This is a genomic window from Pseudomonas monteilii NBRC 103158 = DSM 14164 (assembly GCF_000730605.1).
In the GTDB taxonomy this organism is placed as follows: domain Bacteria; phylum Pseudomonadota; class Gammaproteobacteria; order Pseudomonadales; family Pseudomonadaceae; genus Aquipseudomonas; species Aquipseudomonas monteilii.
Map to the genome: position 1 here is coordinate 56,410 of NZ_BBIS01000008.1, position 55,532 is coordinate 111,941.

Sequence of the window (55,532 nt, forward strand, 5' to 3'; positions counted from 1 at the left end):
GCCGCCCTGGAAAACCCGACCGCTGAGCAGATCGCGCAGATCAAGGCCGACTGGCAGAAGCGTCACCAGCAGGTGATCGAAGCCGGTGGCTTGCATGTGATCGCCTCCGAACGCCACGAATCGCGCCGTATCGACAACCAGCTGCGGGGCCGTTCCGGCCGTCAGGGCGACCCGGGTTCCAGCCGCTTCTACCTGTCGCTGGAAGACAGCCTGATGCGTATCTTCGCCTCTGACCGGGTGAAGAACTTCATGAAGGCACTGGGCATGCAGTCGGGCGAGGCCATCGAGCACCGCATGGTTACCAATGCCATCGAGAAGGCCCAGCGCAAGGTCGAAGGCCGCAACTTCGACATCCGTAAGCAATTGCTCGAATACGATGACGTGGCCAACGAGCAGCGCAAGGTGATCTACCACATGCGCAACAGCCTGCTGGCCGCCGAAAACATCGGCGACACCATCGTCGAATTCCGCAAGGAAGTGCTGGACGCTACCATCAGCCAGCACATCCCGCCGCAGTCGCTGCCCGAGCAGTGGGACGTGGCCGGCCTGGAAGCGTCGCTGGCCAGCGATTTCGCCATGAAGTTGCCGATCCAGCAGTGGCTCGACGAGGACGATCACCTCTACGAAGAGACCCTGCGCGAGAAGCTGCTTAACGAAATCACCACGGCCTACACCGAGAAGGAAGACCAGGCCGGTATCGACGCCCTGCGTACCTTCGAGAAGCAGATCCTGCTGCGCGTGCTGGACGACCTGTGGAAAGACCACCTGTCGACCATGGACCACCTGCGTCACGGTATTCACCTGCGTGGCTATGCGCAGAAGAACCCGAAGCAGGAATACAAGCGCGAGTCGTTCACCCTGTTCCAGGAGCTGCTCGAGTCGATCAAGCGCGACACCATCCGCGTGCTGTCGCACGTTCAGGTTCGCCGCGAAGACCCGGCCGAGGAAGAAGCCCGTCTGCGCCGCGAGGCCGAGGAACTGGCCAGCCGCATGCAGTTCCAGCATGCCGCTGCGCCGGGCCTGGAAAGCGAACAACTGAGCGAAGAAGGTGCCGAAGTGGCGGTAGCCTCGGCGCCGGTGCGCAACGACCAAAAGCTGGGCCGCAACGAGCCGTGCTGGTGTGGTTCGGGCAAGAAGTTCAAGCATTGCCATGGCCAGATCGAGTGATCTGACCTGATTGCTGTATCGTGACAACCCTGGGGGCCGCATTGCGGCCCCCTTTTTCCATATTCACCGTTTTCTAGGAGCGCTCTAATGGCTGTTGGTCTTGGTCCTTTGCCCACCCTGCACCCGGTTCCGGGTTTTGAACTCGGCATCGCTTCTGCCGGCATCAAGCGCCCTGGGCGCAAGGACGTGGTAGTGATGCGCTGTGCCGAAGGCTCCAGCGTGGCCGGCGTGTTCACCCTCAACGCCTTCTGCGCAGCGCCGGTGATCCTGTCCAAGCAGCGTGTACAGGGCACCGTGCGTTACCTGCTGACCAATACCGGTAATGCCAACGCCGGTACCGGCGCGCCAGGCCTGGTGGCTGCCGAGCGTACATGCGCCAAGCTGGCCGAATTGGCTGGCGTGCCGGCCGAGTCGGTACTGCCGTTCTCCACCGGCGTGATCGGTGAGCCACTGCCGGTCGAGAAGATCGAAGGTGCACTGCAGGCCGCCCTCGACAACCTGTCGGAAAACCACTGGGCTGAAGCCGCTACCGGCATCATGACCACCGACACCCTGCCCAAGGGCGCCAGCCGCCAGTTCCAGCACGACGGCGTAACCGTAACCGTCACCGGCATCAGCAAAGGCGCAGGCATGATCCGCCCGAACATGGCCACCATGCTCGGCTACATCGCCACCGACGCCAAGGTTGCCCCGGCGGTGCTCAAGGACCTGATGCTGGACGGCGCCAACAAGTCGTTCAACCGCATCACCATCGACGGCGACACCTCGACCAACGATTGCTGCATGCTGATCGCCACCGGCAAGGCCAACCTGCCGGAAGTCAACGAAGCCAGCGGCGCGCTGTTCGAAGCGCTGAAAAAAGCGGTGTTCGAAGTGTGCATGGAAGTGGCCCAGGCCATCGTTCGTGACGGCGAAGGTGCCACCAAGTTCGTGACCGTACAGGTTAACGGCGGTGGCAATCACCAGGAATGCCTGGACGTCGGCTACGCCGTGGCCCACTCGCCGCTGATCAAGACTGCACTGTTCGCCTCCGACCCGAACTGGGGCCGTATCCTCGCGGCTGTTGGCCGTGCGGGCGTGCCGGAGCTGGATGTAAGCCTGATCGACGTGTACCTGGACAGCGTGTGCATCGCCAGCCAAGGCGGCCGCAGCCCAAGCTACACCGAAGCGCAAGGTTCGGCAGTGATGGCCCAGGAAGAGATCACCATTCGTATCGAGCTGGGCCGTGGTGCGTGCAGCGAAACCATCTGGACCACCGACCTGTCCCACGAATACGTGAAGATCAACGCCGAATACCGTACTTGATGCAATTGGGGCCGCGTTGCGGCCCTTTCGCGGCACGAGGCCGCTCCTACAGGGACCGCGCGCGCTTTTGTAGGAGCGGCCTCGTGCCGCGAAAGGGCTGAAAAGCAGCCCCAAAATTCCATAACAATGGAGCCGAACCATGAGCTATCACCTGATCATCGGCGACAAGCTGTATTCCTCCTGGTCGCTGCGTGGCGCCCTGGCCCTCGAGTTGGCTGGCGTGCCCTACGAAGAAACCCTGATCAAACTCAACCAGCCTGACACCCGTCAGCGCATCCTCGCATTCTCCGCCACTGGCAAGGTACCGCTGCTCAAGACCGAGCACGGTGTGATCGCCGACTCCCTGGCGATTGGCGAATACCTCAACGAACAGCACCCTGACGCGCAGCTTTGGCCTGCCGATGTCGCTGCCCGTGCCCAGGCCCGTTCTGCCTGCGCGCAGATGCACAGCGGCTTCTTTGCCCTGCGCGGCGCCATGCCGTTCGACTTGTCGCGTGACAGTGCCTTGGACGAAGTGCCACTGGACGTGCAAGTCGACATCGACCGTATCGTCGCGCTGTGGTCCGAATGCCGCGTGGTGGCCAAGGACAACGGCCCGTTCCTGTTCGGCAAGCCGAGCCTGGCCGATGCCTTCTTCGCCCCGGTGGCCGTGCGTCTGCGCACCTACCGCGTGGCAGTGCCAGCAGAGGCGGCCGCCTACATCGAGACCATTTATCAGTGGCCAGCCTTCAAGGCTTGGCAGCAGGCTGGCCTGGCGGAGCGTGAAGGGTGAAACGGATTCATGTAGTAGCTGCTGTCATTCGTGGCGATGACGGCCGTATTCTGATCGCACGCCGGGCGGATACCCAGCACCAGGGCGGCCTGTGGGAGTTTCCCGGTGGCAAGGTAGAAGCGGGCGAAAGCGTGGAAGTGGCGCTGGCCCGTGAGCTGCGCGAGGAACTGGGCATCGAGGTCACCCGTTCGCGTGCGCTGATCAAGGTCAGCCATGATTACCCGGACAAACAGGTGCTGCTGGACGTGCGCGAGGTCGACGCGTTCACCGGCGAACCCCATGGCGCCGAGGGGCAGCCGTTGGAATGGGTGGCCCCGCGCGACTTGCCGCAGTACGAATTCCCGGAGGCCAACAAGCCGATCGTTGCCGCTGCGCGCCTGCCGGACCAATACCTGATTACCCCGGATGGCCTGGAAGTGCCGCAGATGCTCAAGGGCATCCAGAAGGCGGTGGCCAGTGGTATTCGGCTGATCCAGCTGCGTGCCCCGGACATGTACGACCCCAAATACCGCGATGTGGCGGTGGATGCGGTCGGGCTGTGTGCGGGCAAGGCACAGCTGATGCTCAAGGGGCCGCTGGAGTGGCTGGGTGACTTCCCCTCGGCGGGTTGGCACCTGACGGCGGCGCAGTTGCGCAAGTACGCGGCCAAGGGCCGGCCGTTCCCCAAGGAGCGTTGGCTGGCAGCGTCGTGCCACAGCGCTGAGGAACTGGCGCTGGCGGAGCAGATGGGCGTGGACTTTGTCACCTTGTCTCCGGTGCAGGCGACCCAGACTCACCCTGAGGCGGTACCGCTGGGGTGGGATGATGCGCAGCGGTTGATTGCCGGGTTCAACAAGCCGGTCTACCTGCTGGGTGGGGTAGGGCCGGGTGAGCGCGAGCAGGCCTGGGATGTCGGGGCACAAGGTGTGGCCGGCATCCGAGCGTTCTGGCCTGAAATCTGAGTCGCCTTTGAGAGGGGCTGCAAAGCAGCCCCGGCAATATCAGCCTTGAGGCTTATCAGCAGGCTGCCACAGCACCTCTGCAATGCCCTGCCGCCGGCCAATGATCCGCGCCGCCACAAACAGCAGATCCGAAAGCCGGTTGATATACGCCAGCCCAACCCCCTCCAACGGCTCAACTGCATTCAACTGCTGACAGCGCCGTTCAGCGCTACGCGCCAAACAGCGGCACACATGCGCCTGTGCCACCAGCGCCGAACCACTGGGCAGTATGAAGTTCTTCAACGGCCCCAGCTCTTCATTCCACACATCGATAGCCGCCTCCAGCCGCTCAACCTCCGCCAGGTTCAGCGCCTGGTAACTCGGCATTGCCAGCTCCCCCCCAAGGTCGAACAAGCGGTGCTGACACGGCGCGAGCACGGTGCTCACCTCATCCAGCCCTTGCTCGGCCAACCCCGCCAGTAGCACGCCCAACTGGCTGTTCAGGCTGTCCACCTCGCCAATCGCCTCGATCCGCGGGTGGTCCTTGGGTACCCGGCGACCGTCGCCCAGGCCGGTTTCGCCCTTGTCGCCGGTGCGGGTGTAGATCTTCGACAGGCGGTAGCCCATGTCACTTCTCCGTATTGGCCGGCGCCGCCGGCTGGCCGAGGGGCAGGCGCAGGGTAAAGCAGGTGCCCTGGCCGGGCGTGGACTGCACTTCCATCTGCCCCTTGTGGTTATTGGTGATGATGAAGTACGAGACCGACAGGCCCAACCCGGTGCCCTGGCCAATTTCCTTGGTGGTGAAAAACGGCTCGAAGGTGCGCTTGCGCACTGCTTCGGGCATACCGACGCCGTTGTCCTCGACTTGAATTTCCGCCCAGGGTGGGTTCAGCCGCGTGCGCAGGGTTATACGCCCGGGTTCACTCGGCTGAGGGCGCAGGTGGATGGCCTGGGCTGCGTTTTTCAGCAGGTTGAGCAGTACCTGCTCCAGTTCGTTGGCCGTGCAGGGCACCGGGCCCAGTGTGGGGTCGAACTGGCGCACGATGGCTTGGCCCTTGAAGTCGAAACCGATGGTGAGGTCGAAGTCGTTGCTGGCAATTTCCACCGCCTGGTCGATCAGGGCCGGCAGCTCGCACGGCACCAGCTGGCGGTTGCTGCGGCGGCTGAAACTGAGCATGTGCGTGACGATCTTGGCAGCCCGCGCGCCGGCCTGCTGAATACCGTCCAGCAATTGCGGCACTTCGCGGCTGGCCAGGTAACGGTTGACCGTTGACAGGTCGATACCCAGCTCTTCGGCCTGTTCCTGGTTGCGCGGCAGCTCTGGTGAAAGGCGCCGGCGGATGTTCTGCACGTTGTGCAGGATGGCACCCAGTGGGTTGTTGATTTCGTGGGCCATGCCGGCAGCCAGGCCACCGACTGAAAGCATTTTCTCCGACTGCACCATCATCTCCTCCAGCGACAGCCGCTGGGTGATGTCGTCGATGCGGATCACCACGCCGCGCCCGCCGCCGCCGGTCAGCGGGTAGAAGGTCAGGGCGTAGTGGCGAAGGTCGTCGCCCTTGGGCCAGGTGACCCGCTCGATCTTTGCCACCCGGTGCTTCTCGACCGTTTCCTTCAGTTGCGGAAGGAATGGCTTGAGCGGCTCGAAAGCGATGAATACCGGTTGGTTCAGCGCTTCGTCCAGTGGTGTGCCGGAGAGTACCGTGGCTTCGTGGTTCCACTGGGTCACGTAAAGCTGTTCGTCAAGGGCGATCAGCGCCGAGGGCATCGAGTCGATGATGCTGTTGAGGTAGTTCTGGAAACCCGTGAGCTTTTTCTCGATCTTGCTGCGTACCTGTACTTCCAGCTCCAGCTTGCGGTTGGTGTGGCGGGTTTCCTCGGCCAGGCCCTGGGCCTGGTCATAGGCATCCTGGAACTCGTCGCGGGCGCGCTTGAGCTGCTGCTCGCGGGCTTCGATGCGTGACAGCATGGTGTTGAAGGCATCAGCCAGGCTGCCGATTTCATCGTCGTTGCCGCGCCGGGCGCGCAGGGCGTAGCTTTCTTCGCGGGTGACCTGGCGGCTGAGCTCTTCAAGCTGGTTGATCGGCTGGGTGATCAGGCGTTTTATCTGCCGGGCGATGACGATCCACAGCAGGATACTGAACACCAGAATGCCCAGGCTGGCGCTGAGGGTGCCGGTGTAGAAGGCGGTGGGCAGCTCGCTGCTGGCCACCAGCAGCAGGTGCGCCGGCGGGTTGGCGTCGCGCGGGATGCGGATCAGCTGGGTGCTGCGAAACTCCATCAGGCGCCAGCCGTCGATGTTGCGAAAGCGCTTGGGCAGGGTTAGCGGATCGCCATGCTGCAATTGCGCCAGCATGCGGCCATCGCCACCGTAGACGGCGGCCGCACGCAATGGCGTGTAGCTGTCCAGCTCCTTGAGCAGGGCGTTGGCGGTTTCTGCGCTGTCACCCGCGCGGGCGGCAAGCTGCGGGTTGGCCACCAGCCGCCCGATAGTCTGCAGCGCCTGCGGGGCCATGCTCTCCTGGGTGATCCAGTAGGCGGCACTGATGAAGGTGAGGTTGGCCACCAGCAGGATGGTCACCAGCAATACCAGCAGGGCCGCCAGCAGCTTCTGCCCGACCGGGAGGTTTTCCAGGCGTTGGCGCAAGGTCATGGGCTAGGCAATGTCCGTATCCGGTTGAAGGGCCGCATCAGTCGCAGGGCAAGCCACGTGTGCGCAAGTTATCGACCAGGCGCTGCCGCAAGTGTTCAAGCTGCGGCAATTGCAGGCCATGGCGCCCGGCTGCGCGGCAGGCATGGCCGAGCAGGTAATGTACCTCGGTGCGTCGGCCAGCGCGTACGTCCTGGTACATGGAAGAGTAGTTGGCTGCGGTGGCGAGGATCACCCGTTGCACTTCTTCATCCAGCTCGACTGCTGCTTGCGGTTGGCCGCAGCGGCGCAGCAATTCGGCCAGTTCGGTACACAACGCGTCAACTTCGCCCAGGTGCCCCAGCAGCCCACCGTTCTGGCAGTCGTATAGCACGGTCAGCGGGTTGATGGCGCAGTTGAGCGCCAGTTTGCGCCACAGACGGGTGAGGATGTCCACGGTCCATTCAGCGGGGATGCCTGCGTCATGCAGGTCATCGAACCAGGCGGGGATGGTCGGGTTGCGCGGGTCACCCAGCCAGTTGAAACCGTGGCCGGCAAAGCGTACCTGCCAGTCGCCTTCGCGGAACGCCCCTTCGGTACTGGACGCGAAGATGCTGCGTGCATGGGGCACCAGGTCGGTCACGTCGTCCTGGCTGCCCAGGCCGTTCTGCAGCAACACCACTTCGGCACCCTCGGCCAGCCGGTGTGCCACACCGGCAATGGCCGGGGCGGCATCGTAGGCCTTGCAAGCCACCAGCAGGCGGTGGATGGGGCCTTGCGCCTGCGCGGTTTCGGCAGGAATGGCGTAGTGGTGGGGCTGGTCCTGTTCGACCAAGGTCAGGCCGCCGGCTTGCTGGTAGGCCTGCAGCCGTTGACCGTCCCGCAGGATCAGGCGCACAGCCTTGCCTGCGCGCGCCAGGCGGCAGGCCCACAGGCTGCCTAGGCTGCCGGCGCCGAGAATATGCCAGGTGCTGCTCATATGCGTTTCGCAACCCGTTATAATGAGCCCGCATTTTAACCGTCAAACCCAGCGCGCTCCATCGTCAGCCTGAGCGCGCTTTTATTTTGGGAGAACAACCATGCCTTCGTTCGACGTGGTATCGGAACTGGACAAGCACGAAGTGCAGAACGCGGTCGACAACGCCATCAAGGACCTGGATCGCCGCTACGACCTCAAGGGCAAGGGCACCTTCGAGTTCAAGGACAAAGAGCAGACCGTGATGCTCACCGCCGAAGAAGAGTTCCAGCTCGAAGCCATGCTGGAAATCCTGCGCCTGGCACTGGTCAAGCGCAAGATCGACGTGAAATGCCTGGAAACCAAAGACCCGTACGCCTCCGGCAAGGAAAAGAAGCAGGAAGCCAAGTTCCGCGAAGGCATCGACAAGGACCTGGCCAAGAAGATCGTCGCCACCATCAAGGATGGCAAGCTGAAAGTGCAGGCCGCCATCCAGGGCGAGCAAGTGCGCGTGACCGGCAAGAAGCGTGATGACCTGCAGGAAGCCATCGCCCTGCTGCGCACCAAGGAATTCGACATGCCGCTGCAGTTCAACAACTTCCGCGACTGAGCAGGTAATGCCCGGAACCCCGATGGCCAAATGATGTCCATCGGTTCCATGGCCGTGTTGCGGTTTCGGCCGGTTTTACCGTGTACATGCCTTCAGGCATCAGGAGATGAATATGGATTTGAACGCTGAAGTCGATCAGCTCGTCCGCCAGTCCCAGACGTGGATCCCGTTGATCATGCAATACGGCAGCCGCCTGCTGTTGGCGCTGCTGACACTGGCCATTGGCTGGTGGCTGATCAACCGGGTCAGCACGCGTCTGGGCAAGCTGGCCGGGTTGCGCGCCGATGCGGCCCTGCAAGGGTTTATCAGCACTTTGTCGAACATTGTGCTGAAGGTGCTGCTGTTCGTCAGCGTGGCGTCGATGATCGGCATCGAGACCACCTCGTTCGTCGCGGCTATCGGTGCCGCAGGCCTGGCGATCGGCCTGGCACTGCAGGGTAGCCTGGCAAACTTCGCGGGTGGGGTGTTGATCCTGATGTTCCGCCCGTTCCGCATCGGTGACTGGATCGAGGCGCAGGGTGTGGCCGGTACGGTCGACAGCATCCAGATCTTCCACACCGTGCTGCGCACCGGTGACAACAAGACAGTGATCATGCCCAACGGCAGCCTGTCCAACGGCATCATCACCAACACCAACCGCCAGCCGACGCGCAAGGTGGTGTTCGATGTGGGCGTGGACTACGAGGCCGACCTGCAAAAGGCCCGCAACGTGTTGCTGGAGCTGGCGCAGGACCCCCGCGTGTTGTCCGACCCGGCACCGCAGGCGGTGATTTCCACCCTGGGCGACAGCTCGATCACCGTGTCGTTGCGCCTGTGGGTCAAGACCGCCGATTACTGGGATGTGATGTTCATGCTCAACGAGCATGCGCGTGACCGGTTGAAGGCTGAAGGGATCGATATTCCGTTCCCGCAGCGGGTGATTCGCGTGGTGCAGGAGACTGCAACGCAGTAACACCGCATTGAAACCGGGGCGCAAGGCCCCGGTTTTTACACTTGTTCACAGCAATATCCCGCCATTTCTGGCATATAGCCTGACCCCTCCTGCCACACCCGATACGCCATCATGAAACCACTGCTTTACATCACCCCCCTGCGCGCCTTGTTGTTCGGCCTCACCCTTGCCCTGTTCGAGCTGCTGACCTACCTGGCCAGCGACGCGGTCATGCCGGCCATGCCGGTGGTGGTGGGCGACCTGAACGCCAGCCCCGAATACATCCCCCATGCCCTTAACCTGTACCTGCTGGGGGGCGTGGTGCTGCAATGGCTGATCGGCCCGCTGGCCGACCGTTATGGCCGGCGCCCGCTGTTGCTGGCTGGCTGCGCGTTCTTCGGCCTGGCCTGCCTGGCCACGTTCTGGGTCCACGACATTGGCCTGTTCAACCTGCTGCGCCTGTTGCAGGGCATTGGCCTGGGCTTCGTGGTCACGGTCAGCTACCCGGCCTTGAATGAAGCGTTCAGCGAAGCTGATGCGGTGCGCATGATGGCCCTGCTGGCCAACATCGCCTTGCTGTCGCCGTTGCTCGGGCCGCTGGTGGGCACCTTGCTGCTGCAGTGGCTGGATTGGCGCTGGCTGTTCGTGGCCTTTGCCATCGGCGCGGTGCTGGCTTGGGTGCTGTTGTACCGGTTGATGCCGGAAACGCTGGGCGTGGAGCGCCGTGATGGTTCACGCCTGGCGTTTACACCAATTCATCTGTTGCCACTGCTGGCAGGCTACGGCCAGTTACTGAGCAATCGCCGCTTCGTTGCCGGCAGCGCTGCCCTGGGCCTGGTTGGTTTGCCACTGATCGGCTGGATCGGCCTGTCGCCGGTGCTGCTGATTCACGATGAGGGGCTGAGCACAATGGAATACGCCTTGTGGCAGCTGCCGGTATTTGGCGGGCTGATCCTGGGCAACCTGATCATCAACCGCATCGCTGACCGCTACCCGCTGCCGGCCCTGGTGCGTGGTGCACTGTGGCCCTACCTGGCCGGCCTGAGCCTGATGGTGCTGGCGACCTGGTACTGGCCGAGCGTGACCAGCGTGGTGGCGGGCATGTCGCTGTACGCACTTGGGTTGGGTGTAGCCAACGCAGTGCTGTACCGCATGACGCTGTTCTCCAGCGAACAGAGCAAGGGCCTGGTGTCGGCCATGCTGGGGATGATCACCATTGCCTTGCTGGGCTTGGGCGGGGCAGTGCTGGCGATGATTGGCGCCGGAGCCAGCTTGTTGCACTTTGCCTTGGCGGCGGGTGTGGCGGGGGCACTGGCGCTGTGGCCGCTTTGGTTTGTCGTAGGCGGGCGGCCTGGGGAAGGGGCTGTGGCTCAGTAATCCATAGTGCCTGGTCTGGCCTTTTCGCGAGCAAGCTCGCTCCTACAGGATCACCATAGGCCTTGTAGGAGCGAGCTTGCTCGCGATGAGGCCAGTACAGGTTGTAGCAGTCTCTCAGGGCCGCTCGGCCGCTGATCCTTCCTCTGCCACCGGCGTTCCCCGTCCAGCCTCCTGCCGCCACTGCAGGGCAATCAGGATCAGCGTAGGCACACCCAGCAAAGCGGTAATCAGGAAGAAGTCGTGGTAGCCGAACTTCTCCACCATCACCCCTGAATACCCGCCGATCAACCTTGGCAACAACAGCATGATCGAGCTAAGCAGCGCGTACTGGGTCGCTGAGAACTTCAGGTTGGTCAGGCTCGACAGGTAGGCAACGAAGGCCGAAGTGGCCATGCCGGAGCTGAAGTTGTCCAGCGAGATGGTCACCACCAGCATTTCCAGGTTCGGGCCCATGTCGGCCAGCATCAGGAACAGGATGTTGGTGCCGGCCGAAGCTACGCCGCCGATGAACAGGATCGGCATGATGCCAAAGCGCACGATCAGCAGCCCGCCAACCCCGGCGCCGACCAAGGTCATGATCAGGCCGAAGATCTTGCTGACGCTGGCGATCTGGTCCTTGGTGAAGCCCATGTCGATGTAGAACACGTTGGCCATCACACCCATGACCGTGTCCGACATGCGATAGGTGGCGATCAGGCCGAGCAGCAGCAGCGCCTGCCAGCGGTAGCGTGTGATGAAGTCGTTGACTGGCGTCAGCACCGGGGCCAGGCCGCGACGGCCAAGGCTCGACAAGCACGCCCAGGTCAGCAGTACGTAGAGGATCAGGCGCAGGAACGCGCGGTCTTCCAGCAGCAGGTCAAGCGGTGTGGCATCACCGGAAATGACGCTGGACCAGCCGGTATTGAACATCTGGGTGAAGCTGGCCGGTACCGACACCAGCAGGATGATCAGCACGAACACCGAGGCCATCTGGTGCACCAAGCCGTAGCGCGCTGCCGACAGCTGGGTGCGCAAGGGCACCGGCGGTTCGCGCATCACCAGGGTCGTGAACAGGGCGGGCAGCATCATGACCCCGAACATCACATAGGTGCCGGCCCAGGCCTTGTGCAGGTAGCTGAAACCGGTGGAGCCGAACCACTCGGCAAAGAACAGGGCGCCGGCCGTGGCGAGCAGGGCGGCCACCCGGTAGCCAGCCATGTAACTGGCAGCCAGCGCGGCCTGGCGTTGATCGTCAGCGATTTCCAGGCGGTAGGCGTCGACAGCAATGTCCTGGGTCGCCGATGCGAAGGCCACCAGCACGGCCATGGCGATCAGCCACGACAGGTGCTGTTGCGGGTCGCACAGGCTCATGCCGACCAGGCCGATGACCACGAGCGCTTGCGACAACAGCAGCCACGAACGACGCCGACCCAGGCCACCCAACAGGGGCAGGCGCCATTGGTCGAGCAGCGGCGACCACACCCACTTGAAGGCGTAGGCCAGGCCGATCAGGCTGGCGTAGCCGATGGTCTCGCGGGCAACACCGGCTTCACGCAACCACACGGACAGGGTGGAGAACACCAGCATGTAGGGCAGACCGGCGGCAAAGCCGAGCAGCAAAAGTACCAAGGTTGACGGGCTGGCATAGGCAGCAAGCGCAGCGCGCCAGGTTTTACGGGGCATGGGCCAACATCTGCCTCAAGTTTGCGAAAACAAAGCGCGCACTCTAACCGCTGTGCTCCATTGGGCGCCAGCCATGGCGCGTCATATCCACCCGATTGTTGGTTACATTCACACCTTCCGCGCGTAAACGCGCCCGCTGTTCATCACCCGACGGGGTACCCAATGCCAGGCTCAGCCTGCCACCTGCGCCGAGCACCCGGTGCCAGGGCAGGCGGGTGTCCGCAGGCAGCTGCCCGAGGGTGCGCCCGACCCAACGCGCGGCACGGCCAAGGCCCGCCAGCTCGGCCAGTTGGCCATAGCTCACCACCTTGCCGGAAGGCACCTGGCCCAGTACTGAATATAGCGCCGTTCGTCGGCCCTCGGCGGATTCGAGCGCAGCCTCATATCCATCAGACATCACGCCCCCCTTGGGCTGTAGATGAAACCGGACAGGTGGTCCGGCAAATGAGAGTTGAACTCAACGGCATACGCTCGGTCTGTCCTTGCTCTGGTTGTCGGTATCTGGATAATGCCCGGCTTTTTTCGTCAAATCGAACCCGTAGTCCGCTTATGTATTCTAGATCCCTGTTGTGCTTGCTAGCTGCTTCCTTGTGCGCCGCCCCGGTGTTCGCCGACACCGTGTGGATGAAGAACGGTGACCGGCTCAGCGGCAAGATCAAAGTGTTCGACGGCGGCAAGCTGCTGCTGGAAACCCCCTATGGCGGGTCCATCGCGCTGGACTGGAAAGAGGTCCAGACCCTGGAGAGTGACCAGGAGATGCTGGTCAAGCAGGACGCCTACACGGGGGAAAAGGCCAAGTCGCTGAAAGCGGCCGAGCCTGGCAAAGTCACTTTGGCCAATGGCGAAGCGCCCAAGACCGTGGAGCTGGCCAGCATCGAGCAGATCATGAAGCCCAGGCCGCTGGTCGAAGACTTCGTGTGGAAAGGCAACGTGGACGTGGCCCTGGACTACAAGCGCGCCGAGAACGACACCGACGATTACGATGTCGGCTTCAAGACTACCGCCCGCCATGGCCGCTGGCGGCACAACGCCGAAGGTGAGTACAACCGCGAAACCAAGGACGATGTCACCACCACCGACAACTGGAGCGCCGAGTACGCGCTGGACCGCTTCATGACCGAGAAGTGGTTCTGGCAGGGCCGAGCGGAATACAAGCGAGACCGTATCGAAGACCTGGCTCGCCAGCGCACGGTCGGTACCGGCCCGGGTTACCAGTTCTGGGACGACGAGCTGGGCGCATTCTCGCTGGGTTCGTTGATCAACCGCACCGACTTCGAATACCAGGACGGCGCCAAGGACAACTTCTACTCAGCGGCGGTGAAGTGGGACTACACCCGCTACCTGATCGGCAAGAACGTGCAACTGTTCACCAACGGCGAGTTTGCCAAGCCGCTGGGGGGCGTGGCCGATTACTCGCTGGATGCCGAGGTTGGCTTGCGCTACAAAGTTACCGAGTGGGCCTCGCTCAACCTCAAGGCGGAGAAGGACATCATCACCGGCACGCGCGACAGTGACCTGGACAAGACCCGCTATACCGCGGGCTTCGGCGTGACCTGGTAGGTTTTTGGGGGCCGCAAAGCGGCCCCATTGGCACTGGAACTGATAATGCTTATCTTGTCCCTATCCAGTCCGCTGCCAGGAGCCATCCCCAAGTGAGTACCAACGCCCTCCGCCCCGCCCGGGAACTGCTGCTCAAGGAATACCGCGGCGTGCTCTCGACCCATTCCAAGTCGATGCCCGGTTTCCCTTTCGGCTCGGTCGTGCCGTACTGCCTGGACGCCCACGGCCATCCATTGATCCTCATCAGCCGCATCGCCCAACACACCCACAACCTGCAGAAAGATCCCAAGTGCTCGCTACTGGTGGGGGAGCGCGAGGCCGAAGATGTGCAGGCCGTGGGGCGCCTGACCGTGATGGCCGAGGCGCACAAGCTGGTCGACGCAGCGGCTGTCGAGGCGGCTGCCGAACGCTACTACCGCTATTTCCCGGACGCTGCCAACTATCACAAGGCTCACGATTTCGACTTCTGGGTCTTGCAGCCAGTGCGCCATCGCTACATTGGCGGTTTTGGCGCGATCCACTGGCTCGACCAGGTAACCTTGGCCAACCCGTTCGCCGGCAAGGCCGAGGCGAGCATGGTCGAGCACATGAACAGCGATCACGCCAATGCCATCGCCCACTACGTGGAGCTGACCGACTTGCCGCGTCATACACCGGCGCAAATGGTGGGGGTAGACAGCGAAGGCATGCACCTGCGCATTGGCCAGGCGGTGCACTGGTTGCCTTTCCCCAGTATTTGCAACACGCCGACACAAGTCCGCGAGGCCCTTGTTTTGCTGGCGCGCGCCGACCACTGGCCGGTTGCGACAGAGGTTGAGGGTTGAAAAACCGAGCACACGCATCCATTTGTAGGTCTTACAGGAAGGTTGTCTTCCAACGAGGATTGCTTTGATGCGTGCTTTTCTACTGTTGCTTCTGCTGTTTCCCGTGCTGGAGCTGTTCATCTTCGTGAAGGTCAGCGCGGCCATCGGGTTCTTCCCGGCGCTGCTGCTGATCATCGCCGGCTCCGCCCTGGGTGTGCTGGTAATGCGCGTGGCCGGCCTGGCCACCGCACTGCGTGCCCGTGAAAGCCTGCAGCGTGGCGAGCTGCCCGCCGAGGACATGTTCCAGGGCCTGATGCTGGCCGTCGGTGGCGGCCTGCTGCTGTTGCCAGGCTTCATCAGCGACGTGCTGGGCCTGCTGTGCCTGTTGCCGTTCACCCGCCATTTGGCCGCGCGCAAGATGCGCGAGCGTGCCGAAGCCCAGGCGATGCGCCAGCGTGCGTTTCAGGACGACCCGTTCCAGACGCAGCCGCGTGAGGGGGGGCACCGCCCGAACGTGATTGAAGGCGAGTACGAGCGCCGAGACAAGTAAACCCCCGGGGCCGCACACGCGGCCCCGGTGTTTTTCAGCCTCAAGAAATTTTTTGTTTATCAAGCCTTGTAATTGATTATGGCGGCCTCATGTATGTGGTCACCGCAAGGTTTCTGGTGGCAACGCCAGACATGACTCAGGTGGTTCGCCCAATGCGGGCCACCTCCCGGCAACGCCGGACAGCATCAACCCGCCGGTGTCGACACCGGCCGATGAAAACCACAAATTGGGAGAGATCGACAATGAAGCTTCGTCCTCTGCATGACCGCGTCGTTATCCGTCGCAGCGAAGAAGAATCGAAAACCGCTGGCGGTATCGTCCTGCCGGGTTCGGCCGCTGAAAAACCAAACCGCGGCGAAGTCGTTGCCGTCGGCACCGGTCGCATCCTGGACAACGGCGAAGTTCGCGCGCTGGCCGTGAAAGTGGGTGACAAAGTAGTTTTCGGCCCTTACTCGGGCAGCAACACCGTGAAAGTCGATGGCGAAGACCTGCTGGTCATGGCCGAGAACGAAATCCTCGCCGTTATCGAAGGCTGATTTCCCCGACTTCCCGTTACTCCAAAGAATTCCAAGGATTAAACGATCATGGCTGCTAAAGACGTAAAATTCGGCGATTCCGCTCGTAAGAAAATGCTGGTTGGTGTCAACGTTCTGGCTGACGCGGTAAAAGCGACCCTGGGCCCGAAAGGCCGTAACGTGGTATTGGCCAAGAGCTTCGGCGCGCCAACCATCACCAAGGACGGCGTTTCCGTCGCCAAAGAAATCGAGCTGAAAGACGCCTTCGAAAACATGGGCGCCCAGCTGGTCAAGGAAGTTGCTTCCAAGGCCAACGATGCTGCCGGTGACGGCACCACCACCGCTACCGTTCTGGCTCAGGCCATCGTCAACGAAGGCCTGAAAGCCGTCGCTGCCGGCATGAACCCGATGGACCTGAAGCGCGGTATCGACAAGGCCACTGCTGCCGTCGTTGCCGAGCTGAAGAACCTGTCCAAGCCATGCGCCGACTCCAAGGCCATCGCCCAGGTGGGTACCATCTCCGCCAACTCCGACAACTCCATCGGTGAAATCATCGCCGAAGCCATGGAAAAAGTCGGTAAAGAAGGCGTGATCACCGTTGAAGAAGGCTCGGGCCTGGAAAACGAACTGTCCGTCGTAGAAGGCATGCAGTTCGACCGTGGCTACCTGTCGCCATACTTCGTCAACAAGCCGGACACCATGGTTGCCGAGCTGGAAGGCCCGCTGCTGCTGCTGGTCGACAAGAAGATCTCCAACATCCGTGAGCTGCTGCCAGTTCTGGAAGCCGTTGCCAAGGCCGGCCGCCCACTGCTGATCGTTGCCGAAGACGTTGAAGGCGAAGCGCTGGCTACCCTGGTAGTCAACAACATGCGCGGCATCGTCAAGGTTGCTGCGGTCAAGGCCCCAGGCTTTGGCGACCGTCGCAAGGCCATGCTGCAGGACATCGCTGTCCTGACTGGCGGCCAGGTCATCTCCGAAGAAATCGGCCTGTCCCTGGAAACCGCTACCCTGGAGCACCTGGGTAACGCCAAGCGCGTGATCCTGTCCAAGGAAAACACCACCATCATCGACGGCGCTGGCGCCGACACCGAGATCGAAGCACGCGTCAAGCAGATCCGTGCCCAGATCGAAGAAACCTCGTCGGACTACGACCGTGAGAAGCTGCAAGAGCGTCTGGCCAAGCTGGCTGGCGGTGTTGCCGTGATCAAGGTCGGTGCTGGCACCGAAGTTGAAATGAAAGAGAAGAAAGCCCGCGTTGAAGACGCCCTGCACGCTACCCGTGCAGCCGTTGAAGAAGGCGTGGTGCCTGGCGGTGGTGTTGCCCTGGTTCGCGCCCTGGCGGCCATTGCCGACCTGAAAGGCGACAACGAAGACCAGAACGTCGGTATCGCCCTGCTGCGTCGTGCTGTTGAATCCCCGCTGCGCCAGATCACTGCCAACGCCGGCGACGAGCCAAGCGTTGTGGCCGACAAGGTCAAGCAAGGTTCGGGCAACTTCGGCTACAACGCTGCTACCGGCGAATACGGCGACATGATCGAGATGGGTATCCTGGACCCAGCCAAGGTCACCCGTTCGGCCCTGCAAGCTGCTGCTTCGATCGGCGGTCTGATGATCACCACCGAAGCCATGGTTGCCGACCTGCCAGAAGACAAGCCAGCTGCTGGCATGCCTGACATGGGCGGCATGGGTGGCATGGGCGGCATGATGTAAGCCAGCCTTACCCCCTGCACCATGAAAAAGCCCCGGTTCGCGAGAACCGGGGCTTTTCTTTTTCCTGTTGGGCCCATTGGGGCCGCAAAGCGGCCCCAATGTCAGGCGACGCTACGTTCGACAGCTGGCGCTTCCACCGCCCCACGCCGATACAGAACCAGGTAATACGATCCCAACCCGATCAACCAGCAAAACACCGCCGTCCACACGTTATGCGACAGAAAGTGCGCCCCCTGCATCATCCTCCCTACGCCGAGTACCGAACCAGCCAGTAAAGCCACCACAAATGCCGCCCGCGCCAGCCGTGGTTTGCGATCACGCAGCATGAAGAACAGGCCGAACAGGCAGAACCCGGTCGCCGCATGCCCACCGGGCCAGCACAGGCCAGGCTTGTCGGTAGCAGGCCGCGGTTCCAGCAACTTGCTGTAGGTTTCCGTGCCGCCAAACTGGGTCAGGCTCCACGGGCACTGTACCTGGGTCACCTTCTTCAACGGCGTGACAAACGCCGTGGACAGGCCCAGTGCCAGCACCAGGCAGCCCAGCTCGCGGCGCCAGCCGAACAGGCGCTTCCAGAAGAAACTGGCAGCAAAGGTGAGCAGCGAGATCACCCCCAGCAAGATCACCACCTGCTTGACCCGGTCGTGCAGGATGTTTTCCAGCCAATAGCTGTGGCGGCCGATGAACTGCCCGGCAGCGGGGTCGAAAAACAGGTTGGCCACGTCCATGTCGACTGACGTCAGCTCCAGCAGAATCAAGGCCAGCGCGGTCGCCAGGGGGATGCCCAGATACAGCCAGAAATTGATCGGGCGAGGGCGGGTTCGTTGCTGCATGGTGGCTCCAGGGCACGAAAAAGATCGGGCATTGTCGGCTGCCCGCTATCCTGTGTCCGTGAAGGATCAGTGAAAAAACCGTCAAGTGGGGTGAATTTTCCTCGGGGCTGGCACCGTGCAAGCATAGGCCTTAAGCTGCGCCTGCCGCGCACCACTGCGAGAAGCGCCGCACAGGAGAAACCGATGCGCATTCTTTTGGTTGAAGACAACCGCGATATTCTGGCCAATCTGGCCGACTACCTGGGCATGAAGGGCTACACCGTCGACTGCGCCCAGGATGGCCTGTCCGGCCTGCACCTGGCCGCCACCGAACACTACGACCTGATCGTGCTCGACATCATGCTGCCCGGCATCGATGGCTACACCCTGTGCAAGCGCCTGCGCGAAGACGCCCGCCGCGATACACCGGTGATCATGCTCACCGCCCGCGACCAGCTGGATGACCGCTTGCAAGGCTTCCGCTCCGGGGCCGACGACTACCTGCTCAAACCGTTCGCCCTGTCTGAGCTGGCGGCGCGCATCGAAGCAGTGCTGCGCCGTGCCCAGGGCGGAGGACGCCGCACCTTGCAGGTGGCCGACCTCAGTTACGACCTCGACACCCTGGAAGTTACCCGCCAGGGCCGCCTGCTCAAGCTCAACCCGGTGGGCCTCAAGCTGTTGGCCGTGCTGATGCAGAAAAGCCCGCACGTATTGCGCCGCGAAGTACTGGAAGAAGCCCTGTGGGGCGACGATTGCCCCGACAGCGACAGCCTGCGCAGCCATGTACACCAGCTGCGCCAGGTGATCGACAAGCCGTTCGAAAAACCCTTGCTGCATACCGTCCATGGCGTCGGCTATCGCCTCGCCGAGGGCCGCGATGGAGTTTAAGCAAAGCCTTGCCCAGCGCATCATCATCGCCTTTGCCCTGATGAGCGCGCTGGTGGCCGGGGCTTTCGCCTTCGGTATCGTCGCCACCGTGCACCTGGTTGAAGAACGGCTGATTTCCTCTGTGCTGGGTGGCGACCTGCAGCGCCTGCTGCGCATGGACAGCGTCAGCGACTGGAGCCACCGGCCGCGCCCCGACCAGCTGTTCTACTTCAGTGGCGGGCGTGACGACTTCGAACTGCCCAAGGACTTGCGCCACCTTGACCGTGGTTTCCACGAAGTATTCCGCGACCAGCTGTCATACCACGCCATGGTCGAGATCGTCGATGGCCGCCGTTACGTGCTGTTGCAGGACCAGAGCGACTTCGAAGAACGCGAGCGCGTGCTGTTCGCGGTGGTGGTGGTGGGCTTTGTACTCAGCCTGGTACTGGCGGTGATCCTCGGCTGGCTGGTGGCGCGCCGGGTAATGGCACCGGTGATCCGCCTGGCGCGCCAGGTGCGTCATCGCGATCAACTGCTGGGCCTGGCCCCGCCACTGGCACCGGACTACGCGGCGGACGAGGTCGGCCAGCTGGCAGTGGCCTTCGACGATACCCTGGGCCGTTTACGCGATGCGCTGACCCGTGAACGGCTGTTCACCAGTGACGTCAGCCATGAGTTGCGCACACCGTTGATGGTGCTGGCCACCTCCTGCGAGCTGCTGATGGAGAACCCCAACCTCGACGCCCGCGCGCGTAGCCAGGTAGAGCGCGTGGCGCGTGCCACGGAAGAGATGCGCGAACTGGTCAAGACCTTCCTCATGCTGGCCCGGGCCCAACGAGACGAAGGCGCGGTGGCGTCGCGGGCGACCTTGCGCGAAGTGGCCGACGAACTTATCGGTGTGTGGCGCGATACCATCGAGCAGAAGGGCCTGACCCTGTATTTCGATGGCCGCGTCAGCGCCAGCCCGGTGCTGTACAACGCTACCTTCCTGCAGTCGGTGATGGGTAACCTGTTGCGCAATGCTGCCCACTACACCGACAGCGGCTACATCCGGCTGAGCCTGGAGGCCAACGGTTTCAGTGTGGAGGACAGTGGCGTGGGCATCCCCGAAGAGCAGCGTGAGGCGATGTTCAAGCCGTTCGTTCGTGGTGACGAGCGGCGTGGCGAAGGCTTGGGCCTGGGTCTATCGCTGGTGCAACGAATTTGCGACGACCAAGGCTGGCATGTCACCCTCACATCGACCCTGCCGCATGGTTGCCGCTTCCATGTGGACCTGAGCAACACCAAGGCCCAAGGCGGCCCGGACGCCATGGCCGAGTAATCTGTTGTAACAGGTTAAAGGGCGCGCAACATTTTTTTCACATTGGCATGACCTGATTCCAACGCTTGCTTACCTAAGGTGAGTGGCACTGGAGTCAGGAGATGCCCAATGCGTAGCCCCATCAAGCTTGAATTTTCCGAGAAGTACGACAAAGACCACGCCCGTGAGTACTTTCTCAAGCACCAGGATGGCCTGGCGCGTCGCCTCTCCCACAAGCGAGATGAGCAGCTGGCGCGTCGCGCCCTGGCATTGGCCGGCGAGCCCGGCCTGGTACTGGACCTGCCGTGCGGTGCCGGCCGTTTCTGGCCACTGCTGGCAGAAAAGCCCAACCGGGTGATCATCGGTGCCGACAACTCCGAAGCGATGATCGAGACAGCCTGTGCCGCGCAACCGCCAGACGTGGTAGCGCGGGTACGCCCCTTGCAAACTTCAGCGTTCGCCATTGACCTGCCGGATAATTCGGTGGACAGCATCTTCTGCATGCGCCTGTTCCACCACATTGGCGAATCGGCGCACAGAAAGACCATACTTTCGGAATTTCAAAGGGTTAGCCGTGATAGTGTGATTCTGTCGTTGTGGGTCGATGGCAACTTCAAGGCCTGGCGCCGGAAAAAACTGGAGCAACGCCGTAGTGCCAAGGCCGAGCAGGACAATTACCAGAACCGTTTCGTGTTACCAGCCGAAACGGTCGAAGAAGAATTCAGGGCCGCCGGCTTCAGAATCCAGGAACGCCTCGACTTCCTGCCGTTCTATGCCATGTGGCGGGTCTACGTATTGCGTAAGGGGTAGTGTTTGATGGCTGTAGCCCAGAAAGGGGAGTCGCGGTTCGATTTTTACTGGCGCCAGCAGGGCGAGTGGGTCGAGGAGCCTAACCAGCGCCGCGGCGGCGAGAGTGGCGTGCAACGCCTCAACGATGCCAATGGCAAGCTGCTGTATGCCAAGCGCCAGGTCGGGCATATCTACCGCAGCCTGATGCACCCTTTTGGGCGACCAACCGTATTGCGTGAGCTCGATGCACTGAACAGCTTCGAGCAACTGGGCGTTCGCGTCCCGCGCATCGTCTTTTGCGGCGCCGAACGCGATGCCGACCACCAATGGCGTGCGCTGCTGGTGAGCGAAGCGCTGGACGGATTTGTCGAACTCGACACCTGGCATGCCGAAGGTGCCCGCGAGCGTTACCCGCAGGTGGTGCATGAGCGCATGCTCAAGGACCTGGCGGACAACCTGGCGCGCATGCACCTGGGGCACTGGCAGCACGGCTGCCTATATGGCAAGCACGTATTCATCAAGGTGATCGGCGAAGGCGAGCAAGCGCGGGTCGAAGTCGCACTGCTGGACCTGGAAAAGTGCCGGCGGCGCATCAGCTGCCAGCGTGCGGCAGGTAACGACCTGCGCCAGCTGCGCCGCCATTCGTCGATCAATGACGCCGAATGGCAAACGCTGCTCTACTTTTACAAGATGGCGTTTGGCAGCGCTGTCAAAGGGTTAGAGTAATGAAACTAGAAATAGCTCGAGCTTTGTTCCTGGTAGCTGGCCTGGCGGTGACCACCGTGGCGGTGGCTGCCTGGGAAGAGCCGAGGCCTACTGTGTTCAGCAAGGCTGAGATGGCCGACCAGTGTGCACTGCCGCGGGAAGCGAAACCGCAGCAGGCACAGGTCGCGCCGGATCAGGACCTGTTGCTGATCCTGTTCGGCCTGCGTCAAGGGTTGCGGCCATTTGGTTGAACCCTGCGTTAGCTAGAAAAGCCAGAGGCCTCGCGATTGCGGGGCCTCCGGCTTTTTTGTGTCTGCCTTTCCGGCAGAAGTCAGCAATGCTGCATGCTATTGGCCTTGAGCATAAGCAGCAGGTAACCGCTAAGCGCGCTGCTCAAGAAGAGAATTCCTAAGCTCATTGGAAGCAGGTGTTCGGCTGACGCGACCAAAGTGCCTGCAAGTCCACCGCCGGCAAATAGCAATGTAGTACTGAAGGACGCTGCTGCCCCTGCCTGCTGCGGATAACGGGCCAACGCCTGCGAAGTCGAGGCGGGTCGTACCATCGTTGTTCCTGCCGTGCATAAAATCATCGGTATCATGAGGCCTGCTACCGATAGCCCTGCTGCCCACTGCCAAATCAATAAAGTGACCCCTGCGGTACCTATAAGCAGGAATCCCGTGCAGATTTGACCCTGCACACTGACGCGATTGTTCAAGAAGGTCGCGGTTGCACCACCGACGACATACGCCAGCCCATAGGCGATGAATACAACGGAAAACTGATACGGCGTGAGGCCAAGTTGATCCATCAGTACCAATGGTGCAATGACGATGAAGGCAAAATGGCAGGCGAACGCGAAAGTGGCCTGCAGGGAATAGGCTATATAGAGCGTGTCACGCAGCATGGGAAGATAGCTTCGAATGCCCGCATTACTGCTGTATAACGCAGGCGTTTCATGCAATAGTGCCCAGGTAAGAAATATGACAAAAGTAGCGATTAAAATAAAAGCCGTAAAGCTGCCTTCCCAGCCGAATAATTGTTGGAGCGCAGCGCCCGCGATGGGTGAAATTGATATGAATAAACCACTTGCACTTGTTATTACGATGCGCATGGTGTTGCGCTGCTTGCCGCTATAGAGGTCCTGTATCAGCGCCTGGCCCAGAACCAGACTTCCACAACCGGCGGCCTGTAGCAACCGGAATGCCATAAAGGTCTCATAGTCAGATGAAAGTAGGCAGCCGGTAGCCCCGGCAATGGATACAGCCAATCCACCGAGTAGCAACCGATTACGACCAATTCGATCTGACAGGGGGCCAATCACCAACTGCGCCACCGCTACGCCAAAGGCGAAGAAACTTACGGAGTAAGCTATTTGCTTTGGTTGTACTTGAAAGGCTTCTGCAAGCGCTGGGAATGAAGGGAGAATGACGTCCAGAGGGAAAACGCCTAGCAGGCATAAAAGAATCAGTAGCAATGGGCGAAGAATGGTGCTTTTTAAGGTTTTGGCCTGGTTCATGCTGGCAGTCCTGCTGCCCTGAATTGAATCGCATAGCGCTCATCTTTAAGTAGCTTGGTGCGTTTAATTGCCTGAAGCGTTATTTTGGAAATTGCGGGTATTCGAAGCTTCCAGTTGGATGTTATGTCGTTGATAATGACTTTCGCAATGGATGGGTGCTTTTTGAAAATTGACTGTAAGAATGGCTCGTCGGGTTGGCAAAAAGCGAGGAGCGCTTTCAGTAAAGTAGGAACTAGATAATCCTTCTGAGAGATTGATAGCTGATGCCAGAGTTGTGCGAAACAGTCTGAGAAAAAAATGGCATGGCGCCCTTCATCATGAAGGTGATCAATCAGCATGTTTGCTACAGGCGTGACAAGTGAATCGCGAGTTAAATTGTACAGTTCGTTGGTTATTATTGTTTCAGAAACAAAGGCGATGCAAAAGCGGGTAATCCCGTTGAGCGCTTGGGGGCTATTTTGTAATAATTGATCAAGGCTATTAAAGCGCGCAGAATTTATTCGCTCAAGGCAAAAGTGGTTCGCTACTTGGTCCGCAATTTCTCTAGAAAAAAGCGCGTGATACGCCTCGTCAGCATAAAGTTTTAAAGCATTAAGTTGCACGTCTTTATCAAAGAAATGTTTTAAGTCGCCAGTAATGATGCATTGCACGGTTTCATTGATGTGACCCATTTCAAGTCGTGTCGTGTAGTCCATGAAGTGGATGAGGTGGTAGGCGTGCAGTACTAGCAAATCTTTTTTTGAAAGCTGTTTGGCTGATTCATGGGCCAACGCTGGACTTAACGCCCTAGGAAACCACAGGTCGGGTTCGGACTGTGTAAAATCTTCTACGGAAAAATGGTAGGCATAAGGGCGCGAGCGTACAGCACTCGTGATGTGCCAGCTTTTAAATACAGTACTGCTACGGGTTGTAATTTTTTCCATGCGTGTGTCTCGCGCCAGTACTTTACGATATCAGAGCCCTTAAGGAACGAGGTGTCGCATTTCCGTTGCTATAGCCACATGCGACGAAAAAAAGGACGTGTTCACTTGGGTTGTCGAACATGAGTAGAGGCTCGATGCTCGTTTCGTTTAATGCACCGGTGAGCCAAGTATTCATGCCCCTGTCGGTTGCGGCGAGTTGGAAGGTCTGTGCGGCATGACCAACTTCAATTAGTGCCATTCGATAGGCGCGCGAATGCTCGTATTTCCACCACAATTTGTCGAATCTGGAGCTCAAGAACAATCCAGCGGGTATGCCATTGGCGAAGTGCTGGCCCGATAATAAATCACCCAGGGCACAAGGCAGTGGGCTTCGCCAATGAAGCTCATGTCGCCGTGGGTCGTAGTAATAAATTCCGGCTTCCAGGCTGTCTACGTTGTTTACATATACATAGCCTTCAGTAGCGTTCAGCCCGCCTACTGAGGGGGTGGCGCGGCGTCTTGAGTATTCATTTTCTTCCTCTTTGACGTAATTAATGGTTCTGCTTCCAATAAAGCCTAAGGTATGGTGTAGAATTTCGGCAAGATCAGCTAAGGAAATCGGTATTCGCTGGAAGTCTCTAACGGTTGCTCGGTTTTTGAATGCCTCGTCAACTGCAAATGTACTTCTTGGTATAGGCAGTGAAATGCCGCTTTCGCTGGTGCGGGTATTGTCAGGCTGTATATTCTTGTTTAGTACGGAGTTGCAGTGTTCAAGGTACTGCAGTGCCCACTCCTCCTCGCTTGAAGGGTGATTTTCTATAGGGATGTCTTTAGTTCCGTAATGGAATATTCTTGAGAGTACATCCCAGCCCCAGTCAGAATTGTCGTCAGCATCGTCCATGAAAACTTTGCAGCGTTTCAGGTCGGCGGTTAGGTCGTCATTTAACTCTTTGTGATCTTTCTCGTAAATGAGATGGATTAACCGGTCTGCGTGGTCTCTGGATAACTCGTACTGCTTGTGGTTTTTGAAATCCCAGCAAATCAGGGAGTTATTCATGGCGATAAAGAAGCAATTTTTACTTATCATGCTCCCTCCTTTAACAACTGAAGGGCAGGCCGGCACTGCTCTTCAGTATTCATGGGTTAAGGCTTATTTGGTTTTTTTGACCAAGTGCGCCATGTTCGCCAATTTGGTGCATTCCATCTTAATTGTTTTCATATTGTTCTCTCCATTTTGGTGTCGCGTCATTGCGACGTTTTTGATAATAGCGGTAAGTCCAAGATGTACAAGTCGAAGAGGGTGGCGAAAATTCTGATGGAGTTGTAGGAGTTTTTACCATGACCACTTTAAGGCGCGGATTTGTTTCTCTGTAAGGCGTCTAGAATGCGGGTGCTCTAGCATCTCCATGCTGGCTGTTATCATGCGAATTAGATGCAGGAATTGCTCTGTCTTATCACTGATAACCAGCAAGATCAGGCGTGAATGGATGATGTGAGAGCCTGGGAGCGGTAATTTTTAGATTGTGTTGCGGAGCTGCGCTTTTCTATTGGGGATTTTGTATCTGGCTTTTCGGCCTCTTCGCGGGCGAGCCCGCGAAGAGGACGGATCAGGCTGCCGCAGGCTGCTTTGCCACCGCCTTGTGCGCCAACAAGGTGTAGATACAAGGCAGCACAAACAGGGTAAACAGCGTGCCAATCGACATCCCGGTGGCAATCACCGTACCGATGTCAAAACGGCTCACCGCCCCCGCACCGGTCGCCAGAATCAGCGGCACCATGCCGAACACCATCGCCGCCGTGGTCATCAGCACTGGCCGCAGTCGAATGGCCGCCGCTTCCTCGATGGCCTCACGCACGCTCAAGCCGCGCTCCGCACGCAACTGGTTGGCGAATTCGACGATCAGGATGCCGTGCTTGCTGATCAGCCCGATCAAGGTCACCAGCCCGACCTGGGTGTAGATGTTCATGCTCGAAATACCCAGGAACAGCGGCAGCAGCGCCCCGCAGATCGACAACGGCACCGTTACCAGAATCACCAGCGGGTCGCGGAAACTCTCGAACTGTGCAGCCAACACCAGGAAGATAATTGCCAGCGCCAGGCCAAAGGTGACCCACAGTGCGCTGCCTTCCTGCACGTACTGGCGTGCCACGCCGGCATAGTCGAAGGCGAAGCCTTCCGGGGCCTCTTCGCGGGCGATGTCCTGCACGGTTTTCAGCGCTTCGCCCAGGCTGACCATGGGCACGCCCTGGATGATCGCCGAGTTCAGCTGCTGGAACTGGTTGAGCTGGCGCGGGCGGGCGCGGTCGGTGAGGGTGATCAGGGTCGACAGCGGCAGCATCTGACCCTGGTCATTCTTCACGTAGTAGTTGTTCAGCCAGCCGGGGTTGTCGCGGTACGGCCGTTCGACCTGGGCAATCACCTTGTAGCTGCGGCCTTCGAGGGTGAAGCGGTTGATTTCCGCCTCGCCCAGCAGGGTGGCCAGGGTGCCGCCGAGGGTGTCCATCGATACCCCCATCTGCGCGGCCTTGGCCCTGTCGATGTCCACCACCACTTCGGGCTTGTCGAAGGCCAGGTCGATGTCGAGGAACGCGAACTTGCCGGATGCCTGCGCGCGGGCCTTGATGCGCTGCGCTACGTCCAACAGTGCCGGATAGTCGCCAGCGGTGTTGATCACGAACTGGAACGGCAGGCCCTCGCCGGTGCCGGGCAGGGAGGGCAGGTTGAAACCGAAGATCTGCAAGCCGCCGATTTCCTCAAGTTTGGCCTGCACCAGCGGCAACAGCTCCATCTGCGTGCGCTCGCGTTCGTCCCAGGGTTTGAGCAGGAAGCCGCCGATGCCGGTTTGCACGCCGTTGAACCCGTTGATCTGGAACGATGAGTAGTACTCGGGGAAGGCCTTGAACAAGGGGGTAAATTCGTCGGTGTAGGCGTTGAGGTAATCGAGGTTGGCCGGCTGCGGCGAGCTGCTCATCATGAAAATCACCCCCTGGTCCTCGTTGGGGGCGAGTTCGTTCTGGGTGAACGTGAGCAGCACCGGGATCAGGCACAGGATGATCACGGCAAACACCAGCACCACCGGGCGGCTGTCGAGGGTGGCATGCAGCAGGCGCTGGTAGCGCACCTTCAGGCGTTCGAACAGCACGTCCAGGCGGTGGGCCAGGCCACTGGGGTTCTGCTCCTGGCGAAGCAGCAGGGCGCACATCATCGGCGACAGGGTGAGAGCGACGATGCCAGAGATGATGACCGCCCCGGCCAAGGTCAGGGCGAACTCCTTGAACAAGGCCCCGGTAAGCCCTGTGAGGAAGCCGATCGGTGCATACACGGCAGCCAGGGTGATGGTCATCGACACCACCGGCAGGGCGATTTCGCGGGCGCCCTCAAGGGCCGCATCGAATGGCGATTTGCCTTCGTCCATGTGCCGGTGGATGTTTTCCACCACGACAATGGCGTCGTCCACCACCAGGCCGATGGCCAGCACCATGGCCAGCAGGGTCAGCAGGTTGAGCGAGTAACCCATCATCTGCATGAAGAACAGCACGCCGATCATCGACAGCGGAATGGTCACCACCGGGATCAGCACCGAGCGCAAGGCACCGAGGAACAGGAACACCACCACGATGACGATCAGCACCGCCTCGCCAAGGGTCTTGATCACTTCGTCGATCGAGGCCTGGATGAACAGCGTGGCGTCGTAGGCAATCGATACCTTCAACGCCGAAGGTAACTGGCTCTCCAGCTCGGGCATGATGCGTCGCACTTCCTTGATCACGTCCAGCGGGTTGGCAGCGGGGGTGGCCTTGATACCGATGTACACCGACGGGGTGCCGTCGAACGAGCTGACCGTGTCGTAGTTTTCCGCACCCATCTCGACCCGCGCCACATCGCCCAGGAGCACGCGGCTGTCGCCGTTGGTCTTGACCGGCAGGGCGGCGAACGCCTCGGCCGACTTCAACTCGGTGCTGGCGTTGATGCTGGTGACCACGTATTCGCCCTTTACCTCGCCGGCAGCGGAGAGGAAGTTGTAGCGGCGCACGGCGTTGGTCACATCGGTGGCCGACAGGCCGAAACCGGCCAGTTTCACCGGGTCCAGCCACAGGCGCATGGCAAACACCTGGTTGCCGAGGATCTCCGCTTCGGCCATGCCCGGCAGGGTGGCCAGCTTGGGCTGGATGACCCGCGACAGGTAGTCGGTGATCTGCGGGTTGCTCATCTCCTTGCTGTAGAAACTGACGTACATCAGCGCCGAGGCGTCGGCGGCTTCCTTGCTGAGTACCGGGTCTTCGGAGTCCTGCGGCAGTTTGTTGCGCACTTCGTTGGCCTTGGCCAGCAGCTCGGTGAACAACCGGTCGCTGTCGGCGCCGATGCGCGCGTAGATGGAAATGATCGAGAAGTTCTGCCGGCTCACCGAGGTCATGTAGTCGATGCCTTCGGCACTGGCCAGGCTCTGCTGCAACGGCTGAGTGATGTAGCCCTGGATGGTTTCGGCGTTGGCCCCGGGGTAGGCGGTAGTCACCGTGATCAGGGCGTTTTCCATTTGTGGGTACTGGCGGATCTGCAGCTTGTTCCAGGCCTGGAAACCCAGCAGCAGGATCAGCAGGCTGACCACACTGGCCAGCACCGGGCGGCGGATGAACGGGTCGGTGAACGCCATGCCTGCCTCCTCAGTCCTTGCCCGGCGCGCCCTGTTCGGGCTTGAGGGCTTTGTCCTGGCCGATGCGGATCGCGGCGCCCGGGGTGAGCTTGAGTTGCCCGGCGGTAACCACCTGCTCCCCGGCTTGCAGGCCCTTGCTGACCACCACCACGCCGTCGCGGCGCTCGCCGGTCTGTACGGTGCGTTGTTCAGCGACTAGCAGGGGTTGGCCCTTGTCGTCGTTTTCCTGCTTGCCGTCCTTGTCCTTCTTCGGCGTGGCGACGTAAACCGAGTTGCCATACAGGGTGTAGGTAATGGCGCTTTCCGGCACCACCACTTGTGGCTGTGGGTTAGGCAGCAGCACCAACAGGCTGGCGAACATGCCCGGCAGCAGTTTGCCGTCGGGGTTGGCCAGGGTGGCGCGCACCAGTAGGTTGCGCGTGGTTTCCTCGACCTTGGGGTTGATGGCGCTGAGGCTGGCGGTGAAGGTCTGGCCGGGGTAGGCGGCTACCTGCACCAGCACCTGCTGGCCCAGGCTCAACTGCGGCAGGGCCTGTTCCGGTACGTTGAAGTCGACGTACAGGCTGGATGTGTCCTGCAGGGTGGCAATCACCGTGCCGGCGGCCAGGTACTGGCCGATGTCCACCTGGCGGATGCCGATGGTGCCGCTGAACGGGGCGTTGATGCTTTTTTTGATCTTCTGCGCCTTGAGTTGCTCGACCACCGCCTGGTTGCGGCGGTACTGAGTGGTAAGGCGGTCGAACTCGCCGCGCGAGATGGCCGAGTCGCCGACCAGCTGGCTGCCGCGGCCGAAATCGACCTTGGCCAGGCCCAGGTCGGCCTGGGCGGTGCCAAGCAGGGCGGTTTCCTGGTCATCGTTGAGTTGCAGCAGTAACTGGCCGGCTTTGACCTGCTGCCCCGAGTCGAAGTGCAGGGCTTTGACGATGCCTTCCACCTCCAGGCTCAGCTCCACACCCTGCAGTGCCTTGAGGCTGCCCACGGCGGGTAGGCGCGCTTGCCACTGGCGCTGTTCGGCCAAGGCTGCCGCAACGGTGATGGGCGGCTTGGGGGCAGTGAACACCTGGATCTGCTGGTAGATCGAGAACGCCTTGTAGCCCCCCAGGGCCAGCACCATCAGCAGAACCACGGCCAACATGATGAGCATGCGGCGGCGTAGCATAAGTCCGGTTCCTTGGATTCGGTTGTTATTCGTTTAGACACGACAACGGGCGATCCTGCCCACGTGTGGATGGGGGAAGTATTGACTGTTTTTGGGGGGAGGGGCGTGAAATGCTTGTGCCGGCCTCTTCGCGGGCAAGCCCTCTCTCACAGAAACCGCGTAGTCAGCGGATTGTACGGTCCCTGTGGGAGCGGGCTTGCCCGCGAAGAGGCCAGTGAAGGCCGCAGAAAAATCAGACGAGATGCAGGTGGTTGTCCCAGAAACCGGACGGCAGGTTCATCGGCTGCCCGACCAGTTCGGCCTTGCGGCAATCGTAGAACCGACAACGGCCCTGCCCGGAGGTAACGACAAATCCATCCTTCACCGCGCCAACCCCAGCGCAATCGGGCATCGGTGCATCCAGCCGCACCGCACCCGTGTCCAGGTCCCAGACAAACAACCGGTTGGCCCGTGGCGCAGTCAGCGCCACCAGCCGCAGCTCGCTGTGGATCGCGACACTGGCGGTGTACTGGGCCATGGCCTGCAACTGCCGCTCCGGCACCGGGAAGGCCTTGAACGGCTCGCCCGGGCGCTTGATCGCCAACAGCTCGGCCGTTTCATCGGCATCACCCATGAACTGCTGGCAGGCGGCGATGGTGCCATCGCTGCCCACTGCCAGGTGACGCACGCTGTTCATCTGCTGGGCCAGGGTTTCCTTACTCAGCAATGTGCCGTCGCGCTGCATCAGCACAAGGCTCGGTTCCATGGCATTGAGGTTCATCTCCACCCGGCTTTCGGCTTCGGTACGAATGCCGCCGTTGGCCACGATCAGCGTCTCGCCGTCGGGCAACCAGGCGACCTCGTGCGGTCCGATGCCGTGGGTCGGGATCTCGCCGGTGTGTACCAGGCGTTCGCCCTCAAAACGGTACACGCCCAGCACGCCACGCCCAGGGTCGGTAGTATCGTTCTCGGTGGCATACAGCCATTCACCCCCTTTGTGCACCACGGCGTGGCCGTAGAAGTGCCGGTTCGGCTGCGAGGTCACGGTTTGCAGCAGGCGCCCGTCGCGCAAGTCGACCAAGTAGCTTTCGGTACCGGGGCGGCGGGCGACGAACAGGGCGATCGGCTGCTCGGGGTGGTGGATGATGGCGTGGCAACGCTGGGCGACCTGGGTGCTGAACACCTGGGTGCCGTCCAGGCGGAAACCCACGGCATAGTGCTTGCCGTCGCCATCGTCACGCGCCGAAAGCAGCAGGGGTTCGCTGCCTTTGTTGCGGAACAGGCTCCAGCCGCCCAAGGTCAGGGCACTGAGCAAAACGCTACCGAGTTTGAGGGCCTGGCGTCGCAGCATGATCAGTCACCGTCGTTGGCATTGAAGCCCAGCTGAATGTTCAACGCCTTGGCCAGGTCGCCTTCGTGCAGGCGATGGACAGCGTTGAGGCTGTCGTAGATCTGGTTCAGTGTTTGCTGGCCAGCGTCGTCCGCCAGCAGCTCGCCCAGCGACTTCTGGTTGTCGGCCAGCAGTTTGAGCGAGGTAGCGTAGGCGGCGTCGATCTTGTCCGCCAGCGCTTTCTGATCGCTGGACAGCAAGCCGCGCAGGCCCTGGTTGTCGACCCCGACCCAGACGGTCTCGGCCGCCTTGAGGGTGGCTTCCAGGCTCTTGAGCGAGGAGTGGCTGCGCCAGGCTTCGGCCTGCAACGGCTGCGGGATGCCCTTGCTCTGGCGGCCCATCGGCGCACCCAGCTTCTTCTTCAGAGTATCCAGGGCGGTGACCTGGGAGCGCAGCAGGTCGGCGATCGCCTCGTGGGAGTCGGCGTAGCGCTGGTTGGGGAACTTGGTCATCTGCGACAGCATGCCGTCGGTGCTGTTCCAGCTCTTGAGGATATCCTCGGCGAGTACCTTCTGGTGTTCACCAATGGCCACCAGCAGCGGGCAGTAGCGGGCTTTCTGCTCGGCAGTGGCAATGTCCGGCTTGCTGTCGAACAGGATGTACTCGTAGGCCGACAGGCCGCGTACCACCACGCTGGCCTTGCCCAGGGAAGCGACGTCTACCGGCTTGTCGCCGTTGACCAGCTGCTCGACCTGGCGGCCGACCAGGTTCTTCTTGTCGGGCCAGAACTGTACCTGCCAGGCGCGGTTGCCTTCGGCCAGTGGGCCGACCAGCAGCGGTTGCAGCTCGGCCCAGGCCTTTTGCGCCTTGAGGAAGTCGGCACGGGCCTTTTCCAGGTCTTCCTTGCCTTCGCAGTAGGCCAGGGCGCTGGCGGCCAGCGTGCGGTCGGCTTCGACCCAGCGGCTGTAAGTGGGCAGGATGACCTGCTTGGCGATGGCAGCGGAGGTGACGGCTTGCGGGTCCTGCGGCGAGCAGGCGCCGAGGGCGAGTGCAGCGAGGCTGGTGAACAACAGTTTGGGTCGGAACATGCCCGGCTCCTTAGCGCGTTTTAAAGTGAATTCAGGAACGCCAGCAGCGCACTGCGTTGCTCGGCATTGAACGTGAGTACGAAGTTGCGTGCCGCCTCGGCTTCGCCCCCGTGCCAGAGCACGGCTTCCAGCAGGTTACGGGCGCGGCCGTCGTGCAGGAACTGGCTGTGGCCGCTGACCGTTTCGCTCAGGCCGATGCCCCACAGGGGCGGGGTACGCCAGTCCTGGCCGTTGGCGGCGAACTCGGTGCGCTCATCGGCCAGGCCTGGGCCCATGTCGTGTAGCAGCAAGTCGCTGTAGGGGCGGATGACCTGGTTGGCCAACTCTGGCTCGGCAGCATCGGCGGCGGTGGTGAACTGCGGTGTATGGCAACCCTGGCAGCCGGCCTGGTAGAACAGGTTCTTGCCTGCCAGCACCTGCGGCGAGCCGACGTCGCGGCGGGCCGGCACCGCCAGGTTGCGGGTGTAGAAGGTGACCAGGCGCAGGATGTTGTCGCTGACTTCCTTTTCGCCATTGGCACCGTCGCCATTGGGCGCGGCGAGGCAGTCGGTTTGTGCCGGGGTGCAATCGTCTTTGGGCTGCAGGGTGCTGGTCAGGCCCATGTCGCCGGCAAAGGCGTGCACGTTCTGCTGGTTGACGTTGGGCTGCCCGGCTTTCCAGCCGAAGCGCCCGACCACGGTCTTGCCCAGGGCGTCGTCCCACACGCGGTTGGCTCGCCCGCGGATGCCGTCGTGGTTGCGGTCATCGGGGTCTTCGTTGGCCAGCAAGTCGGTTTCGGGGATGGCTTCGAGCAGGCCCAGGCCGATCATTGGTGGCGCCACCCGCGCCGAAAAGCGCGTGTCGGGGTGCATGACGCCGTAGCCGAGCTGGCTGATCTGCAGGGTCGGCTTGCGCAGTTCGACCTGATGGCCGTCCTTGAACGACACGGTTTCGCGGGTGTAACTCACCCGTACCTTGCCTTCCGGCGCCACACCGGGGATGGCCATGTCCTGCAGCTGAGTGCCGTACACCGGCTCAGGCACCACGCCCAGGCGCTCGATGACCTTGGCCAGATAGGGCTGGTCGGGGATCGACAGGCGCACCAACATGCCCACCGCGTTGCTATTGCCCGGCTCTGGCGGGTGGCCGCGGCCATCGCGCACATGGCAGTTCTGGCAGGCGTTGGTGTTGAACAGCGGGCCCAAGCCGTCGCGGGCGGTGGTGGTGGAAGGGGCGATCACCCAGGGGTTGCGGAAGAAACTGTTGCCCACGGCGAAGTCCACGCGACGTTCGGCTGCGAGGTTGGCCAAGGGCAGGGAGTAGGCGTTGCGGTCAGTCCGCTGCACGGTTGCCTTGCCGCCCGACAATGCTTCGCCGGGTTCGGCCTGGGTGAAACGCGGGGCGTCGTCACAGGCAGAGAGGGCGAGGACCAGCATCAGCGGGGAGAGTCGGGACAGCGACGAGGACATGCAAAATCCTGGGCGTGGACGAAAAACCGGCGTGCAAGCTTAGCAAAGTGGGGGTGTTTGAATAAGAGCAATTTGCAATTACTGGATGAAATCGGTGTCAGAGGGCCATAAGCAAAAAAGGCGACCCGAAGGACGCCTCTTTTCAGAACCGCTACCGCAAGATCAGAATTCGTGATCTGCAGTGTCCGGGTTCAGGTTGGCAATACCCAGCTTGCCAGCCGCCTGCTCGATTGCACCGGTCTGCTTGACCAGTGCGGCGATCGCGTCACGCACGATCTGGTTGCCGGCAGCGTTGTCGGCCGCGATCAGCTGGTCGTAGTGCTCGCCTTTAAGGGCGTGGTCGACCATTACCTGGATCTTGGCTTCGGTGGCTTCCAGGTCGGCCTTGAGGGTGGCGTCGGCGGCCGGGTCGACCTTGGCTACCAGCGACGACAGGCTTGGGCCGGTCACCTTGGTACCGTCCGGGCGGATGTACTCGCCCAGGTAGACGTTGCGGATACCCTTGGCGTCGTAGAAGTGCGAGTAGTGGGTGTTGTCGCTGAAGCAGTCCTGCTCGTCTTCCGGCGAGTTGGCTTCCAGCGAAACCTTCATGCGCTCGCCCGCCAGTTCGCCCAGCGACAGGCTGCCCATGCCGAACAGCATCTTGCGCAGGCCGTCGTTGACAGGCTCCGCTTCCAGCTTGGCGCGGTAGTTGTCGGCGACGTTCGGCGCCCAGTTGCCGACCATTTCTTCAAGGTCGGTAACCAGCAGCTGGGTAACGGCTTTCAGGTAGGCACGGCGGCGCTCGTTGTGGCCACCGGTGGCGCCCTGGCCTTCCAGGTAGTCGGATGCCGGGCGGTTGCCAGCGCCTGGGCCGGTGCCGTTCAGGTCCTGGCCCCAGAGCAGGAATTCGATGGCGTGATAGCCCGTGGCAACGTTGGCCTCGGAGCCAGCCAGTTCGTTCAGGCTTGCCAGTTTCTCTGGGGTAATGTCCTTGACGTCGACCTTCTCCTCGCCCACCTGGATCTCGGTGTTGGCGATGATGTTGGCGCCGGCGGCCGGGTTGCCCAGGGCATGCTCGTAGCTCTTGTCGACATAGTCGATCAGGCCTTCGTCCAGGGGCCAGGCGTTCACCTGGCCTTCCCAGTCGTCGATGATGGTGTTGCCGAAGCGGAAGGCTTCGGACTGCAGGTACGGAACGCGCGCGGCGAACCAGGCTTGCTTGGCAGCCTTCAGGGTTTCGTCGTTGGGCTTGGCCAGGAACGCGTCCACTGCGGTCTGCAGGGTTTTGGCGGTGCTCAGCGAGTCGCTGTACACAGCATGAACCATTTCGGCGTAATGCTTGACCACGGCTTTGCCGGCGGCTTCGTCGACAGCCCCGGGCGCGGCAGCGGTGGTGCTGGCGACAGCAGGTGCCTGGGCTTGCGGCGCGGCGGCTTTGTCGTCCTTGCCTTCACCGCAGCCGGCGAGAGCGATGGCAATGGCCAGCAGACTGGCGGAGGCCAGAGGCATTCGAATCATTGTTGGTTTTCCTGCGTCGTGTGGTTGGACCAAGGGGTGGACCGTGCGCCGTGGCACGCGAAACCGCAACATCATGCGAAAGATTTGCATTTGCTGTAAAGAGGCGGCGTGCAATTCATGTAAATGGCGGTAAAGGCGTGTAACCGGGCAGGCGTGCTCAGAACATCGAAACTTGGTGACGCTGCGCCTGCTTCAGGAAACTGGTCAGCTCGCGGGCCGACAGCGGCTTGCTGTAGTGGTAGCCCTGGCCCTCGTGGCAGCCCTGGGCAACGATGTAGGTTTCCTGCTCGGCGGTTTCCACGCCTTCGGCGATCACCTGCATGCCCAGGCTCTTGCCCAGCTGGATGATGGCGCGAACGATGGTGGCGTCGTCATCGTCGTCGAGCAGGTCCTGGACGAAGCTCTTGTCGATCTTGATCTTGTCCAGCGGCAGCGATTTCAGGTAACTGAGCGACGAATAGCCGGTGCCGAAGTCGTCGATGGCAATCAGTGCCCCGGAACGGCGCAGGCTCAGCAGATGCTGGGCAGCGGTGCTGATGTCTTCCATCAGGCCGGTTTCGGTGACTTCCAGCTCCAGGCTGCGCGGCGGCAGGCGATAAGCCTGCAGCAGGTTGTTGACCACCCGTGGCAGCTCGCTGTGGTGCAGCTGTACGGTCGACAGGTTGACCGCCATGCGCAGCTCGCTGAAGCCCTGGTCGTGCCATTCGCGCAGTTGCCGGCAGGCTTGGTCCAGTACCCATTCGCCGATGCTGATGATGCTGCCGTTTTGCTCGGCCAACGGGATGAACTGGTCTGGCGGCACCATCCCCAGCTCCGGGTGCTGCCAGCGCAGCAGCGCCTCCACGCCGACCACGCGGTGGTCGCGGTAGCTGATTTGTGGCTGATAAACCAGGTACAGCTGGTTGCATTGCAGGGCTTCGCGCAGGTCTTTTTCCAGCTCGCGGCGGCGGCGCATCTCGCTGTCGACGCTGGCGATATAGAACTGGTAGCGGTTGCGCGAACGGGCCTTGGCCAAGGTCATGGTCTGTTCGGCTTTTTGCAGCAGTTTCTCGGTGCTGTCGCCGTCTTCGGGGAACAGGGTAATGCCGATGGTGGCGCGCAGGCGGATCTGCTGGTGGTGGTCGAGGTCGAACGGCACTTCCAGGTCGTCGAGGATGCTTTGCGCCAGTTCGGCTGCCTCGTAGGGCTGCTCGATATTGGCTTGCACCAGGGCAAACTGGTCACCGCCCAGTCGCGCCAAGGCACCCAGACGGCCACTGTGGGCGCGCAGGCGGTCAGCCAGGGCCAGCAGCAACTGGTCGCCCACCTGGTAGCTGAATTGCTCGTTGATGCCCTTGAAGTCGTCGAGACCCACGCACAACACTGCCACACGGTGCTGCAGGCGACCGCCGTCGACGAGGATCTTGTCCAGTTGCTGCTGCAGTTGCTGGCGGTTGGGCAGGCCGGTGAGGAAATCGTACTGGGCCATGCGTTGCAGGCTGTTTTCGGCCTCGTGACGCAGGTGGGTGTTGCGCTCGATCGAGGCCAGCAACTGGTTGGCGGTGTTGACCCACAGGCCCAGTTCGTTCTTCTCGTGGCCCTTGAGCAGCGGTATCTGGTGTTGACTGGGGCGGTCGGGGTTGATCTGAGTGAGGTGCTCGATGATCTTGGACAGCGGCTTGGTCAGCAGCCAGTGGTATACCAGGTACAGCACCAGGCCCATGGCCAAGGCCCGCAACACGCCGGAAATGAAGATGATTACCGCGTTGATCAGGAAATCTTCGCCGTAGGACGACGTGTCGAGGGTGATGCTGAGGTCGCCGTAGTATTCGCTGTAAGGGCCACGGCCGACCAGTTGTGTGGTGTAGGTGCGTTCCTGGCCGAGGATAAGATCGGTCAGCCAGCGCATGGACATGTCCTGCAGCGGGCGCGACTTTTCGGCCAGCATGGTTTCGTTGGGGTGCCCAATGGAGGCCATACGCACCGATTCGTCCTGGAACAGGCCTTCCATCACCTGCATGCCCATTTCGCGGTCGAGGCTGTACACCGCCTGGGTGGAAGGGTCACGGAACATGTCGAGGATGCGCTGGGCATCGTTGTTAACGGCCTGGCGGGTCTTGTAGGTGTCGTAGACGATTTGCGCACAGCTGAGCACCACGCCGACTGCCAGCGCCGACAGCAGCACGACCCTGAGCAACTTGACCGACAAGCTGTTCCGCAATTCCAGCTTCAATGGGGTTTCCTTAATCCATGCGCATGGCATCATTTTGCCATCAACGATGACGATACACTATCGGCCGATCATGAGCAGTTTATCGGTTGCCTGACCCCGCAACTTGAATGCGCTGTGTCAATCTTCCAGAGGTTTGATGTTAGCGCGCTATACGGGCTGAGCAAGCAAAACCGTGTTGGCTTTCGTGGGCGCGGGAGGCCGGTATTGGCATAAAAAAACCCGGCACAGGGCCGGGTCTTCATGTTCAGGGCTGAATGACTCAGGCCTTGAAGGTCTTGCCTTCGAACTGTTCGGCAACGAAGGCCCAGTTGACCAGGTTCCAGAACGCCTCGACGTACTTCGGACGCAGGTTGCGGTAGTCGATGTAGTAGGCGTGTTCCCAGACGTCGCAGGTCAGCAGCGGGGTGTCGCCGCTGGTCAGCGGGCAACCGGCGCCGATGGTGCTGGCCAGGGCCAGGGAACCGTCAGCTTTCTTCACCAGCCAGCCCCAGCCGGAACCGAAGGTGCCAACCGAAGTCTTGGTGAACTCTTCCTTGAACTTGTCGAAGGAACCGAAAGCGGCGTTGATGGCGTCAGCCAGGGCACCGGTCGGTTGGCCACCGGCGTTAGGCGCCAGGCAGTTCCAGTAGAAGGTGTGGTTCCAGACTTGAGCGGCGTTGTTGAAGATGCCGCCCGAAGAGGTCTTGACGATCTCTTCCAGGGTCTTGCCTTCGAATTCGGTGCCTGGGACTAGGTTGTTCAGGTTCACGACATAGGTGTTGTGGTGCTTGTCGTGGTGAAACTCCAGGGTTTCCTTGGAGATGTGCGGCTGCAGGGCATCGTGGGCGTACGGCAGCGGCGGCAATTCAAAAGCCATGGTGGATCTCCTGATTCAGGTCTAGTTCGCGGTTTGCGCAGGGCCGATCACGGGCGGCCCTATGTACGTCGGCGAGTTTGTACTCTTTGCGACGCAAGGGCCCGATCATAGCACCAGCCCCGGCGCATAACCACGCAACAAACATAGGGAATAGAGGTTCCAGAGCGGTTGGGGTGTGCCGACCGGTGGTGTTCGGCTTACCCCTTGTGGCGCCTGGCAGATTGAGCGCCGCCCGCGCGGCGCTCGATCTGCCAGGCGCTAGAAATGTTGTGACAAGCCCAGGGTCAGTTGAAGATCAACTGCGCCGCCACCGCGAACATCATCACCGCCACCATCAGGTCGAGCATGCGCCAGGTTGCCGGGCGGGCCAGCCACGGTGCCAGCCAGGCTGCGCCGATGGCCAGGGTGGAGAACCACAGCAGCGAAGCACTGGCCGCGCCCGCCACGTAGGCACCGGGGGCGGCCTGCTGGGCGCCCAGCGAGCCGATCAGCAACACCGTGTCGAGGTACACGTGTGGGTTCAGCAGCGTCACTGCCAGGGCGCTTAGCAGCACTGCGCGGCGTGAGCGCATGCCTTGGCCTTCCTGGTGCTGCAGGCTCTGCCTGGAGCAGGCGCTGCGCAGTGCCTTGGCGCCGTACCAGATCAGGAACACCGCGCCGCCCCAGCGCGCGACCGCCAGCAAGGTTGGGTTGTGCGCCAGTACCGTGGCCAGGCCAAACACACCGGCAGCCACCAGTATGGCGTCACAGACGATGCACAGCGCCGCCACGGGCAAGTGATGTTCCCGGCGCAGGCTCTGGGCGAGGACAAAGGCGTTCTGTGCGCCGATGGCCATGATCAGGCCGAAGGCCACCAGCATGCCGTTGAGATAGCTTTGCCACATGGTGGGGCTCTCCAGAAAGGTCATAAAAGATGCTGGCTATTGTGATGACCGGCGCTGTATAAGAAAAACAAATAAAGCTGATAAGGCATTAGAGAAATCGATGTTCGACTACAAGCTGCTGGCCGCCCTCGCGGCGGTGATCGAACAGGGCGGGTTCGAGCGTGCGGCGCAAGTGCTGGGCTTGTCGCAGTCGGCCATTTCCCAGCGCATCAAGCTGCTGGAGGCACGGGTCGGCCAGCCAGTGCTGGTGCGTGCCACGCCGCCTGGCCCGACCGAGGTAGGCCGCCAGTTGCTCAACCATGTGCAGCAGGTGCGCCTGCTTGAACGTGACTTGCAGCGCCAGGTGCCGGCGCTGGACGAAGAGGGTATGCCGGAGCGCCTGCGTATCGCCCTCAACGCCGACAGCCTGGCCACTTGGTGGGCCGGCGCGGTGGGGGATTTCTGCGCACAGCAGAACGTTTTGACCGACTTGGTGGTAGAAGACCAGGAAGTGGGCCTCAAACGTATGCGTGCCGGCGAAGTGGCGGCCTGCCTGTGTGGCAGTGAGCGCCCGGTAGCGGGGGCACGCAGCCAGCCACTGGGCGCCATGCGCTACCGGGCACTGGCTAGCCCCGGGTTCATGGTGCGGCATTTTCCCAAGGGTTTTGTCGCCAGCCGCCTGGCCCGTACCCCGGCGATCGTGTACGGCCCGGACGACTTCCTGCAGCATCGCTATCTGGCATCGCTGGGCATCGAGGACGGTTTTCTGCATCACCTGTGCCCGTCCTCCGAAGGCTTCCTGCGCATGACCGAGGCCGGCCTGGGCTGGGGGCTGGTGCCCGAATTGCAGGCCCGGGAGCAACTGGCCAGCGGGCAGTTGGTGGAAATCTGCCGCGATACCCCTATCGATGTGCCGCTGTACTGGCATCATTGGCGCAATGGCGGGCAATTGCTCGCGCAACTGACCGACCACCTGCGGTACACCGCACGGCAATGGCTGGTGCCCTTGTAGCCACGGCTGGCGTCAGTTGCATCTGAAATCTGGCAAGACGGAGTCTTACATGCGAATTCTGGTCACCGGTGCGAGCGGCTTCATCGGCGGGCGCTTTGCGCGCTTTGCCCTGGAGCAGGGCCTGGACGTGCGGGTCAGCGGCCGCCGCGCCGAAGGGGTCGAGCACCTGGTCAAGCGCGGCGCCCAGTTCATCCCTGGCGACCTGAGCGATGCCGAGCTGGCCCGTCGCTTGTGCCAGGGCGTCGAGGCCGTGGTGCACTGCGCTGGCGCGGTGGGCAACTGGGGGCGCTACCAGGACTTCTATCAAGGCAACGTGGTGGTTACCGAGAACGTGGTCGAGGGCTGCCTGAAGGAGCATGTAAGGCGCCTGGTGCACCTGTCGTCGCCGTCGATCTATTTCAATGGCCGTTCGCGCCTGGATGTCCGTGAAGACCAGGTACCGCGCCGCTTCCACGACCACTACGGGCAAACCAAGCACCTGGCCGAGCAGAAAGTATTCGGCGCGCAGGAGTTTGGCCTGGAAGTGCTGGCGCTGCGCCCGCGCTTCGTCACGGGCGCCGGTGATGCCAGCATTTTCCCGAAGCTGATGCAGATGCAGCGCAAAGGCCGCGTGGCAATCATCGGCAATGGCCTGAACAAAGTTGACTTCACCAGTGTGCACAACCTTAACGAGGCGCTGCTCAGCGCCTTGTTCGCCGACGATAGGGCGCTGGGCCAGGCCTATAACATCAGCAACGGCCAGCCGCTGCCGCTATGGGATGTAGTCAACTACGTGATGCGCCAGATGCAGCTGCCGCAGGTTACCCGCTACCGTTCCTACGGCCTGGCCTACAGCCTGGCCGCGCTGAACGAGGCGGCCTGCATGCTGTGGCCAGGGCGTCCGCAACCGACCTTGTCGCGCCTGGGGATGCAGGTGATGAGCCGCGATTTCACCCTGGATATCAGCCGCGCCCGGCAGTATCTGGACTACCAGCCCAAGGTCAGCCTGTGGACAGCGCTGGATGAATTCTGTGGCTGGTGGAAGCACCTGCCGCCGGGGCAGTGAAGCCGCAGGGCTGACAATGGTCATCAATGCGCCGCGCTGGCGGTTTATACTCGTGCCTCTTTGCGACTACCGCGGTTGAATGTATCCATGCGTAACCATGCTCACGATGACTACGATGACGTGCCTACCTTGCGGGCGGGCACCGTTGATGATGACGAACTGATGCCGGCGCACGTCGTGCGCAGACGCCAGAAGGCCGCGCGCGGGCCAAGCACGGCGCCGTTGTGGGCGTTGCTCGGTGCTTCGTTCATCGCCTTGGTAGGCCTGGGTTGGTGGAGCTTCCAGCAGATCTCGTTGATGGAGCAGCAACTGGTGGCGACCCAGGAAAGTTTTGCCCGCATCAGTGAAGAAGCGGCCGGGCGCCTGCAGGCGATCAGCGGCAAGGTGGATGCCAGCGAGTCTGGCGCTACCACCAGCAGCGAGGCATTGAAGCTTCAACTGCGTCAGTTGCAGAAAGGTGTGGCCGGGCAGACCGGTGACCTGGGCAAACGCCTGGAGCAGGTGCTGGCCGATACCCGTGAACAGCAGAAGGCTGTGACCGAGCTGCAAAGCCAGTTACAGGCGCAGTTGAAGCTGGTGAATGGCGAACTGGCCGCGCTGCGTTCGGGCCAGGTGGATGGGGGCAAGCTGGATGCCCAGCTCAAGGGGCTGAACGAGCAGGTTGCCGCGCTGAAAGCCGCGCAGGTGGATGGCGGCAAGCTGGATGTGCAGCTCAAGAGCCTGGGCAGCGATATAGCAGCGCTGAAGAAGCAGGGGAACCCGAGCGCTGCCATTCAAGGCCTGGAGCAGGACATGCTGGTGCTCAAGAGCCAGATCGACAACCGCCCGGCTGCGGCGGCGTCCGGTGGTGCTTCGGTGCAGGAGTTCGATGCCTTCCGAGCTCAGATGACCCGGAACCTGAATACCTTGCAGAGTCAGATTCAGAACCTGCAACAGCAGATCAACGCCCGGCAGTGACACCGCAGGGGAGGGCGTTGCCCTCCATTCGCGGCACAAGGCCGCAAAGCGGCCCCGGCAATCTCGATTACAACCGAGGGTAATCGATGTACCCCACCGGCCCCCTGCCATAGAAGGTCTCGGGCCGCGCCTCGTTCAGTGGCGCATCCGCCGCCAGCCGCGCCGGCAAATCAGGGTTGGCGATGAACGGCACGCCAAACGCCACAGCATCGGCCTTGCCGCTGGCTAGCGCCGCATTGGCACTGCCTTTGTCAAACCGCTCATTGACGATGTACGGGCCCCCAAACGCTTCCTTGATCAGTGGACCAATGCTGTCATCGGCTTCCTTTTCCCGCGAGCAGATAAAGGCAATGCCACGCTTGCCCAGCTCACGGGCCACGTAGGTAAAGGTTTCGGCGCGGTCGGCATCGCCCATGTCGTGCGCATCGGCACGCGGTGCCAGGTGCACGCCCACGCGGTTCGCGCCCCACACTTCAATGGCCGCATCGGTCACTTCCAGCAGCAGGCGTGCACGGTTTTCCAGTGAGCCGCCATAGCGGTCGGTGCGCTGGTTGGTGCTGCTTTGCAGGAACTGGTCGAGCAGGTAACCGTTGGCGCCGTGGATTTCTACACCATCAAAGCCAGCCGCCTTGGCATTCTCGGCACCGCTGCGGTAGGCCTCGACGATGTCGATGATTTCTTCGGTTTCCAGCGCGCGTGGGGTGGGGTAGTCACTCAACGGGCGCACCAGGCTTACATGCCCCTTGGGCTGGATCGCGCTGGGGGCCACCGGCAGCTCGCCGTTCAGGTAGCTGGGGTGGGAGATACGGCCAACGTGCCACAGTTGCAGGAAGATGCGTCCGCCTGCGGCATGCACAGCCTTGGTGACGTTGTTCCAGCCACGTACCTGCTCATCGTTCCAGATACCGGGGGTATCCGGGTAGCCGACCCCCATGGCACTGACTGACGTCGCCTCGCTGAGGATTAGCCCGGCGCTGGCGCGCTGCACGTAGTATTCGGCCATCAGCGCATTGGGCACGCGGCCTTCGTCGGCACGGCAGCGGGTGAGTGGGGCCATGATGATGCGGTTGGGCAGTTGCAGGTCGCCCAGGGTGATCGGATCGAAAAGCGTGGTCATAGCGGTTACCTGCTTTGTCAAAGTGCTTGGCGCAGTTGTTCGAGGAACGCCTCGATGGTGGCTTCGTCGCGTTTGAAGAAGTGCCATTGGCCGATCTTCTGGCTGCGGATCAGCCCGGCGCGCTGCAAGGTGGCCAGGTGGGCAGAGACGGTCGACTGCGACAGGCCGCAGCGTTGGTCGATCTGCCCGGCACACACACCGTTTTCGGTGCTGTGGTACTGGTCGGGGAACTGCGTTGCCGGGTCTTTCAGCCAGCTGAGGATTTCTCGCCTGACCGGGTGGGCCAGCGCTTTTATGATTTCGTCGAGATCGAGAGGCATGGGTTGAGGCTCGTTGTAGCGGTATATCGCGATGGAGCGAAATGTAAATCGTCCGTTCCCGATATACAAATATGAAGAGGTTCTGAGCTGAGCACAAATCGCTATATCGCGTTATGACGATATAGGGGCGAGCGGTGCTAGACTGCGCGCATGAACTACCTTGCGCACCTGCACCTGGGCGGCCCGGCGCCGCAACAACTGCTTGGCAGCCTGTATGGCGACTTTGTCAAAGGTTCGCTGGAAGGGCGCTTCCCGCCTGCGCTGGAAGCGGCCATACGGTTGCACCGGCATATCGACAGCTACACCGACCAGCACCCGTTGGTGCTGGCTGCACTGGCGCGCTTTGCGCGCGAGCGGCGGCGCTTTGCGGGCATTGTGCTGGATGTGTTTTTTGACCACTGCCTGGCGCGGCATTGGCAGGATTATGCCGAGCAACCGCTGGCGCAGTTCACCGGTGATTTTTATCGGGTGTTGTTGGCGGAGCCCGAGCTGCCGGGGCGGCTGGCACGGATTGCGCCGTTCATGGCGGCGGATGACTGGCTGGGGGCGTATGGCGATTTTGCCACGCTGGAGCAGGTGTTCAACGGCATTGCCCGGAGACTGTCCCGGCCGGAAGGGATGGCCGGTGTGATGGGGGAGCTGGAGCGTTTGTATGAGCCGCTGATGGCGGACTTCCGGGAGTTTTACCCGCAGTTGCAGGCGTTTGCGGCGGCGGGGCGGATGTCTGACAGTTAGTTCTGTATTTGTAGTGCCGGCCTCTTCGCGGGTTTACCCGCGAAAGGGCCAGCACTGGTAGTGCAAATCCTCAGGCAGCCCGCGCTTGCCGCCGTGGCGCCAGCTCGACTTCCTCAACCCCAAACAACGCCAGGTGAATTGCCTTTTGCGCCTGCAACGCCAGCACCGCCCGCTCTTTACCTACACTGCCAATTGGCGCCAGCAGGTGAATGCAAACCTCCCCCCGTGGCTGGGCGAACAGGCGCATCAGGTGTGACACCAAATCGTCATCGCCAATGAACGGCGCAATCGGGTCGATCTGGCCATCGCGCAAGTACTGGATAGCCACCGGCTGCACCGCCACACCCCGGTCGATGGCGCCTGCCAGCAGCCGGCCGTGGAAGGTGCGCAAGGTGCGACCGCTGGTGGTGGTGCCTTCGGGGAAGATCAGCAGCGGCCGGGCCAGGCCCAGTTGCCCGGCGATCTGCTCGCGCAGGCGCTGGCTGTCGCCACCGCCACGTCGAATGAACAGCGTTCCGGCTTTTTCCGCCAGCCAGCCGGCCACCGGCCAGTGACGCACTTCGGCCTTGGACAGGAACGAGAGTGGCAGCAGCATGCCCAGCAAGGGGATGTCGGTCCAGGAAACATGGTTACTCACCCACAGCATCGGCCGCTGCGGCAGTTCGCCCACCACACGTATGTCGAAGGGCAGGGCGGCGACCAGGCGTTTCATGAACAGGCAGGTCCAGCGCTGGCGGCGTTCGATGGGGGCCTTGTAGCCCAAGCGTTCGCCAAGGGCGATCAGGCTGGCCATCAACATGCCCAGCAACAGCACCAGCAGCAGTCGAGCCAGGCGGGCCATTACCCGCAGCTTCGGCATCAGACTGCCGCCTTGAAGTGGCGAGCGTAGCGCGGGCAAAGTTCGTCGCGCTTGAGCAGGATGAACACGTCAGCCACCTGGAAGTCTTCGTCCCAGCACGGCTCGCCGCAAATTTTTGCGCCCAGGCGCATGTAGGCCTTGAGCAACGGTGGCATTTCGGCGATGACGTTACCCGGAAGGGCCAGGTTCGGCAGCGGGTTCTTCGGCTCGGCGCGCAGGTGCTCGGTGCACAGGTAACGGTCACGCAGGCGCTGCATCACGGCATGGGCCTGCACGCCGCCGTCTTGCATGGGGATGCTGGCACAGCCCATCAGGTAGCTGTAGCGGCCCTCGTTGAGCACTTCGGCCAGTTCGCCCCACAGCACGGCAATGGTGCCGCCGTTGCGGTAGTCGGGGGCGACGCAGGTTCGGCCCAGTTCGAGGATAGGCCCTTGCAGCTGCAAAAGACCGTGCAGGCGAAATTCTTCTTCACTGTAGAAGCGGCCCAGGCTGCTGGCGGCCTGGTGGTCGAGCAGACGGGTGGTGGCGACCAGCTCGCCGGTGCTCAGGTCGCGAACACCGATATGGCGGCAATGCACGTCGTAGTCGTCCATGTCCAAACCTTGCTCGGCACCCTTGAGCTTGGCCTTGAATTCTGCGCTGAACACTTTGTAGCGCAGGGCCTGGGCCTCTTGCAGCGCCGTGGCGCCAACCAGGCGTTCGGCTTGCAGACGGCGTTCAGTGCTGTTGTCGCCAGAGAGAGCGATCCGAGTCATTGCGAGTCTCCATAAGCCAGCCATGAAGGGTTGCGGCCGGTCGGCTTTGTTGTGCAAAGTCAGCCTAGGTAGGCGCGGTGTCACCCCTGTGAATCTTTGGTGATGCTTGCGTGACACCCCTAAAACCTCGACCAGAAAGCCCCAGCAAGGAGCCGTCACATGGCCTGGTTGCAACGTCTGAACGACCCGCTTCGCCAAGCGCTGGCGGGCACCCTGGGCGAAACCTACGCCGCGCTGCTTGAGCGCCTCGGCCCGGTTGCCCCTTTTGAACTGGCGGTGTTGGGCGGGCGTGCGATGGTCACGCCGGGCCTGGCGTTCTTGGTGGGTTACCAGGCAGCCTTGCGCGTGCTATGGCCCAGTGCCCCGCCAAGCCTCGGCGCCCTGTGCGCCACCGAGCGGCGCAGCGTGCGGCCAGCGGACATGCATACGCGGCTCGACAACTTGCGGCTCACGGGCAGCAAGGATTTCGTCACGGCCGGGCTGGATGCCGAGTGGCTACTGGTGGCGGCACGTAGCGAGGCGGCTGGCGCGGCGCCACAGTTGAACCTGGCGGTGGTCTATCCCGGGGAGCCGGGTGTAACGCTGGAGCCGCTACCAGTCCTGCCGTTGATGCCGGAAGTGGGCCATGGCCGGCTGGTGCTGGAGCAAGCCGCATGCGAGTTGCTGGCCGGTGACGGTTGGGATGCCTATGTGAAACCGTTCCGCTCGCTGGAAGACTTGTATGTGCTGGCGGCGTTGACGGCCTGGTTATATGGCGTCGGACAGGAGTGCGCCTGGCCGCAGGGGTTGCGGCTGCAATTGCTTGGGTTGCTGGCCGGGTGTGCCGAGGGCAGCCGGCAGTGTGCCGACAGTGTGGGGTGCCATTTGCTGCTGGGTGGGTTGTTTGCGCAGTTCCAGGCGTTGCGGGGGGAGGTTGATGCGGCACTGGCAGCGGGGCCGGCGCATTGGGCGCAGATCTGGCAGCGGGACCAAGGGGTGATGGCGCTGGCGGCGGCGGCCCGGGAGAAGCGGCTGAACAAAGCTTGGGCTGCTGCGGGATTGTCATGAATGCCTGATAGTTTTTCATGAACTTCTGACTCCAGGGGCTGCGCAGCAGCCCCAAATTTGCGAGCCTTGAACCGGATGCTGAAAGGTCTGCTGCTGCTTTTTTGCATGGCTATGGCAACCGCCGAGGCCGAGGACTGGCCTGATCCGCAGTGGCAGACCGACCCTGACACCCTCAACTGGCAAGCCGTCGACACTTACGCCTTCCCCGCCCGCACCCCTGATCGCAGCGGCATCCGCACCGACGCCCTGCTGATCATCCGCGACGGCCGCATCCTCCACGAACGCTATGCCGCCCCCACCACTGCCGCCACCGCACACCTGACCTGGTCGGTCAGCAAAAGCGTGCTCGCCACGCTGATGGGCGTGGCCCAAGGAGAGAGACGCTTCCAGCTGCAAGATCCGGTTACACGCTTCTATCCCGCCATGCGCACCCACCCGGGCGTGCGCATGACCGACCTGCTGCACTGGGCCAGTGGCCTGGACTGGCAGGAAGACTACGAATATGCCCCGCTCAAGTCCTCGGTGGTGGCCATGCTGTATACCCGTGGCCACGAAGACATGGCGGCTTACACGGCAGCACGGGGTGCGACGGCCAGCCCCGGCCAGCGGTTCCTCTATTCCAGTGGCGACAGCAACCTGCTGGCCGCCGCACTGCGCGGCATGCTCGATGCCGGGCAGTACGCCGAATACCCCTGGCACGCATTATTCACCCCGCTGGGTATCGACAGCGCGGTGTGGGAACGTGACCAGGCGGGCACCTACGTGGGCTCTTCCTACCTCTACCTCAGTGCCCGTGACCTGGCCCGTATCGGCTTGCTGATGCAACGGGAGGGGCGGTGGCAAGGTCGGCAACTGCTACCCAAGGCCTGGGTGGCCTTCAACCGTACACCGTTTGCCCATGCCGAACTTGTCCCCGCAGAGGCCAACCCAGGCGGCCACTGGTGGCTCAACCAGCCGTTGGCCGGCGCTACGCGGCCCTGGCCAAATGCGCCCGCAGACACCTTCGCCGCCCTGGGCCATTGGGGCCAGGCGCTGTACATCTTGCCCACGCAAAAGCTGGTGATCGTGCGCTATGCCGATGACCGGGACGGCGCTTACCAGCATGACGAACTGCTCAAGCGAGTGCTGGCCGCACTGGCCGGGGAGGGGGCATGAAGCGCGTACTGCTACTGGTGTTGCCAGGGCTGGTGTTCTGGGCCTGGTACGAGCGTCAGGCCCTGGCAGACTTCCCCGGTATCCTCTCGGCCTACTCGGCCAAGGAATACTGCTCGTGCCGCTTCGTCATGGGCTTCGAGCAGGCGTATTGCCAAGGCTATGTAAAACAGTGGCTGCCGCTGAGCCTGCTTGAAGAAAACACCCCGCAGCGGCACATCACTGCCGAGGGCCTGGGGCGGCGCAACCAGGCTGTCTGGCTGGGCCCGCGCGAGGGCTGCCGCTTGCTGCCATGAAGGCGGGCGGGTAAGGTTGGCGGCCTGGTTTCACGAGATCTGTCATGTTCAAGCTGCCCCGTCTTTTGCCCGCCCTGCTGCTGGCTTTGTGCCTGCCCGCCCACGCCAATTGGCACCTCGATGGCGAATCGTCGCGCCTGTCGTTCATTACCGGCAAGAACGGTGACACGGCCGAGGTGCATCGCTTTCTGGTGCTGCATGGCAAGGTCGACCGCAAGGGCGCGGCCGGCTTGAGTATCGAGATGGATTCGGTCAGCAGCGGCATCCCGCTGCGTGACGAGCGTATGCGTGACGACCTGTTCGAGGTCGAACGTTTTGCCGAAGCCAAGGTGCAGGCGCAACTGGACCTGCGGCCAATCAACGACCTCGCCAACGGTGCCCAGATCGAACTGCGCCTGCCGCTTACCGTTACCCTGCATGGCCAGTCGCACAGCTACAACGCCCTGCTGCTGGCCACGCGTCTGGATGAGCGACGCTTTCAGGTGGTAACCCTCGAACCTCTAGTGCTACGTGCCGAGGATTTCGGCCTGCTGCCTGGGCTGCAAACCCTGCGCAAGCTCGCCGGGCTCAAGTCCATCAACCCGTCGGTGCCGGTTAGCGCGGTGCTGATCTTTACCGCCCGCTGACATGCCGGGGCCGGTCTTCCCCTGGCGGGATGGTAACCAGTTCGAACTGCTGATCGACGGCCCCGAGTTCTTTCCGCGCATGCTCACGGCGATCGTGCGTGCTGAGTTCCAGGTCGATCTGGAGTTGTATCTGGTCGAGGCTGGCGCGTGTGCCGAAGCCGTGGTCGAGGCGTTGGAACAGGCCGCACGGCGCGGTGTACGGGTGCGCTGCCTGTTCGATGACTATGGCTCGCTGGCGTTCAACAGCACCTTGCGCCAGCGCCTGCTGGAGGCCGGCGTGTACCTGCGTTGGTATAACCGCCTGCGCTGGAAGCGCGGCCTGCGCAACCTGTACCGCGACCACCGCAAACTGCTGCTGGTGGATGAACGCTGGGCAGTGGTGGGCGGCACGGGCGTTACCGACGAGTTCTGGACGCCGGGCGATGCGACCAGCGAATGGCATGAGGTGATGGTGCAGATCCAGGGGCCGGTGGTTACCGACTGGCAACTGCTGTTTGACCGCCAGTGGTCCGCCAACAACCGCCGCACCGCCTGGCGCCCCGCCGAGGGCTTTGGCTTGCCGCGCCTGCCCAAACTGCCTGCGCATGGGCAAGGCATGGGGCGAGTGGCCTATGCCGACGCCCGCCAGCACCAGGACATTCTGCATTCGTTGGTGCGGGCGCTGAACAGTGGCAAGCAGCGGGTATGGCTGGCCACACCTTACTTTCTGCCGACCTGGAGCGTGCGCCGTTCGTTACGCCGTGCTGCCAGCAAAGGGCTTGATGTGCGCCTGTTGCTGACCGGCCCACGTACGGACCACCCGTCGGTACGCTACGCCGGGCACCGCTACTACCCACGGCTGCTGCGTGCCGGGGTGCGGATTTTCGAGTACCAGCCGTGCTTCCTGCACCTGAAGATGGCCGTGGTAGATGACTGGGTCAGCGTCGGTTCGTGCAACTTCGACCACTGGAACCTGCGCTTCAACCTTGAAGCCAACATCGAGGCGCTGGACCCGCCACTGACGGCGGCTGTGGTGGCCAGCTTCGAGCGTGACTTTGCCTTGAGCGAGGAAGTCGACCTCGACCACTGGCATGCCCGGCCGCTGTGGCGCAGGGTGAAGCAGCGGATCTGGGGATGGATCGACCGGCTGGTGGTCAACTTGCTCGACCGCCGTGACTGACAGGGGCTATCGTGCAGTATCTGTTAACCGAAGGAGTGGGTGCGATGACGGCGAAGAAGATCCTGATGCTGGTGGGCGATTACGTCGAGGACTACGAGGCGATGGTGCCGTTCCAGGCCTTGAGCATGGTCGGCCACACGGTGCATGCGGTGTGCCCGGAAAAACTGGCGGGGCAGACGGTACGCACCGCTATTCATGATTTTGAGGGTGAGCAGACCTACAGCGAAAAGCCGGGGCACAACTTTGCCCTGAATTATGACTTCGTGCGCGTGCGGGCCGAGCGTTATGACGCGCTGTTGATCCCCGGGGGCCGTGCGCCAGAGTACCTGCGCCTGGATGAAAAAGTGCTGGAGCTGGTGCGGGCGTTCGACCAGGCCGGCAAGCCGATTGCGGCGGTGTGCCATGGCGCCCAATTGCTGGCGGCGGCGGGTGTGCTGGAAGGGCGTGAATGCAGCGCGTACCCGGCGTGTGCGCCGGAAGTGCGGTTGGCGGGTGGGACGTTCATTGATATAGCGGTGGACCAGGCCCATGTGGATGGCAATCTGGTGACGGCACCGGCATGGCCAGCGCACCCTGCGTGGCTGGCTGCCTTCCTCAAGGTGTTAGGTACTCGTATTGCCTGACCGGGCCTCTTCGCGGGCTTGCCCGCGAAGAGGCCGGTACAGGCTTAGGCAACCTGCTCAACCCAGTCATTGAGGTTGTAGTAGTTGGTCACCCGGGCAATCTTGCCGCAGTGGATATAGAAGAAAGCCCCCGCCGACAGCACATAGGTCTGCCCGTTGGCCGCTGGCAGTCCTTCGTCATCGGCCAGGTATTCACCGTGTACCGTGAACTCTGCCGCCGCACGGCTGCCATCGGCGTTCTGCATCACCACGATGTCGGCCAGGCGCTCGCGGTAGCAGCGGTTCATCTTGTCCATGAACGCGGCAAACCGGGCCTTGCCCATCTGCCGCTCGCCCTGGTTGATGTCGTGGATCACATCCTCGCTCAGTAGTGCCAGAAAGCCCTGCAGGTCACCGGCGTTGAAGGCGGCGTAGTAAGCATTTACCAGTTCGGTAGCGGTCATGGAACAATACCTGTCGTGTAGGGAAAAGGCCGGTCGTCGCCCCGGATGATAGGGTTTCCCCTCAAGCCCGGCTTAGCCGAGCGCGTCATCCACATCGACAAAACGACCGCCAAGCATGGAAATACGCCTGTTGCACGGCGCCGCTATCGCGCCTTACATCGATGACCTTGCTCGCCTGCGCCTTAGCGTGTTTCGCGAGTTCCCCTACCTTTACGACGGCACTCCGGAATACGAGGCCGACCACCTCGCTACCTATGCCCGCTCCGGGCGCAGCCTGGCGGTGCTGGCACTGGACAACGGCAAGGTGGTTGGCGCCTCCACCGGCTTGCCATTGGTGGATGTAGCCCCCGAGTTCCAGCAGCCGTTCCTGGCCCAAGGGCGTGACCCGGCCAGCGTGTACTACTTCGGTGGGTCGCTGGTACTGCCGGAATACCGTGGTCAGGGCCTGGGGGTGCGCTTCTTCATCGAACGTGAATCTTACGCGCACAAGCTGGCCGAATTTGATTACTGCGCATTCTGTGCGGTCGAGCGGCCAGGCGTGCACCCCAGACGGCCAGCAGACTACAAACCATTGCACGGCTTCTGGCGTAACCGTGGTTTTCTGCACGACCCATCGTTGCGCACAAGCTTTGCCTGGCGAGACCTGGATGAGACGGAAAGCACCGACAAACTGATGTCCTACTGGCTCAAGGAGCTGCCGATTTGAGCAGCGTGGCGGCCTGTACCTAGAGTCCTGTGGAAACAACGACGGCCCCTTCGCGGGCTTGCCCGCTCCCACAGGTATCGCCTAGCCCTGAGGCCTGCGCTGTCCCTGTGGGAGTGGGCAAGCCCGCGAAGGGGCCGCCGCAGTTACATCAGGCTTACTTCACTTCGACTGCCAGGCTCTGGGCAATCTTGCTCTGCCACAGGGCAGGGCCAGTGATGTGTACCGACTCACCGTTGCTGTCTACGGCAACGGTCACCGGCATGTCCTTGACCTCGAACTCGTAGATCGCTTCCATGCCCAGCTCGGCGAAGGCCAGGACCTTCGACTTGCGGATGGCCTGGGCCACCAGGTAGGCAGCGCCACCCACGGCCATCAGGTAGACGGCTTTGTTATCCTTGATCGCTTCGATGGCGGTCGGGCCACGCTCGGACTTGCCGATCATGCCCAGCAGGCCGGTTTGCTCAAGGATCTGGCGGGTGAACTTGTCCATGCGGGTAGCGGTGGTCGGGCCGGCTGGGCCTACCACTTCGTCACCGACCGGGTCGACCGGGCCTACGTAGTAGATGAAGCGGCCTTTCAGGTCTACTGGCAGCTCTTCGCCACGGTTGAGCATCTCGACCATGCGCTTGTGCGCAGCATCGCGGCCGGTCAGCATCTTGCCGTTGAGCAGGATGGTCTCGCCCGGCTTCCAGCTGGCGACTTCTTCCGGGGTGATGTCGTCGAGGTTGACGCGACGGGCGCTCGGGCCGGCTTCCCAGACGATTTCCGGGTAAGCGTCCAGCGACGGTGCTTCCAGCTCGGCCGGGCCGGAGCCATCGAGCACGAAATGGGCGTGGCGGGTAGCGGCGCAGTTGGGGATCATGCACACCGGCAGCGAGGCGGCGTGAGTCGGGTAATCCATGATCTTGACGTCGAGCACGGTGGTCAGGCCACCCAGGCCCTGGGCGCCGATGCCCAGTTGGTTGACCTTCTCGAACAGCTCCAGACGGATTTCTTCGAGGCGGTTCTGCGGGCCACGGGCTTTCAGCTCATGGATGTCGATGGACTCCATCAACACTTCCTTGGCCATGACGGCGGCTTTCTCGGCGGTACCGCCGATGCCGATGCCGAGCATGCCAGGCGGGCACCAGCCAGCGCCCATGGTCGGGACGGTTTTCAGTACCCAGTCGACGATCGAGTCGGACGGGTTGAGCATGGCCATCTTCGACTTGTTCTCGGAACCACCGCCTTTGGCAGCCACGTCCACTTCCACTTTGTCGCCAGGGACGATCGAGTAGTGGATGACCGCTGGGGTGTTGTCCTTGGTGTTCTTGCGGGCACCGGCCGGGTCGGCCAGGATCGAAGCGCGCAGGACGTTTTCCGGCAGGTTGTAGGCGCGACGCACACCTTCGTTGATCATGTCGTCGACGCTCAGGGTAGCGCCGTCCCAGCGCACGTCCATGCCCACGCGCACGAACACGGTGACGATACCGGTGTCCTGGCAGATCGGGCGGTGGCCGGTGGCGCACATGCGCGAGTTGATCAGGATCTGGGCGATGGAATCGCGAGCAGCGGGCGACTCTTCACGCAGGTAGGCCTCGTGCATGGCCTGGATGAAATCGACGGGGTGGTAGTACGAAATGAATTGCAGGGCGTCGGCGACGCTCTGAATCAGGTCGTCTTGCTTGATCACGGTCATGCAGCGCGCTCCTCTTAAAGACGGGAACATTCATTAAGGCGCTCGACGGTGCCGACCAGCGTGTCGAAGCGCCTTGCAAGGCGCCGGCAGGTCAGGCCGACGGAAAAAGGCGCGGCAGTATAGCGCGCATCCGTGCCGGGCACACCTGCGGCCGGTCTGGACCATGGTCGGCAGTGGTTGGGCATCCTTTTTGCTGCCATTGCGCGCTTGGCTTACAGTGGACTGTGATTTGTGGAGAACGACCAACCATGCCCGAACTTTGCGTGGGCGAGCGCCGCTGGGCGGTGCCAACCGGCAGCAACCTGCTCGATGCCTTGAACGATGCCGGGCTCAACGTGCCTTACAGCTGCCGCGCCGGCAGTTGCCATGCCTGCCTGGTGCATTGCCTGGCCGGGCAACCGCTGGACGCCTTGCCCGAGGCCCTGGCGCTGGACAAGCATGCCCTGGGCTGGCGCCTGGCCTGCCAGTGTCGGGTGGTCGAGGACCTGCAGGTGGCGCTGTTCGACCCGCAGCGCGATGGCGTGCCGGCCCATGTCTGTGCGTTGGACTGGTTCGGTGATGTATTGCGCGTGCGGCTGCGGCCTGAGCGGGCGGTGCGTTACCAGGCGGGGCAGCATGTGGTGTTGTGGAATGGTTCGGTGGCGCGGCCGTATTCGCTGGCCAGTCTGCCGGGGGAAGAGGACTTTCTGGAGTTCCACATCGATTGCCAGCGCCCTGGCGCTTTCTGCGACAAGGCCCGTGGCTTGCGGCTGGGTGATGTGCTGCGCCTGGGTGAGTTCAGAGGCGGTGCGTTGCATTACGATCCGGACTGGCAGGATCGGCCTCTATGGCTGCTGGCTGCGGGCACCGGGCTTGCGCCGTTGTGGGGCATCCTGCGCGAGGCGGTGCGGCAGGGGCATCGCGGCGAGATTCGGGTGCTGCATGTGGCGGGTGACAGCGCCGGGCATTATCTGGCTGGGCCGTTGCAGGAAATGGCAGGTGTGACTGTCGGGTTGGTATTGGCGGAGCAGATGGAGGAGGCGCTGGCGGGGTTACGGCCGACGTCACGGCAGACGGTGGTACTGGTGTGTGGGGCACCGGGGAGTGTCGAGCGGTTTGCGCGGCGCCTGTTCATTGCCGGGGTGCCGCGGGGGCAGGTGTTTGCCGATGTATTTGTCGAGCATGCCTGAGGCATGTGTTGATTGTACCGGCCTCATCGCGACCTTCGGTCGCTCCTACAGAGAATTGCGATCCCCTGTAGGAGCGACCGAAGGTCGCGATGAGGCCGTCAAGCGGACCCCGAGGGCTATCAGCCGACCAGCGGGTCACCAACGTGCAGGATCTTCATCCCGTTGGTGCCACCGATGGTGTGGTAGCTGTCACCCTTGGTCAGGATCACCCAGTCACCTTGCTCTACCAAGCCACGCTTGAGCAGTTCGTCGACTGCGGCCTGGCTTACCTTGTCGGCCGGCAGCGAAGCCGGGTCGAAGGCGATCGGGTACACGCCACGGAACATGTTGGCGCGTGCCTGGGTGGCGCGGTGCGGCGACAGGGCGAAGATCGGCACGTGCGAACGCAGGCG

General features: G+C 62.1%; 54 protein-coding genes (2 of these 54 only partly in view). 29 read left to right on the top strand and 25 right to left on the bottom strand.

All coding sequences use genetic code 11. From position 1 onward, the window contains the following. The 4 genes from secA to PM2_RS02785 form a co-directional block, all read left to right on the top strand. Positions 1-1,167, top strand: the 3' portion of a protein-coding gene (gene secA, locus PM2_RS02770) for a preprotein translocase subunit SecA (RefSeq protein ID WP_016713569.1). Its footprint begins 1,569 nt before the window's first position; the window shows 1,167 of its 2,736 coding nt (coding positions 1,570-2,736); its start codon lies off the left edge, out of view; its stop codon occupies positions 1,165-1,167. 87 nt (positions 1,168-1,254) lie between these two features. Continuing rightward, positions 1,255-2,472: a bifunctional glutamate N-acetyltransferase/amino-acid acetyltransferase ArgJ gene (argJ, locus tag PM2_RS02775; RefSeq protein WP_028698608.1), complete on the top strand. Its 1,218-nt coding sequence runs from the start codon at positions 1,255-1,257 to the stop codon at positions 2,470-2,472. 139 nt (positions 2,473-2,611) lie between these two features. Then, a complete protein-coding gene (locus PM2_RS02780) occupies positions 2,612-3,244 on the top strand; it encodes a glutathione S-transferase family protein (RefSeq protein WP_019097336.1) in 633 nt (210 codons plus the stop codon). Further along, positions 3,241-4,185, top strand: a complete 945-nt coding sequence (locus PM2_RS02785; protein WP_016713572.1) for a Nudix family hydrolase — start codon at positions 3,241-3,243, stop codon at positions 4,183-4,185. Before PM2_RS02780 ends, PM2_RS02785 begins: the two co-directional genes overlap by 4 nt. Positions 4,186-4,224: 39 nt before the next feature. Here PM2_RS02785 and PM2_RS02790 read toward each other — a convergent pair whose 3' ends face one another. Genes PM2_RS02790 through PM2_RS02800 form a run of 3 tightly spaced genes read right to left on the bottom strand, consistent with a single transcriptional unit; the run spans position 4,225 to position 7,772 of the window. Continuing rightward, on the bottom strand, positions 4,225-4,791 hold the full coding sequence (locus PM2_RS02790; RefSeq protein WP_028698607.1) for a cob(I)yrinic acid a,c-diamide adenosyltransferase: 567 nt from the start codon (positions 4,789-4,791) through the stop codon (positions 4,225-4,227). A gap of 1 nt (position 4,792) precedes the next feature. Further along, positions 4,793-6,817, bottom strand: a complete 2,025-nt coding sequence (locus PM2_RS02795; protein WP_016713575.1) for a sensor histidine kinase — start codon at positions 6,815-6,817, stop codon at positions 4,793-4,795. Positions 6,818-6,854: 37 nt separating this feature from the next. Then, positions 6,855-7,772 carry a putative 2-dehydropantoate 2-reductase gene (locus tag PM2_RS02800; RefSeq protein ID WP_016713576.1) on the bottom strand — a complete coding sequence of 306 codons (918 nt, stop codon included), beginning with the start codon at positions 7,770-7,772 and terminating at the stop codon, positions 6,855-6,857. Positions 7,773-7,872: 100 nt separating this feature from the next. Here PM2_RS02800 and PM2_RS02805 point away from each other — a divergent pair, with 100 nt between their 5' ends. The 3 genes from PM2_RS02805 (at position 7,873) to PM2_RS02815 (ending at position 10,666) form a co-directional block, all read left to right on the top strand. Next, positions 7,873-8,358: a YajQ family cyclic di-GMP-binding protein gene (locus PM2_RS02805; protein ID WP_016713577.1), complete on the top strand. Its 486-nt coding sequence runs from the start codon at positions 7,873-7,875 to the stop codon at positions 8,356-8,358. 112 nt (positions 8,359-8,470) lie between these two features. After that, positions 8,471-9,310, top strand: a complete 840-nt coding sequence (locus PM2_RS02810) for a mechanosensitive ion channel family protein (protein WP_016713578.1) — start codon at positions 8,471-8,473, stop codon at positions 9,308-9,310. A gap of 111 nt (positions 9,311-9,421) precedes the next feature. Then, a complete protein-coding gene (locus PM2_RS02815; protein WP_016713579.1) occupies positions 9,422-10,666 on the top strand; it encodes an MFS transporter in 1,245 nt (414 codons plus the stop codon). A 114-nt stretch (positions 10,667-10,780) separates the two neighbouring features. On the opposite strand, the gene PM2_RS02820 is transcribed toward PM2_RS02815, so the two are convergent. Beyond that, entirely contained in the window at positions 10,781-12,328 is a 1,548-nt protein-coding gene (locus tag PM2_RS02820) for an AmpG family muropeptide MFS transporter (RefSeq protein ID WP_016713580.1), read from the bottom strand. Between the two features lie 43 nt (positions 12,329-12,371). Next, a complete protein-coding gene (locus PM2_RS02825; RefSeq protein ID WP_016713581.1) occupies positions 12,372-12,725 on the bottom strand; it encodes an MGMT family protein in 354 nt (117 codons plus the stop codon). Between the two features lie 152 nt (positions 12,726-12,877). On the opposite strand from PM2_RS02825, the gene PM2_RS02830 reads away from it, so the two are divergent. The 5 genes from PM2_RS02830 (at position 12,878) to groL (ending at position 17,466) form a co-directional block, all read left to right on the top strand. Beyond that, entirely contained in the window at positions 12,878-13,888 is a 1,011-nt protein-coding gene (locus PM2_RS02830; RefSeq protein WP_016713582.1) for a DUF481 domain-containing protein, read from the top strand. Between the two features lie 92 nt (positions 13,889-13,980). Then, positions 13,981-14,712 carry a HugZ family pyridoxamine 5'-phosphate oxidase gene (locus PM2_RS02835; protein WP_016713583.1) on the top strand — a complete coding sequence of 244 codons (732 nt, stop codon included), beginning with the start codon at positions 13,981-13,983 and terminating at the stop codon, positions 14,710-14,712. A 67-nt stretch (positions 14,713-14,779) separates the two neighbouring features. Beyond that, on the top strand, positions 14,780-15,241 hold the full coding sequence (locus PM2_RS02840) for an FxsA family protein (RefSeq protein WP_016713584.1): 462 nt from the start codon (positions 14,780-14,782) through the stop codon (positions 15,239-15,241). A gap of 242 nt (positions 15,242-15,483) precedes the next feature. Further along, positions 15,484-15,777, top strand: a complete 294-nt coding sequence (locus PM2_RS02845; protein WP_003260750.1) for a co-chaperone GroES — start codon at positions 15,484-15,486, stop codon at positions 15,775-15,777. A 48-nt stretch (positions 15,778-15,825) separates the two neighbouring features. Continuing rightward, a complete protein-coding gene (groL, locus tag PM2_RS02850) occupies positions 15,826-17,466 on the top strand; it encodes a chaperonin GroEL (protein WP_016713585.1) in 1,641 nt (546 codons plus the stop codon). 101 nt (positions 17,467-17,567) lie between these two features. Here groL and PM2_RS02855 read toward each other — a convergent pair whose 3' ends face one another. Beyond that, positions 17,568-18,296: a phosphatase PAP2 family protein gene (locus PM2_RS02855; RefSeq protein ID WP_016713587.1), complete on the bottom strand. Its 729-nt coding sequence runs from the start codon at positions 18,294-18,296 to the stop codon at positions 17,568-17,570. 183 nt (positions 18,297-18,479) lie between these two features. Between PM2_RS02855 and colR the strand changes: the two genes are divergently transcribed. The 5 genes from colR to PM2_RS02880 all read left to right on the top strand — a co-directional run bounded on the left by colR (position 18,480) and on the right by PM2_RS02880 (position 22,187). Continuing rightward, positions 18,480-19,163, top strand: a complete 684-nt coding sequence (colR, locus tag PM2_RS02860; RefSeq protein ID WP_003255215.1) for a two-component system response regulator ColR — start codon at positions 18,480-18,482, stop codon at positions 19,161-19,163. Beyond that, positions 19,153-20,463 carry a sensor histidine kinase gene (locus tag PM2_RS02865; RefSeq protein ID WP_016713588.1) on the top strand — a complete coding sequence of 437 codons (1,311 nt, stop codon included), beginning with the start codon at positions 19,153-19,155 and terminating at the stop codon, positions 20,461-20,463. Before colR ends, PM2_RS02865 begins: the two co-directional genes overlap by 11 nt. Positions 20,464-20,571: 108 nt before the next feature. Continuing rightward, the gene (locus PM2_RS02870; protein ID WP_016713589.1) at positions 20,572-21,252 is read left to right on the top strand and encodes a class I SAM-dependent methyltransferase; all 681 of its coding nucleotides are present in this window, start codon (positions 20,572-20,574) and stop codon (positions 21,250-21,252) included. Between the two features lie 6 nt (positions 21,253-21,258). Continuing rightward, on the top strand, positions 21,259-21,957 hold the full coding sequence (locus PM2_RS02875) for a lipopolysaccharide kinase InaA family protein (RefSeq protein WP_016713590.1): 699 nt from the start codon (positions 21,259-21,261) through the stop codon (positions 21,955-21,957). Further along, positions 21,957-22,187 (top strand): hypothetical protein, encoded by a 231-nt coding sequence (locus PM2_RS02880; RefSeq protein ID WP_016713591.1) that lies wholly within the window; start codon positions 21,957-21,959, stop codon positions 22,185-22,187. The genes PM2_RS02875 and PM2_RS02880 overlap by 1 nt, the downstream gene beginning before the upstream one ends. Positions 22,188-22,267: 80 nt before the next feature. Here the strand turns inward: PM2_RS02880 and PM2_RS02885 are convergent, their stop codons facing one another. The 12 genes from PM2_RS02885 to PM2_RS02940 all read right to left on the bottom strand — a co-directional run bounded on the left by PM2_RS02885 (position 22,268) and on the right by PM2_RS02940 (position 39,462). Beyond that, positions 22,268-23,452 (bottom strand): Bcr/CflA family efflux MFS transporter, encoded by a 1,185-nt coding sequence (locus PM2_RS02885; RefSeq protein WP_016713592.1) that lies wholly within the window; start codon positions 23,450-23,452, stop codon positions 22,268-22,270. Next, positions 23,449-24,375: a diiron oxygenase gene (locus tag PM2_RS02890; RefSeq protein WP_080693991.1), complete on the bottom strand. Its 927-nt coding sequence runs from the start codon at positions 24,373-24,375 to the stop codon at positions 23,449-23,451. The genes PM2_RS02885 and PM2_RS02890 overlap by 4 nt, the downstream gene beginning before the upstream one ends. 22 nt (positions 24,376-24,397) lie before the next feature. After that, entirely contained in the window at positions 24,398-25,441 is a 1,044-nt protein-coding gene (locus PM2_RS02895; RefSeq protein WP_016713594.1) for a SagB family peptide dehydrogenase, read from the bottom strand. A gap of 520 nt (positions 25,442-25,961) precedes the next feature. After that, the gene (locus PM2_RS02900) at positions 25,962-29,006 is read right to left on the bottom strand and encodes a multidrug efflux RND transporter permease subunit (RefSeq protein ID WP_016713595.1); all 3,045 of its coding nucleotides are present in this window, start codon (positions 29,004-29,006) and stop codon (positions 25,962-25,964) included. A gap of 10 nt (positions 29,007-29,016) precedes the next feature. Then, positions 29,017-30,165: an efflux RND transporter periplasmic adaptor subunit gene (locus PM2_RS02905; protein ID WP_028698604.1), complete on the bottom strand. Its 1,149-nt coding sequence runs from the start codon at positions 30,163-30,165 to the stop codon at positions 29,017-29,019. A gap of 232 nt (positions 30,166-30,397) precedes the next feature. Next, positions 30,398-31,495: a DUF1513 domain-containing protein gene (locus PM2_RS02910; protein WP_016713597.1), complete on the bottom strand. Its 1,098-nt coding sequence runs from the start codon at positions 31,493-31,495 to the stop codon at positions 30,398-30,400. Between the two features lie 2 nt (positions 31,496-31,497). Beyond that, the gene (locus PM2_RS02915; RefSeq protein WP_016713598.1) at positions 31,498-32,562 is read right to left on the bottom strand and encodes an imelysin family protein; all 1,065 of its coding nucleotides are present in this window, start codon (positions 32,560-32,562) and stop codon (positions 31,498-31,500) included. Positions 32,563-32,582: 20 nt separating this feature from the next. Continuing rightward, on the bottom strand, positions 32,583-34,010 hold the full coding sequence (locus tag PM2_RS02920; RefSeq protein WP_028698603.1) for a di-heme oxidoreductase family protein: 1,428 nt from the start codon (positions 34,008-34,010) through the stop codon (positions 32,583-32,585). 162 nt (positions 34,011-34,172) lie between these two features. Next, positions 34,173-35,510: an imelysin family protein gene (locus tag PM2_RS02925; RefSeq protein ID WP_016713600.1), complete on the bottom strand. Its 1,338-nt coding sequence runs from the start codon at positions 35,508-35,510 to the stop codon at positions 34,173-34,175. A 157-nt stretch (positions 35,511-35,667) separates the two neighbouring features. Then, a complete protein-coding gene (locus PM2_RS02930; RefSeq protein WP_028698602.1) occupies positions 35,668-37,722 on the bottom strand; it encodes a putative bifunctional diguanylate cyclase/phosphodiesterase in 2,055 nt (684 codons plus the stop codon). A 259-nt stretch (positions 37,723-37,981) separates the two neighbouring features. Then, on the bottom strand, positions 37,982-38,578 hold the full coding sequence (locus PM2_RS02935) for a superoxide dismutase (RefSeq protein ID WP_012274023.1): 597 nt from the start codon (positions 38,576-38,578) through the stop codon (positions 37,982-37,984). A 284-nt stretch (positions 38,579-38,862) separates the two neighbouring features. Further along, positions 38,863-39,462 (bottom strand): LysE/ArgO family amino acid transporter, encoded by a 600-nt coding sequence (locus tag PM2_RS02940; protein WP_028698601.1) that lies wholly within the window; start codon positions 39,460-39,462, stop codon positions 38,863-38,865. 100 nt (positions 39,463-39,562) lie between these two features. On the opposite strand from PM2_RS02940, the gene PM2_RS02945 reads away from it, so the two are divergent. The 3 genes from PM2_RS02945 to PM2_RS02955 all read left to right on the top strand — a co-directional run bounded on the left by PM2_RS02945 (position 39,563) and on the right by PM2_RS02955 (position 42,455). Continuing rightward, complete coding sequence (locus PM2_RS02945; protein ID WP_028698600.1) at positions 39,563-40,453, top strand: LysR family transcriptional regulator ArgP; 891 nt, start codon at positions 39,563-39,565, stop codon at positions 40,451-40,453. A 49-nt stretch (positions 40,454-40,502) separates the two neighbouring features. Then, positions 40,503-41,498 carry an NAD-dependent epimerase/dehydratase family protein gene (locus PM2_RS02950; RefSeq protein WP_016713604.1) on the top strand — a complete coding sequence of 332 codons (996 nt, stop codon included), beginning with the start codon at positions 40,503-40,505 and terminating at the stop codon, positions 41,496-41,498. 87 nt (positions 41,499-41,585) lie between these two features. Then, the gene (locus PM2_RS02955; protein ID WP_028698599.1) at positions 41,586-42,455 is read left to right on the top strand and encodes a hypothetical protein; all 870 of its coding nucleotides are present in this window, start codon (positions 41,586-41,588) and stop codon (positions 42,453-42,455) included. A 67-nt stretch (positions 42,456-42,522) separates the two neighbouring features. Here the strand turns inward: PM2_RS02955 and PM2_RS02960 are convergent, their stop codons facing one another. Then, a complete protein-coding gene (locus PM2_RS02960; RefSeq protein WP_028698598.1) occupies positions 42,523-43,572 on the bottom strand; it encodes an alkene reductase in 1,050 nt (349 codons plus the stop codon). A 17-nt stretch (positions 43,573-43,589) separates the two neighbouring features. Next, positions 43,590-43,892 (bottom strand): ArsR/SmtB family transcription factor, encoded by a 303-nt coding sequence (locus PM2_RS02965; protein WP_016713607.1) that lies wholly within the window; start codon positions 43,890-43,892, stop codon positions 43,590-43,592. Positions 43,893-44,042: 150 nt separating this feature from the next. On the opposite strand from PM2_RS02965, the gene PM2_RS02970 reads away from it, so the two are divergent. Beyond that, a complete protein-coding gene (locus PM2_RS02970; protein ID WP_016713608.1) occupies positions 44,043-44,627 on the top strand; it encodes an acyl carrier protein phosphodiesterase in 585 nt (194 codons plus the stop codon). Between the two features lie 70 nt (positions 44,628-44,697). Here PM2_RS02970 and PM2_RS02975 read toward each other — a convergent pair whose 3' ends face one another. Beyond that, positions 44,698-45,486 carry a lysophospholipid acyltransferase family protein gene (locus PM2_RS02975; protein WP_028698597.1) on the bottom strand — a complete coding sequence of 263 codons (789 nt, stop codon included), beginning with the start codon at positions 45,484-45,486 and terminating at the stop codon, positions 44,698-44,700. Then, positions 45,486-46,241: an L-ornithine N(alpha)-acyltransferase gene (gene olsB, locus PM2_RS02980; protein ID WP_016713610.1), complete on the bottom strand. Its 756-nt coding sequence runs from the start codon at positions 46,239-46,241 to the stop codon at positions 45,486-45,488. Before olsB ends, PM2_RS02975 begins: the two co-directional genes overlap by 1 nt. A gap of 159 nt (positions 46,242-46,400) precedes the next feature. On the opposite strand from olsB, the gene PM2_RS02985 reads away from it, so the two are divergent. The 6 genes from PM2_RS02985 to PM2_RS03010 all read left to right on the top strand — a co-directional run bounded on the left by PM2_RS02985 (position 46,401) and on the right by PM2_RS03010 (position 51,144). Further along, on the top strand, positions 46,401-47,288 hold the full coding sequence (locus PM2_RS02985; protein ID WP_028698596.1) for an acyl-CoA dehydrogenase middle domain-containing protein: 888 nt from the start codon (positions 46,401-46,403) through the stop codon (positions 47,286-47,288). A gap of 75 nt (positions 47,289-47,363) precedes the next feature. Next, on the top strand, positions 47,364-48,443 hold the full coding sequence (locus PM2_RS02990; RefSeq protein ID WP_033739895.1) for a serine hydrolase domain-containing protein: 1,080 nt from the start codon (positions 47,364-47,366) through the stop codon (positions 48,441-48,443). Further along, positions 48,440-48,736, top strand: coding sequence for a hypothetical protein (locus tag PM2_RS02995; protein WP_028698594.1), 297 nt, complete (start codon positions 48,440-48,442; stop codon positions 48,734-48,736). Before PM2_RS02990 ends, PM2_RS02995 begins: the two co-directional genes overlap by 4 nt. A 44-nt stretch (positions 48,737-48,780) precedes the next feature. Then, entirely contained in the window at positions 48,781-49,362 is a 582-nt protein-coding gene (locus tag PM2_RS03000) for a YceI family protein (RefSeq protein ID WP_027609142.1), read from the top strand. 1 nt (position 49,363) lies between these two features. After that, positions 49,364-50,521, top strand: a complete 1,158-nt coding sequence (locus PM2_RS03005; protein ID WP_016713615.1) for a phospholipase D-like domain-containing protein — start codon at positions 49,364-49,366, stop codon at positions 50,519-50,521. Between the two features lie 44 nt (positions 50,522-50,565). Beyond that, positions 50,566-51,144, top strand: a complete 579-nt coding sequence (locus tag PM2_RS03010; protein WP_016713616.1) for a DJ-1/PfpI family protein — start codon at positions 50,566-50,568, stop codon at positions 51,142-51,144. A 44-nt stretch (positions 51,145-51,188) separates the two neighbouring features. Here the strand turns inward: PM2_RS03010 and PM2_RS03015 are convergent, their stop codons facing one another. Beyond that, entirely contained in the window at positions 51,189-51,587 is a 399-nt protein-coding gene (locus PM2_RS03015) for a nuclear transport factor 2 family protein (protein ID WP_016713617.1), read from the bottom strand. A 115-nt stretch (positions 51,588-51,702) separates the two neighbouring features. Here PM2_RS03015 and PM2_RS03020 point away from each other — a divergent pair, with 115 nt between their 5' ends. Next, complete coding sequence (locus PM2_RS03020; protein WP_028698593.1) at positions 51,703-52,293, top strand: GNAT family N-acetyltransferase; 591 nt, start codon at positions 51,703-51,705, stop codon at positions 52,291-52,293. Between the two features lie 154 nt (positions 52,294-52,447). Here PM2_RS03020 and PM2_RS03025 read toward each other — a convergent pair whose 3' ends face one another. Beyond that, a complete protein-coding gene (locus tag PM2_RS03025) occupies positions 52,448-53,971 on the bottom strand; it encodes a fumarate hydratase (RefSeq protein ID WP_012274004.1) in 1,524 nt (507 codons plus the stop codon). A gap of 248 nt (positions 53,972-54,219) precedes the next feature. Between PM2_RS03025 and PM2_RS03030 the strand changes: the two genes are divergently transcribed. Further along, complete coding sequence (locus PM2_RS03030) at positions 54,220-55,140, top strand: iron-sulfur-binding ferredoxin reductase (protein ID WP_028698592.1); 921 nt, start codon at positions 54,220-54,222, stop codon at positions 55,138-55,140. 119 nt (positions 55,141-55,259) lie between these two features. Here the strand turns inward: PM2_RS03030 and pyk are convergent, their stop codons facing one another. Continuing rightward, positions 55,260-55,532, bottom strand: partial view of a pyruvate kinase gene (pyk, locus tag PM2_RS03035; RefSeq protein WP_016713620.1) — the end only. It continues 1,182 nt past the right edge of the window; 273 of the gene's 1,455 nt are visible here — the last part of the coding sequence; its start codon lies off the right edge, out of view; its stop codon occupies positions 55,260-55,262.

Excerpts from the sequence above, each read along its gene's own strand:
- PM2_RS02985 (WP_028698596.1), top strand. The coding sequence starts at position 46,401 with ATGGCCTGGTTGCAACGTCTGAACGACCCGCTTCGCCAAGCGCTGGCG.
- PM2_RS02905 (WP_028698604.1), bottom strand. The coding sequence starts at position 30,165 with ATGCTACGCCGCCGCATGCTCATCATGTTGGCCGTGGTTCTGCTGATG.
- PM2_RS02875 (WP_016713590.1), top strand. The coding sequence starts at position 21,259 with ATGGCTGTAGCCCAGAAAGGGGAGTCGCGGTTCGATTTTTACTGGCGC.
- PM2_RS03030 (WP_028698592.1), top strand. The coding sequence starts at position 54,220 with ATGCCCGAACTTTGCGTGGGCGAGCGCCGCTGGGCGGTGCCAACCGGC.
- PM2_RS02945 (WP_028698600.1), top strand. The coding sequence starts at position 39,563 with ATGTTCGACTACAAGCTGCTGGCCGCCCTCGCGGCGGTGATCGAACAG.
- PM2_RS02865 (WP_016713588.1), top strand. The coding sequence starts at position 19,153 with ATGGAGTTTAAGCAAAGCCTTGCCCAGCGCATCATCATCGCCTTTGCC.
- PM2_RS02895 (WP_016713594.1), bottom strand. The coding sequence starts at position 25,441 with ATGATAAGTAAAAATTGCTTCTTTATCGCCATGAATAACTCCCTGATT.
- PM2_RS02940 (WP_028698601.1), bottom strand. The coding sequence starts at position 39,462 with ATGTGGCAAAGCTATCTCAACGGCATGCTGGTGGCCTTCGGCCTGATC.
- groL (WP_016713585.1), top strand. The coding sequence starts at position 15,826 with ATGGCTGCTAAAGACGTAAAATTCGGCGATTCCGCTCGTAAGAAAATG.
- PM2_RS03005 (WP_016713615.1), top strand. The coding sequence starts at position 49,364 with ATGCCGGGGCCGGTCTTCCCCTGGCGGGATGGTAACCAGTTCGAACTG.
- PM2_RS02995 (WP_028698594.1), top strand. The coding sequence starts at position 48,440 with ATGAAGCGCGTACTGCTACTGGTGTTGCCAGGGCTGGTGTTCTGGGCC.
- PM2_RS02925 (WP_016713600.1), bottom strand. The coding sequence starts at position 35,510 with ATGATTCGAATGCCTCTGGCCTCCGCCAGTCTGCTGGCCATTGCCATC.
- PM2_RS03000 (WP_027609142.1), top strand. The coding sequence starts at position 48,781 with ATGTTCAAGCTGCCCCGTCTTTTGCCCGCCCTGCTGCTGGCTTTGTGC.
- PM2_RS02960 (WP_028698598.1), bottom strand. The coding sequence starts at position 43,572 with ATGACCACGCTTTTCGATCCGATCACCCTGGGCGACCTGCAACTGCCC.
- argJ (WP_028698608.1), top strand. The coding sequence starts at position 1,255 with ATGGCTGTTGGTCTTGGTCCTTTGCCCACCCTGCACCCGGTTCCGGGT.
- PM2_RS02910 (WP_016713597.1), bottom strand. The coding sequence starts at position 31,495 with ATGCTGCGACGCCAGGCCCTCAAACTCGGTAGCGTTTTGCTCAGTGCC.
- PM2_RS03015 (WP_016713617.1), bottom strand. The coding sequence starts at position 51,587 with ATGACCGCTACCGAACTGGTAAATGCTTACTACGCCGCCTTCAACGCC.
- PM2_RS02970 (WP_016713608.1), top strand. The coding sequence starts at position 44,043 with ATGAACTACCTTGCGCACCTGCACCTGGGCGGCCCGGCGCCGCAACAA.
- PM2_RS02935 (WP_012274023.1), bottom strand. The coding sequence starts at position 38,578 with ATGGCTTTTGAATTGCCGCCGCTGCCGTACGCCCACGATGCCCTGCAG.
- PM2_RS02880 (WP_016713591.1), top strand. The coding sequence starts at position 21,957 with ATGAAACTAGAAATAGCTCGAGCTTTGTTCCTGGTAGCTGGCCTGGCG.
- PM2_RS02825 (WP_016713581.1), bottom strand. The coding sequence starts at position 12,725 with ATGTCTGATGGATATGAGGCTGCGCTCGAATCCGCCGAGGGCCGACGA.
- PM2_RS02870 (WP_016713589.1), top strand. The coding sequence starts at position 20,572 with ATGCGTAGCCCCATCAAGCTTGAATTTTCCGAGAAGTACGACAAAGAC.
- PM2_RS02955 (WP_028698599.1), top strand. The coding sequence starts at position 41,586 with ATGCGTAACCATGCTCACGATGACTACGATGACGTGCCTACCTTGCGG.
- PM2_RS03025 (WP_012274004.1), bottom strand. The coding sequence starts at position 53,971 with ATGACCGTGATCAAGCAAGACGACCTGATTCAGAGCGTCGCCGACGCC.
- PM2_RS02800 (WP_016713576.1), bottom strand. The coding sequence starts at position 7,772 with ATGAGCAGCACCTGGCATATTCTCGGCGCCGGCAGCCTAGGCAGCCTG.
- PM2_RS02810 (WP_016713578.1), top strand. The coding sequence starts at position 8,471 with ATGGATTTGAACGCTGAAGTCGATCAGCTCGTCCGCCAGTCCCAGACG.
- PM2_RS02965 (WP_016713607.1), bottom strand. The coding sequence starts at position 43,892 with ATGCCTCTCGATCTCGACGAAATCATAAAAGCGCTGGCCCACCCGGTC.
- PM2_RS02790 (WP_028698607.1), bottom strand. The coding sequence starts at position 4,791 with ATGGGCTACCGCCTGTCGAAGATCTACACCCGCACCGGCGACAAGGGC.
- colR (WP_003255215.1), top strand. The coding sequence starts at position 18,480 with ATGCGCATTCTTTTGGTTGAAGACAACCGCGATATTCTGGCCAATCTG.
- PM2_RS02920 (WP_028698603.1), bottom strand. The coding sequence starts at position 34,010 with ATGTCCTCGTCGCTGTCCCGACTCTCCCCGCTGATGCTGGTCCTCGCC.
- PM2_RS02855 (WP_016713587.1), bottom strand. The coding sequence starts at position 18,296 with ATGCAGCAACGAACCCGCCCTCGCCCGATCAATTTCTGGCTGTATCTG.
- PM2_RS02815 (WP_016713579.1), top strand. The coding sequence starts at position 9,422 with ATGAAACCACTGCTTTACATCACCCCCCTGCGCGCCTTGTTGTTCGGC.
- PM2_RS02805 (WP_016713577.1), top strand. The coding sequence starts at position 7,873 with ATGCCTTCGTTCGACGTGGTATCGGAACTGGACAAGCACGAAGTGCAG.
- PM2_RS02915 (WP_016713598.1), bottom strand. The coding sequence starts at position 32,562 with ATGTTCCGACCCAAACTGTTGTTCACCAGCCTCGCTGCACTCGCCCTC.
- olsB (WP_016713610.1), bottom strand. The coding sequence starts at position 46,241 with ATGACTCGGATCGCTCTCTCTGGCGACAACAGCACTGAACGCCGTCTG.
- PM2_RS02780 (WP_019097336.1), top strand. The coding sequence starts at position 2,612 with ATGAGCTATCACCTGATCATCGGCGACAAGCTGTATTCCTCCTGGTCG.
- PM2_RS02885 (WP_016713592.1), bottom strand. The coding sequence starts at position 23,452 with ATGAACCAGGCCAAAACCTTAAAAAGCACCATTCTTCGCCCATTGCTA.
- PM2_RS02830 (WP_016713582.1), top strand. The coding sequence starts at position 12,878 with ATGTATTCTAGATCCCTGTTGTGCTTGCTAGCTGCTTCCTTGTGCGCC.
- PM2_RS02950 (WP_016713604.1), top strand. The coding sequence starts at position 40,503 with ATGCGAATTCTGGTCACCGGTGCGAGCGGCTTCATCGGCGGGCGCTTT.
- PM2_RS03010 (WP_016713616.1), top strand. The coding sequence starts at position 50,566 with ATGACGGCGAAGAAGATCCTGATGCTGGTGGGCGATTACGTCGAGGAC.
- PM2_RS02890 (WP_080693991.1), bottom strand. The coding sequence starts at position 24,375 with ATGGAAAAAATTACAACCCGTAGCAGTACTGTATTTAAAAGCTGGCAC.
- PM2_RS02840 (WP_016713584.1), top strand. The coding sequence starts at position 14,780 with ATGCGTGCTTTTCTACTGTTGCTTCTGCTGTTTCCCGTGCTGGAGCTG.
- PM2_RS02975 (WP_028698597.1), bottom strand. The coding sequence starts at position 45,486 with ATGCCGAAGCTGCGGGTAATGGCCCGCCTGGCTCGACTGCTGCTGGTG.
- PM2_RS02990 (WP_033739895.1), top strand. The coding sequence starts at position 47,364 with ATGCTGAAAGGTCTGCTGCTGCTTTTTTGCATGGCTATGGCAACCGCC.
- PM2_RS02900 (WP_016713595.1), bottom strand. The coding sequence starts at position 29,006 with ATGGCGTTCACCGACCCGTTCATCCGCCGCCCGGTGCTGGCCAGTGTG.
- PM2_RS02845 (WP_003260750.1), top strand. The coding sequence starts at position 15,484 with ATGAAGCTTCGTCCTCTGCATGACCGCGTCGTTATCCGTCGCAGCGAA.
- PM2_RS03020 (WP_028698593.1), top strand. The coding sequence starts at position 51,703 with ATGGAAATACGCCTGTTGCACGGCGCCGCTATCGCGCCTTACATCGAT.
- PM2_RS02820 (WP_016713580.1), bottom strand. The coding sequence starts at position 12,328 with ATGCCCCGTAAAACCTGGCGCGCTGCGCTTGCTGCCTATGCCAGCCCG.
- PM2_RS02795 (WP_016713575.1), bottom strand. The coding sequence starts at position 6,817 with ATGACCTTGCGCCAACGCCTGGAAAACCTCCCGGTCGGGCAGAAGCTG.